Source organism: Photobacterium jeanii (genome assembly GCF_001650345.1).
Taxonomy (GTDB): domain Bacteria; phylum Pseudomonadota; class Gammaproteobacteria; order Enterobacterales; family Vibrionaceae; genus Photobacterium; species Photobacterium jeanii.
Window position 1 is genome coordinate 1 of sequence record NZ_LVHF01000030.1, and the last position, 57,671, is coordinate 57,671.

At 49.0% G+C, this 57,671-nt stretch carries 59 protein-coding genes and 1 rRNA gene (1 of these 60 running past the window's edge); 20 read left to right on the forward strand and 40 right to left on the reverse strand.

Going from position 1 to position 57,671, the window contains the following annotated elements; all coding sequences use genetic code 11:
• A 16S ribosomal RNA gene (locus A3K86_RS17030) occupies positions 1-181 on the reverse strand; the annotation flags it as partial.
• Between the two features lie 395 nt (positions 182-576).
• Between A3K86_RS17030 and A3K86_RS17035 the strand changes: the two genes are divergently transcribed.
• Complete coding sequence (locus A3K86_RS17035) at positions 577-1,116, forward strand: gamma carbonic anhydrase family protein (RefSeq protein ID WP_068333998.1); 540 nt, start codon at positions 577-579, stop codon at positions 1,114-1,116.
• Positions 1,117-1,127: 11 nt separating this feature from the next.
• Here A3K86_RS17035 and A3K86_RS17040 read toward each other — a convergent pair whose 3' ends face one another.
• The 4 genes from A3K86_RS17040 to tsaC form a co-directional block, all read right to left on the reverse strand.
• Positions 1,128-1,391, reverse strand: a complete 264-nt coding sequence (locus A3K86_RS17040) for a DUF1488 family protein (protein ID WP_068334004.1) — start codon at positions 1,389-1,391, stop codon at positions 1,128-1,130.
• Between the two features lie 12 nt (positions 1,392-1,403).
• The gene (gene aroE / locus A3K86_RS17045) at positions 1,404-2,225 is read right to left on the reverse strand and encodes a shikimate dehydrogenase (RefSeq protein ID WP_068334014.1); all 822 of its coding nucleotides are present in this window, start codon (positions 2,223-2,225) and stop codon (positions 1,404-1,406) included.
• A gap of 76 nt (positions 2,226-2,301) precedes the next feature.
• Positions 2,302-3,207 carry an oxygen-dependent coproporphyrinogen oxidase gene (gene hemF, locus A3K86_RS17050; protein WP_068334017.1) on the reverse strand — a complete coding sequence of 302 codons (906 nt, stop codon included), beginning with the start codon at positions 3,205-3,207 and terminating at the stop codon, positions 2,302-2,304.
• Between the two features lie 6 nt (positions 3,208-3,213).
• A complete protein-coding gene (gene tsaC, locus A3K86_RS17055) occupies positions 3,214-3,771 on the reverse strand; it encodes an L-threonylcarbamoyladenylate synthase type 1 TsaC (RefSeq protein WP_068334025.1) in 558 nt (185 codons plus the stop codon).
• Positions 3,772-3,968: 197 nt separating this feature from the next.
• Here tsaC and purE point away from each other — a divergent pair, with 197 nt between their 5' ends.
• Both purE and A3K86_RS17065 read left to right on the forward strand, forming a co-directional pair.
• On the forward strand, positions 3,969-4,454 hold the full coding sequence (purE, locus tag A3K86_RS17060; RefSeq protein ID WP_068334027.1) for a 5-(carboxyamino)imidazole ribonucleotide mutase: 486 nt from the start codon (positions 3,969-3,971) through the stop codon (positions 4,452-4,454).
• Positions 4,455-4,458: 4 nt separating this feature from the next.
• On the forward strand, positions 4,459-5,571 hold the full coding sequence (locus A3K86_RS17065) for a 5-(carboxyamino)imidazole ribonucleotide synthase (protein WP_068334029.1): 1,113 nt from the start codon (positions 4,459-4,461) through the stop codon (positions 5,569-5,571).
• Between the two features lie 89 nt (positions 5,572-5,660).
• On the opposite strand, the gene A3K86_RS17070 is transcribed toward A3K86_RS17065, so the two are convergent.
• The 4 genes from A3K86_RS17070 to A3K86_RS17085 are packed head-to-tail and all read right to left on the reverse strand — an operon-like array spanning position 5,661 to position 8,830.
• Positions 5,661-6,224, reverse strand: coding sequence for a DNA topoisomerase family protein (locus A3K86_RS17070; RefSeq protein ID WP_068334039.1), 564 nt, complete (start codon positions 6,222-6,224; stop codon positions 5,661-5,663).
• A gap of 19 nt (positions 6,225-6,243) precedes the next feature.
• Positions 6,244-6,717 (reverse strand): DUF494 family protein, encoded by a 474-nt coding sequence (locus tag A3K86_RS17075; protein WP_068334041.1) that lies wholly within the window; start codon positions 6,715-6,717, stop codon positions 6,244-6,246.
• On the reverse strand, positions 6,714-7,814 hold the full coding sequence (gene dprA, locus A3K86_RS17080) for a DNA-processing protein DprA (protein WP_068334044.1): 1,101 nt from the start codon (positions 7,812-7,814) through the stop codon (positions 6,714-6,716). The genes A3K86_RS17075 and dprA overlap by 4 nt, the downstream gene beginning before the upstream one ends.
• Positions 7,811-8,830 carry a LysM peptidoglycan-binding domain-containing protein gene (locus A3K86_RS17085; RefSeq protein ID WP_232322023.1) on the reverse strand — a complete coding sequence of 340 codons (1,020 nt, stop codon included), beginning with the start codon at positions 8,828-8,830 and terminating at the stop codon, positions 7,811-7,813. Before A3K86_RS17085 ends, dprA begins: the two co-directional genes overlap by 4 nt.
• A gap of 355 nt (positions 8,831-9,185) precedes the next feature.
• Here A3K86_RS17085 and def point away from each other — a divergent pair, with 355 nt between their 5' ends.
• The 5 genes from def (at position 9,186) to A3K86_RS17110 (ending at position 15,092) form a co-directional block, all read left to right on the forward strand.
• Positions 9,186-9,707 carry a peptide deformylase gene (def, locus tag A3K86_RS17090; protein WP_068334048.1) on the forward strand — a complete coding sequence of 174 codons (522 nt, stop codon included), beginning with the start codon at positions 9,186-9,188 and terminating at the stop codon, positions 9,705-9,707.
• 31 nt (positions 9,708-9,738) lie between these two features.
• Positions 9,739-10,683: a methionyl-tRNA formyltransferase gene (gene fmt / locus A3K86_RS17095; RefSeq protein ID WP_068334049.1), complete on the forward strand. Its 945-nt coding sequence runs from the start codon at positions 9,739-9,741 to the stop codon at positions 10,681-10,683.
• A 124-nt stretch (positions 10,684-10,807) separates the two neighbouring features.
• Positions 10,808-12,085: a 16S rRNA (cytosine(967)-C(5))-methyltransferase RsmB gene (rsmB, locus tag A3K86_RS17100; protein ID WP_068334052.1), complete on the forward strand. Its 1,278-nt coding sequence runs from the start codon at positions 10,808-10,810 to the stop codon at positions 12,083-12,085.
• A 178-nt stretch (positions 12,086-12,263) separates the two neighbouring features.
• Complete coding sequence (trkA, locus tag A3K86_RS17105; RefSeq protein ID WP_068334056.1) at positions 12,264-13,640, forward strand: Trk system potassium transporter TrkA; 1,377 nt, start codon at positions 12,264-12,266, stop codon at positions 13,638-13,640.
• Positions 13,641-13,646: 6 nt separating this feature from the next.
• Positions 13,647-15,092 (forward strand): TrkH family potassium uptake protein, encoded by a 1,446-nt coding sequence (locus A3K86_RS17110; protein WP_068334059.1) that lies wholly within the window; start codon positions 13,647-13,649, stop codon positions 15,090-15,092.
• 136 nt (positions 15,093-15,228) lie between these two features.
• Here A3K86_RS17110 and trhA read toward each other — a convergent pair whose 3' ends face one another.
• The 3 genes from trhA to A3K86_RS17125 form a co-directional block, all read right to left on the reverse strand.
• Complete coding sequence (trhA, locus tag A3K86_RS17115) at positions 15,229-15,882, reverse strand: PAQR family membrane homeostasis protein TrhA (protein WP_068334062.1); 654 nt, start codon at positions 15,880-15,882, stop codon at positions 15,229-15,231.
• A gap of 238 nt (positions 15,883-16,120) precedes the next feature.
• Entirely contained in the window at positions 16,121-16,909 is a 789-nt protein-coding gene (locus A3K86_RS17120; protein WP_068334064.1) for a sporulation protein, read from the reverse strand.
• Between the two features lie 386 nt (positions 16,910-17,295).
• Positions 17,296-17,973 (reverse strand): FadR/GntR family transcriptional regulator, encoded by a 678-nt coding sequence (locus A3K86_RS17125; RefSeq protein WP_068334242.1) that lies wholly within the window; start codon positions 17,971-17,973, stop codon positions 17,296-17,298.
• A gap of 334 nt (positions 17,974-18,307) precedes the next feature.
• On the opposite strand from A3K86_RS17125, the gene A3K86_RS22720 reads away from it, so the two are divergent.
• The 5 genes from A3K86_RS22720 (at position 18,308) to A3K86_RS17145 (ending at position 22,462) form a co-directional block, all read left to right on the forward strand.
• On the forward strand, positions 18,308-18,472 hold the full coding sequence (locus A3K86_RS22720; protein WP_157599472.1) for a hypothetical protein: 165 nt from the start codon (positions 18,308-18,310) through the stop codon (positions 18,470-18,472).
• 118 nt (positions 18,473-18,590) lie between these two features.
• Positions 18,591-18,857, forward strand: a complete 267-nt coding sequence (locus A3K86_RS17130) for a YihD family protein (RefSeq protein WP_068334071.1) — start codon at positions 18,591-18,593, stop codon at positions 18,855-18,857.
• Between the two features lie 308 nt (positions 18,858-19,165).
• Positions 19,166-20,593 carry a cytochrome c oxidase accessory protein CcoG gene (gene ccoG / locus A3K86_RS17135; RefSeq protein ID WP_068334077.1) on the forward strand — a complete coding sequence of 476 codons (1,428 nt, stop codon included), beginning with the start codon at positions 19,166-19,168 and terminating at the stop codon, positions 20,591-20,593.
• A 126-nt stretch (positions 20,594-20,719) separates the two neighbouring features.
• Complete coding sequence (locus A3K86_RS17140) at positions 20,720-21,706, forward strand: serine/threonine protein kinase (protein WP_068334078.1); 987 nt, start codon at positions 20,720-20,722, stop codon at positions 21,704-21,706.
• 156 nt (positions 21,707-21,862) lie between these two features.
• Positions 21,863-22,462: a DsbA family protein gene (locus A3K86_RS17145; RefSeq protein ID WP_068334244.1), complete on the forward strand. Its 600-nt coding sequence runs from the start codon at positions 21,863-21,865 to the stop codon at positions 22,460-22,462.
• 101 nt (positions 22,463-22,563) lie between these two features.
• Here the strand turns inward: A3K86_RS17145 and A3K86_RS17150 are convergent, their stop codons facing one another.
• Positions 22,564-24,096: a YifB family Mg chelatase-like AAA ATPase gene (locus A3K86_RS17150; protein WP_068334080.1), complete on the reverse strand. Its 1,533-nt coding sequence runs from the start codon at positions 24,094-24,096 to the stop codon at positions 22,564-22,566.
• 430 nt (positions 24,097-24,526) lie between these two features.
• On the opposite strand from A3K86_RS17150, the gene ilvG reads away from it, so the two are divergent.
• From ilvG to ilvA, 5 genes are read left to right on the forward strand one after another with little or no spacing between them, the layout of a single operon-like run.
• Positions 24,527-26,173, forward strand: a complete 1,647-nt coding sequence (gene ilvG, locus A3K86_RS17155) for an acetolactate synthase 2 catalytic subunit (RefSeq protein WP_068334085.1) — start codon at positions 24,527-24,529, stop codon at positions 26,171-26,173.
• Between the two features lies 1 nt (position 26,174).
• Positions 26,175-26,459 carry an acetolactate synthase 2 small subunit gene (ilvM, locus tag A3K86_RS17160; protein WP_068334087.1) on the forward strand — a complete coding sequence of 95 codons (285 nt, stop codon included), beginning with the start codon at positions 26,175-26,177 and terminating at the stop codon, positions 26,457-26,459.
• A 13-nt stretch (positions 26,460-26,472) separates the two neighbouring features.
• Positions 26,473-27,411: a branched-chain-amino-acid transaminase gene (ilvE, locus tag A3K86_RS17165; protein ID WP_068334088.1), complete on the forward strand. Its 939-nt coding sequence runs from the start codon at positions 26,473-26,475 to the stop codon at positions 27,409-27,411.
• Between the two features lie 13 nt (positions 27,412-27,424).
• Complete coding sequence (gene ilvD, locus A3K86_RS17170) at positions 27,425-29,266, forward strand: dihydroxy-acid dehydratase (protein ID WP_068334089.1); 1,842 nt, start codon at positions 27,425-27,427, stop codon at positions 29,264-29,266.
• Positions 29,267-29,270: 4 nt separating this feature from the next.
• Positions 29,271-30,824, forward strand: coding sequence for a threonine ammonia-lyase, biosynthetic (ilvA, locus tag A3K86_RS17175; RefSeq protein ID WP_068334091.1), 1,554 nt, complete (start codon positions 29,271-29,273; stop codon positions 30,822-30,824).
• 73 nt (positions 30,825-30,897) lie between these two features.
• Here ilvA and A3K86_RS17180 read toward each other — a convergent pair whose 3' ends face one another.
• From A3K86_RS17180 to A3K86_RS17305, 27 genes are all read right to left on the reverse strand, one after another.
• On the reverse strand, positions 30,898-31,260 hold the full coding sequence (locus A3K86_RS17180; protein ID WP_068334094.1) for a helix-turn-helix transcriptional regulator: 363 nt from the start codon (positions 31,258-31,260) through the stop codon (positions 30,898-30,900).
• A gap of 235 nt (positions 31,261-31,495) precedes the next feature.
• On the reverse strand, positions 31,496-31,876 hold the full coding sequence (locus A3K86_RS17185; RefSeq protein ID WP_068334095.1) for a helix-turn-helix transcriptional regulator: 381 nt from the start codon (positions 31,874-31,876) through the stop codon (positions 31,496-31,498).
• A gap of 385 nt (positions 31,877-32,261) precedes the next feature.
• Entirely contained in the window at positions 32,262-34,097 is a 1,836-nt protein-coding gene (gene glmS / locus A3K86_RS17190; RefSeq protein WP_068334097.1) for a glutamine--fructose-6-phosphate transaminase (isomerizing), read from the reverse strand.
• A gap of 19 nt (positions 34,098-34,116) precedes the next feature.
• Positions 34,117-34,890, reverse strand: coding sequence for a DeoR family transcriptional regulator (locus A3K86_RS17195; protein WP_068334099.1), 774 nt, complete (start codon positions 34,888-34,890; stop codon positions 34,117-34,119).
• A 251-nt stretch (positions 34,891-35,141) separates the two neighbouring features.
• Positions 35,142-36,503, reverse strand: coding sequence for a bifunctional UDP-N-acetylglucosamine diphosphorylase/glucosamine-1-phosphate N-acetyltransferase GlmU (gene glmU, locus A3K86_RS17200; protein ID WP_068334104.1), 1,362 nt, complete (start codon positions 36,501-36,503; stop codon positions 35,142-35,144).
• A gap of 173 nt (positions 36,504-36,676) precedes the next feature.
• The gene (locus A3K86_RS17205; protein ID WP_068334109.1) at positions 36,677-37,099 is read right to left on the reverse strand and encodes a F0F1 ATP synthase subunit epsilon; all 423 of its coding nucleotides are present in this window, start codon (positions 37,097-37,099) and stop codon (positions 36,677-36,679) included.
• Between the two features lie 17 nt (positions 37,100-37,116).
• Positions 37,117-38,523, reverse strand: coding sequence for a F0F1 ATP synthase subunit beta (atpD, locus tag A3K86_RS17210; protein ID WP_068334112.1), 1,407 nt, complete (start codon positions 38,521-38,523; stop codon positions 37,117-37,119).
• A gap of 32 nt (positions 38,524-38,555) precedes the next feature.
• Positions 38,556-39,422, reverse strand: coding sequence for a F0F1 ATP synthase subunit gamma (atpG, locus tag A3K86_RS17215; protein ID WP_068334114.1), 867 nt, complete (start codon positions 39,420-39,422; stop codon positions 38,556-38,558).
• 44 nt (positions 39,423-39,466) lie between these two features.
• Positions 39,467-41,008 (reverse strand): F0F1 ATP synthase subunit alpha, encoded by a 1,542-nt coding sequence (gene atpA / locus A3K86_RS17220; protein ID WP_068334117.1) that lies wholly within the window; start codon positions 41,006-41,008, stop codon positions 39,467-39,469.
• A 16-nt stretch (positions 41,009-41,024) separates the two neighbouring features.
• Positions 41,025-41,558, reverse strand: coding sequence for a F0F1 ATP synthase subunit delta (gene atpH, locus A3K86_RS17225; RefSeq protein ID WP_068334119.1), 534 nt, complete (start codon positions 41,556-41,558; stop codon positions 41,025-41,027).
• A gap of 16 nt (positions 41,559-41,574) precedes the next feature.
• Positions 41,575-42,045: a F0F1 ATP synthase subunit B gene (gene atpF, locus A3K86_RS17230; RefSeq protein WP_068334121.1), complete on the reverse strand. Its 471-nt coding sequence runs from the start codon at positions 42,043-42,045 to the stop codon at positions 41,575-41,577.
• A 45-nt stretch (positions 42,046-42,090) separates the two neighbouring features.
• On the reverse strand, positions 42,091-42,348 hold the full coding sequence (gene atpE, locus A3K86_RS17235; protein WP_068334124.1) for a F0F1 ATP synthase subunit C: 258 nt from the start codon (positions 42,346-42,348) through the stop codon (positions 42,091-42,093).
• A 71-nt stretch (positions 42,349-42,419) separates the two neighbouring features.
• Complete coding sequence (gene atpB, locus A3K86_RS17240) at positions 42,420-43,208, reverse strand: F0F1 ATP synthase subunit A (RefSeq protein WP_068334126.1); 789 nt, start codon at positions 43,206-43,208, stop codon at positions 42,420-42,422.
• A gap of 8 nt (positions 43,209-43,216) precedes the next feature.
• Entirely contained in the window at positions 43,217-43,606 is a 390-nt protein-coding gene (locus A3K86_RS17245; RefSeq protein ID WP_068334129.1) for a F0F1 ATP synthase subunit I, read from the reverse strand.
• A 178-nt stretch (positions 43,607-43,784) separates the two neighbouring features.
• Positions 43,785-44,675 (reverse strand): ParB/RepB/Spo0J family partition protein, encoded by an 891-nt coding sequence (locus A3K86_RS17250; protein WP_068334246.1) that lies wholly within the window; start codon positions 44,673-44,675, stop codon positions 43,785-43,787.
• Between the two features lie 33 nt (positions 44,676-44,708).
• Positions 44,709-45,491, reverse strand: coding sequence for a ParA family protein (locus A3K86_RS17255; protein ID WP_068334131.1), 783 nt, complete (start codon positions 45,489-45,491; stop codon positions 44,709-44,711).
• 17 nt (positions 45,492-45,508) lie between these two features.
• The gene (rsmG, locus tag A3K86_RS17260) at positions 45,509-46,129 is read right to left on the reverse strand and encodes a 16S rRNA (guanine(527)-N(7))-methyltransferase RsmG (RefSeq protein WP_068334139.1); all 621 of its coding nucleotides are present in this window, start codon (positions 46,127-46,129) and stop codon (positions 45,509-45,511) included.
• A 10-nt stretch (positions 46,130-46,139) separates the two neighbouring features.
• Positions 46,140-48,029: a tRNA uridine-5-carboxymethylaminomethyl(34) synthesis enzyme MnmG gene (gene mnmG / locus A3K86_RS17265; RefSeq protein ID WP_068334141.1), complete on the reverse strand. Its 1,890-nt coding sequence runs from the start codon at positions 48,027-48,029 to the stop codon at positions 46,140-46,142.
• A gap of 434 nt (positions 48,030-48,463) precedes the next feature.
• Positions 48,464-48,904 carry an FMN-binding protein MioC gene (gene mioC / locus A3K86_RS17270; protein ID WP_068334143.1) on the reverse strand — a complete coding sequence of 147 codons (441 nt, stop codon included), beginning with the start codon at positions 48,902-48,904 and terminating at the stop codon, positions 48,464-48,466.
• Between the two features lie 316 nt (positions 48,905-49,220).
• On the reverse strand, positions 49,221-50,588 hold the full coding sequence (gene mnmE / locus A3K86_RS17275; RefSeq protein ID WP_068334146.1) for a tRNA uridine-5-carboxymethylaminomethyl(34) synthesis GTPase MnmE: 1,368 nt from the start codon (positions 50,586-50,588) through the stop codon (positions 49,221-49,223).
• Positions 50,589-50,772: 184 nt separating this feature from the next.
• A complete protein-coding gene (gene yidC, locus A3K86_RS17280; protein ID WP_068334148.1) occupies positions 50,773-52,386 on the reverse strand; it encodes a membrane protein insertase YidC in 1,614 nt (537 codons plus the stop codon).
• 2 nt (positions 52,387-52,388) lie between these two features.
• Entirely contained in the window at positions 52,389-52,646 is a 258-nt protein-coding gene (yidD, locus tag A3K86_RS22535; protein ID WP_084406668.1) for a membrane protein insertion efficiency factor YidD, read from the reverse strand.
• Positions 52,613-52,978 (reverse strand): ribonuclease P protein component, encoded by a 366-nt coding sequence (gene rnpA, locus A3K86_RS17285; protein WP_415860042.1) that lies wholly within the window; start codon positions 52,976-52,978, stop codon positions 52,613-52,615. Before rnpA ends, yidD begins: the two co-directional genes overlap by 34 nt.
• A gap of 3 nt (positions 52,979-52,981) precedes the next feature.
• Positions 52,982-53,116, reverse strand: a complete 135-nt coding sequence (gene rpmH, locus A3K86_RS17290; RefSeq protein WP_004411068.1) for a 50S ribosomal protein L34 — start codon at positions 53,114-53,116, stop codon at positions 52,982-52,984.
• 160 nt (positions 53,117-53,276) lie between these two features.
• Positions 53,277-54,038, reverse strand: a complete 762-nt coding sequence (locus tag A3K86_RS17295) for an amino acid ABC transporter ATP-binding protein (RefSeq protein ID WP_068334153.1) — start codon at positions 54,036-54,038, stop codon at positions 53,277-53,279.
• Positions 54,035-54,706 (reverse strand): amino acid ABC transporter permease, encoded by a 672-nt coding sequence (locus A3K86_RS17300; protein WP_068334155.1) that lies wholly within the window; start codon positions 54,704-54,706, stop codon positions 54,035-54,037. Before A3K86_RS17300 ends, A3K86_RS17295 begins: the two co-directional genes overlap by 4 nt.
• A 175-nt stretch (positions 54,707-54,881) precedes the next feature.
• Positions 54,882-55,637, reverse strand: coding sequence for an amino acid ABC transporter substrate-binding protein (locus A3K86_RS17305; RefSeq protein WP_068334157.1), 756 nt, complete (start codon positions 55,635-55,637; stop codon positions 54,882-54,884).
• A 346-nt stretch (positions 55,638-55,983) separates the two neighbouring features.
• Here A3K86_RS17305 and dnaA point away from each other — a divergent pair, with 346 nt between their 5' ends.
• Together dnaA and dnaN are read left to right on the forward strand one after the other, a co-directional pair.
• Positions 55,984-57,408 carry a chromosomal replication initiator protein DnaA gene (dnaA, locus tag A3K86_RS17310; protein WP_068334159.1) on the forward strand — a complete coding sequence of 475 codons (1,425 nt, stop codon included), beginning with the start codon at positions 55,984-55,986 and terminating at the stop codon, positions 57,406-57,408.
• 1 nt (position 57,409) lies between these two features.
• Positions 57,410-57,671: the 5' end (the start) of a DNA polymerase III subunit beta gene (dnaN, locus tag A3K86_RS17315; RefSeq protein ID WP_068334167.1), read on the forward strand. The gene runs 839 nt beyond the window's last position; only the first 262 of its 1,101 coding nucleotides appear in the window; it begins with the start codon at positions 57,410-57,412; its stop codon lies off the right edge, out of view.

A 57,671-nucleotide genomic window follows, 5' to 3' on the forward strand; every position in this document is an offset into this window, starting at 1 on the left:
TAGCCATCGTTTCCAATGGTTATCCCCCACATCAGGGCATATTCCCAGGCATTACTCACCCGTCCGCCGCTCGCCGCCCATCAACGCACCCGAAGGATTGTTGATGTCGCTGCCGCTCGACTTGCATGTGTTAGGCCTGCCGCCAGCGTTCAATCTGAGCCATGATCAAACTCTTCAATTAAAGTTTTGGTGTTACCGAAGTAACGGCTCAATGAATACTGTTAATTCATTACCGAAGTAATGAATGAATTGACTCTGCTGATACCGAAGTATCAATTTGGTCACTCAGTTTCATTGATAAATCTTTTTGACTATCATTTCACGAGTGCCCACACAGATTGCATGGTCAAATTGTTAAAGAACAAACTGACTTATCGTTGCTGGCTTAGCGCCTTGCTCCGTGTCAGTGAGGACGCATTATAGAGACTTCGATCACATTGGCAAGGGCTATTTTGAAAAAAATATGACATTTTCGCTTAAACGCTCAACTATCAGCCAATAACGGCTTTTTTAGGTATATTTCACACTATATCAGCTCTATTATTTCCTTATTAATAAGCACTCGAGTAATTCGCCATGCCAGATTCCATGCGCTCTTTTAAAGGAATTCATCCTAAATTAGGGCTTAACACCTATATAGATGACACAGCGATTGTGATCGGTGATGTTTCTTTAGGCAATGACAGCAGTATTTGGCCCCTAGTGGCGGCACGCGGTGATGTTAATGTTATAAAGATAGGGCAGCGCTCAAATATCCAAGACGGCTCAGTACTGCACGTCAGCCGCCCAACCGATGATAACCCCGCAGGCTATCCTTTAATTATTGGCAATGATGTCACCGTTGGCCATAAGGCCATGCTACATGGTTGCCAGATTGGCGATCGGGTACTGGTAGGGATGGGGGCCATCATTCTAGATGGTGCCAAAGTTGAAGATGATGTGATTATTGGTGCGGGAAGTTTAGTGCCGCCAGGTAAACATTTGGCTCGTGGTTATCTCTATATAGGTAGCCCAGTTAAACAGGCGCGCCCCTTAAGCGATAAAGAACGCGCTTTCTTGCCTAAATCGGCGGATAACTATGTGCGATTAAAACAAGACTACCTCGATGAAGCTTAATCGTTACAATGCTAGTCGATCTGGATATCGCCGTTAACATCGAAGTCTTCATCTTCTATTAGCGTCTCGGCTATTTCTTCAAGATCGAAGCGTTGAGCAGCAAACGCAGCCAAGATTTCCGCTTCTGAGCTAAGCGGCTGCGCTGCACTCTGCTGCAAACGCGCCAGTGAAACCCAACATTGGATCAAAGCACCAGCTTGTTGTGCCGGAAACATCACTGCTTGACGCTCAGGTGTCCATGTTTGTAGATCGGCAAATAGAATATCTTGGTTCATGGTTTCTCTCTTTTATTTCAATAGCTGCATACGCAGTTCGCGCTGCACTTGTTTCGCACTAGGACGAATGCCACGCCACAACATAAAGCTTTCAGCGGCTTGGCCAACTAACATCCCTAAGCCATCCAAGACACATTTCGCACCCAGATCTTTCGCCCATTGGTTAAAGGCAGTGGTTTGGGCGCTGTATACCATGTCATAGCAAGTGGTGTGAGGCTGAATTAGTGACGCGGGTAGGGCTGGGAGCTGTCCGCTTAATCCAGCCGACGTTGAGTTGATAATGACATCGAATGCTTGATCTGCCAATGTTGTCATGGGAGCTGCATGAATATTGCCATATGTGGCAAACAGCTCGGCCAGTTGCTGCGCTTTGGTCACAGTACGATTGGTGATCACCAACTCACTCGGCTGCTGAGCCAATAGCGGTAAAATCACACCTCGGGCAGCACCACCCGCACCAACCAACAAAATACGCTTCCCCGCCAAAGCCACCTGATGTTGCAGTAAGTCTTGAACTAAGCCTTCGCCGTCAGTGTTATCACCCAGAATGACCCCATCATCAAGCTTTTTCAATGTATTGACCGCACCAGCTAATTTAGCTCGCTCGGTCAATTGATTAGCAAACTGATAAGCCTCTTCTTTAAAAGGCGCAGTGATATTGCAGCCACGACCACCAGCTTGAAAAAAAGCCGCGACTTGGGACTGAAATTGTCCCAGCTCAGGTTGCTGCGCTTTGTATTCCATCTGCTGCGCTGTTTGACGAGCAAAAAGCGTATGGATAAAAGGGGACTTGCTTTGTGCGATTGGGTTTCCAAAGACGAGATACTGATCCATGTGAGCAGGCTTCCAAACTGAAATAGGGTCGATAACTCGACCCTATCACTCCATTAAAGGAAGCTCAAACCGTTCATTACCAATCACGCGGTTTCAAATAGTGTTGGGACAAACGCGCTTCTGCCGAATCTTCAGCTGGCTGATAACAATATTCCCAACGGGCTAGGGGCGGCATCGACATCAAGATGGATTCGGTACGTCCACCGCTTTGCAAGCCAAACAGAGTGCCACGGTCGTAAACCAAATTAAATTCAACATAACGACCACGACGGTATAACTGAAACTCACGCTCACGCTCAGTAAAGGGCAGGGGATGGCGCTTCTCCACTATTGGTAAATAAGCAGTTAAATAGCCATTACCGACAGCTTGCATGTAAGCAAAGCTCTTTTCGAATCCCCATTGGTTCAAGTCATCAAAGAACAAGCCGCCCACACCGCGTGTTTCATTACGGTGTGGTAAGAAGAAGTATTTATCACACCATGCTTTATGCTCCGCATAGACCTCGTCCCCAAAAGGCTGACAAATCGCTTTTGCAGTATCGTGCCAATGCAGACAGTCGTCATCGAACGGGTAGAAAGGGGTTAAATCAAAGCCCCCACCAAACCACCAAACTGGCGGCTCGCCATCTTTTTCGGCGATAAAGAAACGAACATTGGCATGCGATGTCGGCACATAAGGGTTATTAGGGTGGATCACCAAAGACACCCCCATGGCTTCAAAACGGCGTCCCGCAAGTTCTGGACGATGCGCTGTCGCCGATGCTGGCATCTGGTCACCAAACACATGCGAGAAATTCACCCCGCCTTGTTCAATCACAGCCCCATGGCGCAAGACGCGACTGCGACCGCCACCACCTTGCTCACGTTGCCATTCATCTTGCTCAAACTTTGCTTCACCGTCGACAGCTTCCAGTGCCTGACAAATGCGATCTTGCAGCTCGAGCAAAAACGCTTTTACCGCCGACTTACTTACATCTTGCATTCGGTCTTATCCTTGACGAAAAACATTCCCTGTCACCGCATCACGGATCTCAGATGGATTAGTACGGCCGCCCGTTTCTCCTTCGAGAATAGCAGGTAAACAGTGGCCTAGTTGAGTTTGAACCTCCGCCACTGTGCGACCCGGTTCTTGCCCCGTTAAGTTGGCACTGGTTGAAGTGATCGGCTTACCAAACTCACGACACAATTGTTGTACCAAAGGATGATCGGTCACACGTACCGCAATGGTCTCGAACTGCCCGGTCAAGAAAGCAGGAACATTAGGCTTGGTTGGCATTACCCAAGTGACAGGTCCAGGCCAAGAGGCTTGGATCGTGGTGCGCTGTTGATCCGTTAACTGGCTATCATCGATGTAAGGCAGTAATTGTTCATAATCGGCAGCGATTAAAATCAACCCTTTTTCGATCGGACGTTGTTTAATATCCAGTAGCTTCATCACCGCTTGTTCGTTGTCGGGATCACAACCTACCCCGAAAACCGCCTCGGTTGGATAAGCAATAACCTCACCTTGTTGTAATGCCGCGATCACTTGCGCAAAATTTTCCACGTCATCCTGTCCTTATCTAGCTAATTATCATTTTTACTTTCAGCTCTTAGTGTACCCACTCTCCCCAGCCATCGCCACGCAAGGTTAAGAATGAAGCAAATACCCAGACGCAAACGTTTTCCTTATTGAAAAATCACCGTATAATGCCGCCAACACCTCTTCATGACTGCGTTTTAAGTTACCAACAGGAGATCGGAATGAAAGTTGGAATTATCATGGGCTCTAAATCTGACTGGCCAACCATGCAGCACGCTGCTGAAATGCTAGATCGCTTCAATGTGCCATATGAGACGAAAGTAGTTTCGGCCCACCGAACTCCTCAGCTACTGGCGGATTACGCTAACAGTGCCAAAGAACGTGGCATCAAAGTCATTATCGCCGGAGCTGGCGGGGCTGCACACTTACCGGGCATGGCTGCGGCGTTCACTAGCTTGCCAGTACTGGGCGTTCCGGTGCAATCTCGTGCGCTTAAAGGAATGGACTCGTTACTGTCTATCGTCCAAATGCCAAAAGGTATTGCGGTTGGCACCCTCGCCATTGGTGAAGCAGGCGCAGCCAATGCCGGGATCTTAGCGGCACAAATCATCGGCACCCACGACGAAGCGGTCATGGCTAAAGTGGAAGCCTTCCGTAACGAGCAAACCGAAACTGTACTAGCAAATCCAAACCCAGCAGAGGATTAATGGTATGCAGGTACTGGTTCTAGGAGCAGGGCAGTTAGCACGTATGATGGCGCTGGCTGGTGCACCATTAAATATTCACATTTCCGCTTTCGATGTTGGCAGTGAAAATATCGTTCACCCTTTAACCCAAGCGGTGATCGGACACGGTCTCCAAGCGGCGATTGATAGTGCCGACGTTATCACCGCCGAATTCGAGCATATTCCTCATGATGTGCTGGATGTGTGTGAGAAAAGCGGGAAATTCCTACCCACCACGGACGCTATCAAAGCCGGTGGCGATCGCCGAATCGAAAAAGTCCTGCTAGATAATGCAGGTGTTCGCAATGCCAAGTATGCCGTGATTAAAAGCCGTGAAGACTTTGACCATGCCATCGCCCATGTTGGCTTACCTATGGTGCTAAAAAGCGCGTTAGGGGGTTACGACGGCAAAGGACAATGGCGACTAAAAGAGAAAACCGATGCGGATCTGATCTGGCAAGAAATGGCGCAGTGCATTGCTGACACACCAACTCAAGCCATTGTCGCAGAGGAGTTTGTACCGTTCAATCGTGAAGTTTCCTTGGTCGGTGCGCGCGGTAAAGACGGTCAAATCGCGGTATACCCACTGGCGGAAAATGTCCATATCAATGGGGTACTAAGCCTATCAACCGCGATTGATGATGCAGCGTTACAGGCGCAAGCCAAAGCCATGTTCACCGCCGTCGCAGAGAGCTTGGACTACGTCGGTGTGCTGGCACTGGAGTTCTTCGATGTACAGGGCGAGTTACTCGTCAATGAGATCGCACCACGAGTTCACAACTCAGGTCACTGGACGCAGCAAGGCGCGGAAACCTGTCAGTTTGAAAACCATTTGCGTGCGGTGTGTGGTTATCCTTTGGGAGATACTTGTCTGATCCGTCCAACTGCAATGATCAATATTTTAGGTGAAGATAGCTTACCACCAAGCCTATTGGCACACGCGGGTTGTCATATTCACTGGTATGGCAAAGACAAACGCGCAGGTCGCAAGATGGGACACATCAACGTCTGTGCCGCCAGCCAAGCAGAGTTGCAACAACAACTAACCGCAATTGGTCAGCAGCTAGACCCGGAAGCCTTTCCTGTCTTTCACCGTTAATTGCAATACAGCGATCTGCCTAAAGACACCCTGATCAAAAAAGCCTGCAATCTCAGCAGGCTTTTATTTTTCTTGGGCGGGCATATCGCTTACGCCGGAGTTTGATAAGCGTGACACTTGCGATCAGCACATTGCAGCTTAGTGCCACTGGCGAGCTTTTTCTCAATCAATAAACCAAAGCCACATTGCTGACAACTGCCTTCAATCGGCTTGCTGTTAACCGCAAAACGGCAAGCTGGATACTGATCGCAAGCGTAAAACATCTTACCGTAACGGGATTTACGCTCAATCAGATGACCTTGAGCACAGCTAGGGCAAGCGACTTGATCTTTCGGCGCCGCTTTTTGCTCTAAAGGCTCGATATGCTGACACTCAGGGTAATGGCTGCAACCAATGAACATCCCGTAACGCCCTTGGCGCAAGACCATTTCGTTGTCGCACTCAGGGCAGGGTTGCCCTAGGTGCTTCACAATATGACCATCATTCTGGTGCAACGGCTGAATATATTCACAACTCGGGTAATGACTACACCCTAAGAAAGGCCCACGCTTGCCAAAACGCATCGTCAGCTCACCGCCACACTCAGGGCAAAGTTGCTGGTCTAGCGCATGTTCGTGAGCACTAAAGAGCGCCTGATTAATTTTCCCAGTCATGAGTACTGTTCACCGCCTATTAATGAATGTAACCGTCTTCTAAGCCGTACAATAGCTCTTCCATTTGGCTATACGCGCTTTCATTACCCGGCGCATTGAACAGCACCATCAAGATGATCCATTGAAGGTCATCAAGAGCAAACTCATTAGTGTCCAGCTCCATCACACGATCGACAACCATCTCACGGGTTTGCGCATTTAAGACATGAATTTGTTCTAGGTAAGTCAAAAAGCCACGACACGCTACATCCAACCGTGCCATTTCTTGCGGGGTATAAACGCGGAACGAGGTCACCGCACTGGTTTTCATATACGGTTGCTGTTCGGTTTCTTGCAGTGCTGCAAGCTTCTCTAACCAAGTTAACGCCTTATAGATGTCGTCTTGGCGAAAGCCTGCGCGAAGCAGTTCATCGGAGAGTTCATCCTGATCCACCAATAATTCCGCATCACTGTGAATATAGGTTTCAAACAGGTACATAAGAATGTCCATCATGATTTGCCCCTCCTCGTTTTGATATAGCCACCGGGTACTGAGGTGACAACCCCAAGCAATTCCAATTCGAGCAATTGCATCATGACTTCATGTACGGGTTGTCCACTACGTTCAGCAACCACATCTACGGGTGTTGCTTCACCGCCTACGTTAGCCAACAAGGCTTGAAATGGCAATTGCTGATCATCACCCTGTGGCAGAGCTCGGCTTAATTGGTTATTAATTGCGCACTCTGTTAAGGCTCCTACCTCCTCAAATATATCGACCGGGGTTTCTACCAATTTAGCACCGGATTTAATTAATGCATGACAGCCCCGACTTTCAGGGTTGCGAACCGAGCCGGGCAGAGCAAAAACATCTCGCCCTTGCTCTAATGCATAGCGGGCGGTGATCAAAGAACCACTTTTTTGTGCCGCCTCTACTACTAGTACGCCAACCGATAACCCGCTGATCACTCGATTACGGCGCGGAAAGTTCTGCGGCCTTGGTTTTTCGTCAGGCCAAAACTCCGAGACTAATGCCCCTTGTTCTTTTATCTTAGCGGCTAAATCACGATGGCGGGCAGGGTAAAGCTGCGCAAGCCCAGCACCCAATACCGCCACGGTTGCCCCGCCGTGCTTCAAAGCGCCTAGATGCGCCTGCCCATCAATGCCCAACGCCAAGCCACTAGTGACCACAAAATCCGCCGCTACCATGGCAGCCGCAAACTCGTACGCCAGCTCTCGACCATCGATGCTGGCAGAACGACTCCCCACAATCGCCAATTGTGGCGCACTCAAGTAGCCAAGTTCGCCAGCAACAAATAACACCGGAGGCGCCGCAGGAATTTCTTTTAATAACGGTGGGTAAAAAGGTGAGTCGAGAGTCAAAATATGGTGGTCAGGATGAGAGGCCCATTGCAGGCAGTGCTCGATACGCGCCCAATTAGGCTGATGTAGCGTGGTAATTTGGTTGGGACGTAAGCCGAGCGCTTGCAGTTGCTCAACTGAAAGTTGGCGTAAATAGGCAGGAGGACCGTGTTGGAGTAAACGCCCAATGCGCACCGCCCCTAATTGGGGAACGGCACACAAGGCTAACCAGTCACTAACTTCATTCATTGCGTCATTTGCGGCGAAACCACCATCACGCCCTTGGTAAACGGTTCGGAGCTACTCAGGACAACCGCAAAGCTATAAGCATCGTATGCACGGATCACCATGGCTTCGCCCACCGCACGTGGCGCCAAACGGAAATCTTTCTCGCTACCTTTATTTAAGCTGTAGCGATACTCGCCTTTTTTACCACCCACTTCGATTGATGGTTGATACAGATGAAGAATATGCCCGGCTTGAAGCTTATCAAGATGCCCTTTATCGACCACCACCACATCTTTCGTGGCCATGTATTGCTGACCATTCACCGATCCCACAATCGTTGCCGAGACCGGCTCTGGCGGCATCGACGGTGAGAAGTGCAAATCCGCAGTCGCCCCTAATGCCGGGGCAGGCAATAACACATCGTTAGGTTTGATTTCCTGACGGTACGATTTGAGCGTCAAGGCGCTGGTTTGTTGGTAATGGCTTTTGACCGATAACTTAGCGACTTCTTTTAACACGGTGACCGATTGATCATCTGGCTGCTTAAAGCTCTCCAATGGTCGATAAACCCACCATTCTTCGCCAATGGGTAATTCGCTGTCGGCCCAGACCAGATCGCCTTCCGACAGTTTTTGCCGTTGATCGCTGCTGCCTAAAATTTGCGGCGCATCGTTAATGGCTTGCTCCGACAATAAACGGTGCTCCACCAAATACGGCATCACCAAAGAAGAGTGCAACGTCGTGATGGGCGAACGAGTCACCTTGATGCTTGGCGACAGCTTCACGACTTTCATCGGCTTGCGCTGCAAACGAGGCTGACCATCAATCCACACCAAATACAGCTTATCGCCCGGGTAAATAAGGTGAGGGTTTTTAATTTCTGGGTTTGCCTGCCACAACTTAGGCCATAGCCAAGGCGTGGCGAGGAAGTGATTGGAGATATCCCATAAGGTATCGCCCTTTTTCACTGTGTACACATCAGGAATGTCATTATTCAGGATCAGTTCCTGATCGGCCCAACTGGGTTGTAAACTCATCATTACAGCCAGGGCACACGAACATAAAAGAGAGCTGGGCTTCATTCCGCCATCCTTGCACAACAAATAGAAGGTTCAGCCAACCGACTGAAAATTCTAACCAGAATGGCAGTCGAGTCAGCTAATTGTCTATTGCAGCTCAAGCTCTTGCCTCGGGTTTTCGGTCTGGTTCACGCTTTCGTTTTCCCGCTTACAATCCCCACATTGACAGGTGTTGCTTGCCCCGAAAACCCAGCCGTCAGCGCTGCGATACCCATTCGACTTTCCTCAATGAACGCCGATGCTGTTATTTGGTCGTTAAAATGACTAGAATTAGAGCAAATTATTTTTGGCACTGTTCACTTTTCGAGTATCTATGTCTGTATTGCAAGTATTAACATTCCCTGATGATCGCTTACGCACCGTAGCAAAACCGGTAGAAGCGGTGACCCCTGAAATTCAAAAAATCGTCGATGACATGCTAGAAACCATGTACGACGAAGAAGGGATCGGTCTGGCTGCGACTCAGGTTGATATCCATCAACGTATCGTGGTGATCGATATCTCAGAAGAACGCAATCAGCCAATGGTTCTGATCAATCCAGAAATCACCGAAAAGCGTGGTGAAGATGGTATCGAAGAAGGCTGCTTATCTGTTCCTGGTGCACGTGCTCTTGTGCCTCGCGCCGCTGAAGTAAGCGTCAAAGCCCTGAACCGCGATGGCGAAGAATTCACTTTTGAAGCTGACGATCTGCTGGCTATCTGTGTTCAACACGAACTTGACCACTTAGCAGGCAAACTATTCGTTGATTACCTATCGCCACTGAAGCGTAAGCGCATTCAAGATAAACTGGCTAAAATCAAACGCTTCAACGAAAAAAACGCCAACAACGCTTAAATTCGAAAATTTGAATGTTAAGGAAGCTACCTTGAGCAAACCTTTGAAAATTGTTTTTGCAGGTACTCCGGATTTCGCCGCCCGTCACTTGGCGGCGTTATTGTCTTCGGAGCACGATGTTATTGCGGTGTACACCACCCCAGACCGCCCAGCCGGTCGCGGTAAGAAACTGACTGCCAGCCCAGTAAAAAACCTGGCGCTTGAGCACGAGATTCCGGTTTACCAACCAGAAAACTTCAAGTCTGACGAAGCCAAGCAAGCGCTGGCTGATCTCGACGCTGACATCATGGTTGTAGTGGCTTACGGCCTATTACTACCACAAGCGGTACTGGATACCCCGAAACTGGGTTGTATCAATGTTCACGGCTCGATCTTGCCACGCTGGCGTGGAGCTGCACCGATCCAACGCTCTATTTGGGCGGGCGATGCTGAAACAGGCGTTACCATCATGCAGATGGATATCGGTCTTGATACTGGTGACATGCTGAAGATTGCATCATTGCCAATCGAAGCTAATGACACCAGTGCAACCATGTACGAAAAACTGGCAGAGCTAGGCCCTGAAGCATTGATCGATTGCCTTGGCGATATCGCAAGCGACAACGCAAAACCAGTGAAGCAAGATGATGAGCTGGCTAACTACGCTAAAAAGCTAAGCAAAGAAGAAGCAAAAATCGATTGGACTATGGATGCCGACGCGATTGAACGTTGCGTGCGTGCATTTAACCCATGGCCAATGAGCTACTTCACCGTGGCTGAGCAAAACGTCAAGGTTTGGCGCAGCGAAGTGGTTGCCGATAACCAAGGTAAACCAGCCGGTACTGTGCTCGCAGCTGACAAGCACGGCATTGTGGTTGCAACGGGTAAAGGCGCGCTACGCCTTATCGAACTGCAACCACCGGGCAAGAAAGCGATGCAAGTACAAGATCTACTGAACTCTCGTCGTGAGTGGTTCGAAGTAGGTAGCGTACTGTAAGCCACAATACCCAGTCTGTCATACGACGACTAACGAATACCAAGCCAGTGCATGCACTGGCTTTTCTTTTCGACCGCCTGAGTTGCCATGCAAATCAGGGAAAAAGAAACGTCAGGATATCCGAATGAACGTAAGAGCCGCTGCGGCCAAAGTGATTTATCAGGTTGTTGATCAGGGCCAATCTCTGTCCAATGTCCTTCCTGCTGCGCAACAAGAGATCAAAGACCGCGACCAAGCGCTATTACAAGAGATCTGTTATGGCGTTTTACGCTGGTTGCCACGCCTAGAATCCATCACCAACAAGCTGATGGACAAGCCACTTAAAGGCAAACAACGTGTTTTCCATCACCTCATTTTGGTGGGTTTATACCAGCTAGGTCACATGCGTATTCCTGCGCACGCTGCGGTAGCCGAAACCGTGAATGCGACCAAGAACCTTAAAAAACCGCAACTGCGTGGTTTGATCAACGCCATTTTGCGTAACTACCAGCGTCAGCAAGAAAGCCTAGACCAACACGCGATCAGCCACGATGCTGGCCGATACGGTCACCCAAGCTGGATTGTGAAAATGCTTAAAGCGAGCTACCCAGAGCAGCTTGAAGCCATTGTTGATGCTAACAACACCAAAGCGCCAATGTGGCTGCGCGTCAATCGTCAACACCACAACCGCGACCAATACCGCACGCTACTAGACGAAGCAGGCATTGCAACCGAACTTCACCCTCAAGCGAGCGATGCTCTGCGTCTGCTAAAACCGTGTGATGTGACTCAACTCCCTGGTTTTGCTGATGGTTGGGTATCGGTACAAGATGCCGCAGCACAGCTAGCCGTTGAATACCTTCAACCACAAGCTGGTGAGCTGATCTTAGATTGCTGTGCGGCACCGGGTGGTAAAACAGCCCATATTATGGAGCGTCAACCGGATACCCAAGTGGTTGCTATCGACTGTGACGATAACCGTTTGGCTCGCGTGCACGACAACCTCAAACGCTTAAAGCTTGATGCGCAAGTATTGTGTGCTGATGCACGCTACCCTAGCCAATGGTGGCAGGGCGACAAGTTCGATCGTATTTTGTTGGATGCGCCGTGTTCAGCAACGGGTGTGATCCGTCGTCACCCTGACATCAAATGGTTACGCCGCGCCGATGATATTGCCGCCCTAGCAACCTTGCAGGCAGAGATCTTTGATGCCATGTGGCAACAACTGAAATCAGGCGGTACTTTGGTGTACGCGACCTGTTCGATCACACCGCAAGAAAACAGCGAGCAAGTGAAAGCCTTCCTAGCCCGCACTCCAGATGCAACCTTGGTCGACAGCGATCCAGCTAACCCTGGTCGCCAAATTTTACCAGGTGAAGAGCAAATGGACGGTTTCTACTACGCGGTATTAACCAAGCAGTAAGCGACTTATATTCATGTTTTGCATCATTATCAGTGCAAATGTCGCTGGTACGATGGTAAAAACAGAGTAAGCTAACGACACCTTTCTCTGGCCAAAAAGCCTTGTTCAGAGAGAGAAAATTGGAGCGGCTCAGCCCGAGTCGCTCTAACTAGATCGAGATTTCAATCAGGCGAATGTTATGAAGATTATCATCCTCGGGGCCGGACAGGTCGGAGGCACCCTCGCTGAGAACTTAGTTGGTGAAAACAACGACATCACCATCGTCGATAAAGACCCTGAGCGTCTCCGCGAGCTGCAAGATAAATACGACTTACGCGTTGTTCAAGGCTTTGCAAGTCATCCTCGCACCTTACGCGATGCGGGCGCTCAAGATGCCGATATGCTGGTTGCCGTCACCAACTCCGACGAAACCAACATGGTGGCCTGCCAAATTGCCTTTTCCCTCTTTAACACTCCGAACCGTGTCGCTCGAATTCGTTCGCCTGAATACCTTCAAGAAAAAGAACAGCTATTCCAATCCGATGCTGTCCCTGTCGATCACCTGATCGCCCCTGAAGAGTTGGTGACGGGTTATATCGAGCGTTTGGTCGAATACCCTGGCGCCTTACAGGTGGTCGGTTTTGCCGAAGACAAAGTCGGTTTGGTTGCGGTTAAAGCCTATTACGGTGGTCCTCTGGTGGGGAACGCGCTATCAGCACTGCGCGAACACATGCCGCACGTCGATACCCGTGTCGCAGCCATTTTCCGTCAAGGCCGTCCTATTCGCCCGCAAGGTACCACCATTATCGAAGCCGATGATGAAGTGTTCTTTGTCGCGGCGAGCAACCACATTCGCTCGGTAATGAGTGAACTGCAGCGTCTTGAGAAACCGTACAAACGTCTGATGATTGTCGGCGGCGGTAATATCGGGGCTGGTTTAGCACGCCGTTTGGAGCAAACCTACAGCGTTAAGCTGATCGAGCGAAATCCAGAGCGTGCCGAAAACCTGTCGGAGATGTTGGAAAACACCATCGTATTTTGTGGTGATGCTTCGGATCAGGAGCTGCTTAGCGAAGAGCACATCGAGCAAATCGATGTTTTTATTGCAGTAACCAACGATGATGAAGCCAACATCATGTCGGCCATGCTGGCTAAACGCATGGGCGCCAAAAAAGTCATGGTGCTGATCCAACGTGGTGCTTACGTTGATTTAGTCCAAGGCGGCACCATTGATATTGCAATTTCACCGCAACAAGCCACCATTTCGGCCTTGCTCACCCACGTGCGTAAAGCCGATATCGTGAACGTATCGTCGCTCCGTCGTGGCGCAGCAGAAGCCATTGAAGCCATCGCCCACGGTGATGCAACCACTTCCAAAGTGGTGGGACGCGCTATCAGCGATATCAAACTGCCACCGGGTACCACCATTGGTGCCATTGTGCGTGGTGAAGAAGTGTTAATCGGTCATGACCGTACAGTCATCGAGCAGGATGATCACGTAGTGATGTTCCTGGTTGATAAGAAATACATCCCAGACGTAGAACGCCTGTTCCAACCAAGTCCGTTCTTCTTGTAAAACATTATGGTCAATTACCGTCCTATCTTATTCGTGATCGGGTTGGTCTTATCTAAGATCGCCCTGTTCATGTACGTGCCGACGTTAGTGGCGTTTTTCACCGGTACCAGTGGCTTTATCGATTTTGCTACTGCGGTGATCATCACCCACGTCGTGGCTTTTTTATGTCTCACATTCGGTCGCACCAGCGAGTTTAAGCTTGGGGTGCGCGATATGTTTTTGATCACCACTTTGGTGTGGACCATTGCCAGCGCCTTTGCCGCGCTGCCGTTTGTGTTCATCAATCACATCAGCTTTACCGATGCCTACTTTGAAACCATGTCGGGGATCACCACCACAGGGTCAACTGTGCTCAGTGGTCTTGATGATATGGCGCCCAGCATTTTGTTGTGGCGCTCGACGTTGCAATGGCTCGGTGGGGTTGGCTTTATTGTGATGGGGGTCGCCATCTTGCCGATGCTGAATGTCGGTGGGATGCGCTTGTTCCAAACCGAATCCTCGGATTGGTCAGATAAGAGCTCACCACGTACCAAAAGCGTGGCCAAGAACATCGTTAACGTCTACCTGATCTTAACTGCGCTATGTGTAGTGGGTTATATGTTGGCAGGGATGAATACTTTCGATGCCATCAACCACGCCTTTACCACACTATCGACAGGCGGCTATTCGACCTCTGACGGCTCAATGAATCACTTCTCGCATGCTGCCCACTGGGTCGCGATTGTGTTCATGTTTGCTGGCGGTTTGCCGTTCTTGTTATTCGTCCAAGCTCTGCGTAAGAAAAGCGCCGCAGCGCTGCTCAAAGATGCTCAAGTACGTGGCTTTAGCTTATTGGTGTTTGGTGTCGGATTAGCGGTCGCGCTGTGGCTAACCTTTGATAGAGACTATGCCTTTATTGACGCGTTTCGGGTTTCGCTGTTCAACATCATTTCAGTGGTGACCACCACCGGCTTTGGCTTGGATGATTTCACCAATTGGGGCGCTTTCCCAAGTATCGTGTTTGCCTTCATCATGCTGGTTGGCGGCTGCTCCGGCTCAACCGCCGGCGGGATCAAAATCTTCCGTTTCCAAGTGGCATTCGCTCTGCTACGCAAACAAATGATGCAACTGATCCACCCATCTGGGGTGTTCATTCAACGCTACAACGGACGTCCTGTAACCGACGGTATCGTGCGCTCAGTCGTGGCGTTTGCGCTGACATTTATTATTACCATAGTGATTGTCGCCGCCATTCTCGGCATGTTGGGGCTAGATCCTGTGACCAGCGTGACAGGAGCTGTGACTGCTGTGGCAAACGTCGGACCGGGAATGGGCAATGTGATTGGTCCTACGGGTAACTTTGCAACCCTGCCTGATCTGGCGAAATGGACCTTAAGCTTTGGCATGTTGATGGGGCGTCTGGAGATCCTTACGGTACTGGTGGTGTTCTTCCCTGCGTTTTGGCGTAACTAAACCACCGCTCCTAAACAGACTCTCACCAGCAGTCTGAAAATAAAAATGGCGCTGAATTACAGCGCCATTTTTGTATGTCTATTTTTATACCTATATTGGTATCTCTGTCGTGCTCGTCTACTGACGACTAAATCAACTATACCGGAGTGACGTAGAAGTAGATTGCAAAGAAGTGGCACACGGTCCCGCCCAATACAAACAGATGCCAAATTGCATGATTGTACGGAATACGCTTATTGACGTAGAACACCACCCCAAGCGAGTAAATCACTCCACCGACACCCAGTAGGATCAAGCCGCCCAAATCTAGGGCCAAAGCCAGTTGGTAAATGGCAATCAAAGACAGCCACCCCATCACCAAATACGTTGCTAGCGACAGCTTTTTAAACCGATATACGAATGCAATTTTGAGCGCGATACCAATCAAAGCCAGCACCCAAATCACCGTCATCAAGGTAATGGCGAGCGGAGTGCGTAAAGTGATCATCAAAAATGGGGTATAGGTACCGGCAATCAATAAATAAATCGCACAGTGATCTAAGGTTTTCAGTACCCGCTTGGCTTTTTCAACCGTGATCGCGTGGTAAAGAGTGGAGGCTAAGTACAATAAAATCATACTGCCGCCGTAAATGCTGAGGCTGGCGATACTCATCGCATCGGCATTGTGTTCACTGGCCTGCATTAACAACAGCACAAGACCAACAATACCGAAAATCATCCCCAAACCATGGCTGACACTGTTGGCGATTTCTTCTGCGACTGAATACTGCGGGGCAACATTTTTTGTCATTGTTATTGCTCCTAGAAATAGAGTTTAAACTCAACTTTAACGCAGTATCGCACAACTTAGCTTACACTTGTAAGCTGAAATTGTAATTTTTTTCACCACATGTAACAAACGGCTCGCAAGCCAGAGCGGGCGGGGGTTTTAAGCTGTTGATAAGACTATAAACTAAAGAAAAAAAGACCCATCAACGCCTTTTTCATGACGGATGGGTCTGTTGTTTTGTCGTAAAACCAGCCGACGCTTAAGTCGTGCGATCAAGGAAAGTCAGGACTTCATCACCGGCTTCCTCCGGCGATAAGTCAGCGCTAATGGTAAGCTGGCGCTTTAGCTCACCACGACCTAAGAAGCTCGACAGCATTCCAGTGAGCCCTTTTTGACGTCGATCCACCTCGAACCACAGTTGCAGGCTTTCTTCATCGCGATAAGCGACCACTTCTAACTCACGCCAGCGCCCGTGGAACGGACCAGACACAGGCACAAACTCAAACTCTTGCACAAACGGCAGCGCGAACCCTTTCGCGGCTTCACACTCCACTTGGCGGATCCGCAGCCCTGCGTGTTCTAAAGCAGTAAACACACCATCCATCAAAGGTTCAGGACGCACAGTCAGGGTATCTTTATCTTTCGGATCGATCGCGCGCGCGATATCGAGGGAAGTATCGAGCCAGACTTGGGCATCCCCAATTGTGACCGGTGTATTGAAGGGTAAGTCGAGCGTGGCAGTGAATTGGCGCTGTTCATCAATACCAATCACAAAAGTTTCCGGCAGCGACCAGTGCGCTAAACGGCACACTTGCGGAACTTTCTCGGTGCGTTGTTCGCTCTCGCCGCGTCCACTCGCTACTTCTTCAAGGTAGCGACAGCATAGAGTGAGGTGAATGTTATCGATCTGCTGCTCGGTCGCCCCTCCTTGCACCTCGATTTCCACTGGTAACGGCTGCCCAGGGATCAAAGCGTCCTGCGGCAATATGGTGTCCACTTTCGCCGCGCCAATCCCAAAACTGGCGAGACTTTTACGAAATAAAGACATGCATCCTCCTTCACGCATTCAACGATCAGCCGCACCGATAATGCGAACAGATTGCGACAATCAATATGCTCTATCTTGCGCAGTGCGTAATGAAACCGCAAGCCCTTTCCATCGCGAATCCCAGAAAATCCTCATCGCGGGTTACCGTCTAAAACGCAACACTATCTAGAGGTAACCACCCGCTTTGACAAGCAAAACATTGCATACCAATCAGGATAAGTTAAAGGGCAACGTTGAGGCTAAACGAGATAGTCGCATAATGAAGAACAGAAAAAGAAGAGAGGTAAGAAGGTGAGGGCGCCTGTCAGGCAAGGGGATAAGTAGCGAAGTCAGCTAACTTCGCTACCCGATATCAATGAGCAACACTCCCTGCGAAACGCGAGGGGCTATTTCAGCAAAGTGATCGTCGCCTGACGCGCCGCATCAGGGTCGCGAGCCAAAATACCATCAACCACCTTCTGATGAAGGTCGAGTTTTAGCATTCGCTCACGGGTGATGATCCGGAAATAACGCTCAAACACCGCTTTGAACAAGTTACCAAACGGACTGATAAAGTGATTACCAGAAGCAAAGTAAATCAACTGATGGAAACGGGTATCAACCGCTATCCAACGCTCTTGATCAAAATGCTCACCCAACTTGTGCATTTCTTCCACTAAGCTAGCGAGCTCTTGGCGATCGGCTTCGCTGGCGTTAATGGCGGTACACGCAGCCGCTTCCGGCTCTAAAGTCAGGCGGACACGCTGAAACTCATCAACCAACTCGCCCGACTCATCAAAATCAAGCCAAGCCAATAAATCTTGATCGAGGTAGTTCCAATTGCGTTTCGGTAACACACGAGTACCAATACGTGGGCGCGGTAATACCATACCTTTGGCAGCCAACATTTTGATGGCTTCACGGACTGCAGTACGACTAACGCCGTACATTTCACCCAGCTCCACTTCACCTGGTAAGATTTCTCCCGGTGGTGTTTCACCTTTTAAAATACGTTGTCCTATCGATTCGGCGAGTCGATAAGATAGGTTACGGTTGCTGACCAATCGTTGCTGATCTTGCTCCATCATTCCCCCTCTACAGGCTATTTTTATAGTAGTTGCCATTTATATTTTCTGCGCTTACCAATATTGATAAAGCTTATAGGGCGCAATTAGACCACAAAGCCAATGAGCTGAAACGGCTTATCTTCACAGATGCGGTAAAACAGTGTCTTTTTGCCTTTTTTATGACCCAATCTCACAACTGAGAAAAAATAAATCATTGTTCATAATTTGCTCGACTCGGTTGTGGGTTGTTGGTATCCTGCTCACGTTTTCCAATATGACGTATCTGCCGCCCACTTTGCAGATACCCTGACATTGACTGGCCATGGATGTGCCCAATTAATAGGTAATAACCATGCGCCCAATGACTTTTGCTCGTCGTAATACTCGTAGTCCTTCTTGTGCTCGTCCACGCTCACACGCACCACGCTTTCAAGCCACCAAACCAAGTGCCGATATTCACACTATGCCAGCGCCGTCTTGCCCCGTGAATACCAAACATAACGAGCAAGCCGCGTAAGCGATATGAATTTCCAGTCAGGCAGCCATCGCGCTGCCTTTCTTTCGCAAGCCAACTTGGTATACTTTATCCACAATAAAAATATGACAATTACTCAGCCTTAGATTGTGGAGAAACAATGAAAACCCATCGCGTTAATGAGCTTATCGAGCTTATCCACCCTGAGTGGCAGAAAAACCCAGAACTCAACTTGGTTGAGTTCCTATTGGAACTAGCCAAAGAAGCCAAATTTGAAGGCAAGTTAGAAGATCTGACCGATGATGTTCTGATTTACCATCTAAAAATGCGTAACAGCGATCAACAAGAAATGATCCCAGGCATCGCCAAAGACTGCGAAGATGACTTCAAAACCGCGATCCTACGCGCGCGCGGCATCATCAAGTAACGCCCGCAGCCAGTAAAAGCAAATTCCAAAGTGCGGCGCTCTGCCGCACTTCGTTTATCAACAATCCGCTCCATCAAGCTCGCCCTGCAACACACCATCACGCCCAAAACCAACGGTTACTACTCCAACCATAGCAAACTTCTGCTTAAGCGAATCACGAAACTATGACCCTGCTAGATTAATCGCACCATCGGCTGTTATATAATCACTTGATAACATGTTCGTATCATTAATTGATCAGACTATGTATCTGATCGTCTGTGTATCGACCTATGCTCAGTCGATACTCGCCTAAGGAAAGCAATGTCATGACGCAAGAAAAGATCAAGATAAAGGATGTGACCCCGCAGCAATTTAATCCCAAGACCCACAAGGGTGCCGCCGACCGCTTCAATCCTAGCAACCGGATTTATGTTCGTGCCGTCACTGGTATTTACCAACAATTACGCCGCCGAATGGGCTGGGTATTGATGGTACTTTTTATGGGGCTACCTTGGATCCCTTACGGCGATCGCCAGGCCATTTTGCTCGATATCGGGCAACAACAATTTAACTTTTTCGGCACCACCTTATGGCCACAAGATCTGACCTTGTTGGCGACCGTATTTATGATTGCCGCCTTTGCCCTGTTTTTTGTCACCACCTTTTTAGGGCGGGTCTGGTGCGGTTACTTTTGTCCACAAACCGTATGGACCTTTATCTATATCTGGTTTGAGGAAAAACTGGAGGGCGCCGCCAATAAGCGTCGCAAGCAAGACAGCCTCAAGCTCACCCAGTCACTTATAGTGCGCAAAACACTTAAGCACATCGCCTGGTTAGCGGTCGCCTTGATCACCGGCCTCACGTTTGTCGGCTACTTTGTGCCTATCAAAACCTTGTTTGTCGACTTCTTTACCTTCAATACCAGTTTCTCGGCCACATTTTGGGTGTTGTTCTTTACCGGTTGTACTTATGCCAATGCGGGTTGGATGCGCTCCATTGTCTGTATTCACATGTGCCCATACGCCCGCTTCCAATCGGCAATGTTCGATAAAGATACCTACATCGTGGGGTACGATACCCAGCGTGGCGAAGCGCGAGGACCGCGTCCACGCAAAAAAGATCCTAAAGCGCTTGGGCTCGGCGACTGTATCGACTGCAACTTGTGTGTCCAAGTTTGTCCTACGGGGATCGATATTCGTGATGGCTTACAATACGAATGCATCAACTGCGGTGCCTGTGTCGATGCCTGTGATGAGACCATGACGCGGATGGGGTACGAAAAGCGCCTGATCAGCTATACCACAGAGCACAAGCTAGAAGGTAAGCACACCAAAGTCATGCGTCCGAAACTGATCGGTTACGGTGCGGTAATGGTGGCAATGGTTGGGTTATTCTTTGTGTTACTGAGCGCTGTAAGTCCAATGGGGCTCGATGTGATCCGCGATCGCAGTCAGTTATTCCGTGAAAATAACGAAGGCTTAGTCGAGAACACTTACACCTTAAAAATCCTTAATAAAACCCAACAAGATCGCACTTATCAGCTCAAAGTCGAGGGAATAGAAGGGATCGAATGGTATGGACCACAACAAGTGGCCGTCGCAGCTGGTGAGGTTTATACCTTACCGATCAGCCTTGGGGTCGATCCCTACGAGCTCACCACCCCGATTGTCGACATTCGCTTTACCCTGAGCGATAGCAGTGATGACAGCGAGCCAGTCGTCACCGAAAGTCGCTTCATCGGTGAACTGCGCTAAACCAGCAATCTCATTTATGACACCTTTTTCTCACCCAGCGCCCGTCAAGGGCGCTTTTTGATCGCCGCACGACAGCCTCCCGAGTGGTGATATACTGGAAAGATTCTCTTGGCGCTGGATTTTCTTATGACTCAACACAGCTTTAGCTTTTCCGATCTCACTCCTGATTTATTGCTCGATGCCCTCAATAGCATTGGCATTTATGCCGAATCTGGCTTGCTCGCTCTCAATAGTTACGAAAATCGGGTTTATCAATTCCAAGCCGAAGACCGTGCCCGTTATGTGGTGAAGTTCTACCGCCCACAGCGCTGGAGCGATGCGCAAATTCAAGAAGAGCACGACTTCAGTCACCAGTTGGTAGAACAAGAAATTCCCATTGCAGCACCGATCAAAATTGACGGTCAAAGTCTGCTGCATTTCCAAGGTCACCGCTTTGCACTGTTCCCAAGCATGGGTGGGCGTCAATTTGAAGTCGATAACTTTGACCAACTTGAAGGCGTGGGACGTTTTTTAGGCCGTATTCATCGCGCCAGCCAAAACTCACAATTTCAGCACCGCCCAACCATCGGCTTGGAAGAGTACCTTCACCAACCACGCCAAATTCTGGAACAAGCTGATTTTATTCCCGATCATCTGAAAAACGCTTTTTTTGCCGATCTTGACTGCTTGATCAACGAAATTGGTCAACAATGGCACACCAATTGGCAATCACTGCGTTTACATGGGGATTGTCACCCAGGCAACATTTTATGGCGTGACGGGCCGCTGTTTGTCGATCTCGACGATGCCCGCAATGGTCCAGCAGTACAAGATTTATGGATGCTACTTAACGGCGAACGTCACGATCAAATAGCTCAGCTCGACACGATTTTAGAGGGCTATAGCGAATTTGCTGACTTTAATCACAATGAGTTGCAACTTATTGAGCCTTTGCGCGGTCTTAGAATGGTGCACTATATGGCATGGCTCGCAAAACGCTGGCAAGACCCCGCCTTTCCGCAAGCTTTCCCATGGTTTGCCGATCACAAATATTGGGAAGGACAAGTATTGGCATTTAAAGAACAAATTGCAGCGCTCCACGAGCCACCATTGCAACTTATGCCACAATGGTAATCACAGCCGTGATTACCAATAATCAACTGTGACATCAATAAATAATTACAAGGGAATAATCCCACCACCACAGGCGCGGACCGAACAATAAGGTGTCATTTAACGCCAACAGGGAAGTGCCGTTCAATACCAAAATAGGGAGACTTCATGCGTCCAATGAAGACATTATTAGCTTTGTGCAGCGCTGTGATGCTGTCATTTTCTGTACAAGCGGCGAAATTTACAGAAGGGGATTACTACAAAGTGTTGGATTTACCGAAATCCAGTACGCCAATTGTCACCGAGTTTTTCTCCTTCTTCTGTCCGCACTGTTACAGCTTCGAACCAATGATCCAGCAGCTGAAAAAAACGCTGCCTGAAAATGCCAAATTCCAGAAACACCATGTGTCTTTCATGGGCGGTTCAATGGGTAAATCATTGAGCAAAGCCTACGCGACCTCTATCGTGCTTGGCATTGAAGAAAAGATGACACCCGTGCTGTTTAATCGCATTCACAACATGCAAAAGCCACCGCGCAACGATAACGACCTGCGCCAAATCTTTTTGGATGAAGGCGTGAAGGCAGAAGACTACGATGGCGCGTTCAACAGCTTTGCGGTGAACTCTATGGTTAATCGCTACAACAAAGCGTTCCAAGACAGCGGTCTGAGCGGTGTACCAGCAGTGGTAGTCAATAACAAATACCTAGTACAGACAGGTGAAATCGAGTCGGCTGACGAATATTTCGCGCTGATCAACTTCCTGCTGAAAAAATAAGGTAGCCCAGCCACTGGCTAGGTGCATACCAATGACAAAAGGGCGATTGTTCGCCCTTTTTTGATCGCTGCATTACGCTATCTCAGACCAAACAGAATCAATTACACCACTTGCGCACTGAGCTGCTTCAGCAACCGATCCATCGCTCGATACCCAAGCGCTTCCGCCAAATGTGAACGTTGAATCTCAGCTTCCCCTGCCAAATCCGCAATGGTACGCGCCACTTTGATGATCCTATGGTACGCCCGAATCGAGAGCCCCAACTGATGCAAAGCACTTTCTAGAAATGCGGCATCGGCTTTGCTGAGGGCACAATCTCGATCTAATTCGCGAGTCGATAACCGAGCGTTCACTTTATCAGCCCGAGCCATCATCCGCTCTCGCGCCGTCAGCACCCGTTGGTGGATCACTTTTGTCGGCTCACCGCGCTCGCCCCCTTGAGTTAAAGTACCACGAGGCAATAACGGGATTTCAATCGACATATCAAATCGGTCGAGTAAAGGTCCTGACAAGCGGCTCAAGTAACGTAAAATCGCCTGTGGGTTAGTACGCGCTTGATTGCCTTCGTAATAGCCGGTGGGGCTTGGGTTTAGCGCACCAATCAATTGAAAACGAGCCGGAAACGTCGCCTTACTGGTCGCCCGTGAAATCACGATTTCCCCTGACTCCAACGGCTCACGCAGCGAGTCGAGTACTTTACGTTCAAACTCTGGCATTTCATCTAAAAACAGCAACCCATTATGCGCCAGTGAGATCTCACCTGGGCGTGGCACCGAGCCGCCACCAACCAGCGCCGCCATTGAGCTCGAATGATGAGGAGTACGAAACGGGCGTTGCCGCCAATTACCTTGATGCAAACTTTGCTGAGTAAGCGAGGTGACCGCTGCGGTTTCTAACGCCTCCGTCACCGACATCGGTGGCAGTAAATCAACCAGCCGCGACGCCAGCATGGTTTTTCCGGTACCCGGTGGGCCAAGGAATAATAAATTGTGCCCACCTGCGGCGGCAATCTCTAACGCACGCTTACCTTGCTGCTGACCGATAATATCTTGCATATCGCGTTGCGATTCATCGGTAACAACCGAATCCCCCTCGGCTGAGCGTTGAAATAAACTGAGCGGCTGCTGATCGCACAAATAGCCACACACAGCTAACAGATCCGGTGCCGATTTATGCTGGCTATCATCCACCAGCGCCACTTGATCGCCATTGCCATCAGGCACCAACAAACAACGTTTGGCCTGCTGCGCCGCAAGCGCAGCGGGCAGAGCACCTTTAACCGGACGCAATCGCCCAGAAAGCGCTAACTCCCCTAAAAATTCATGATTAGCAAGCTTAGTGGTAGGGATCTGCCCAGAAGCCGCCAAAATACCCAACGCGATCGGCAAGTCGAATCGGCCGCCTTCTTTGGGTAAATCCGCGGGTGCCAAGTTCACCGTGATCCGCCGCGAAGGAAACTCAAAATTGGCATTCACAATCGCGCTACGTACCCGATCGCGCGCTTCTTTGACTGTCGTTTCAGGCAACCCCACCAAAGTGAGGGCAGGCATACCATTGCTAATATGCACTTCGACTGTCACTGGTGGTGCCTCAACCCCGACACAAGCGCGGCTATGAACTATGGCTAATGTCATTCTTCATTCACCTTGCACATTTATCAAACCAATAAGTTAATGAAAGTTAATCATTTCGTTTCATGCTTAGCCTATATATGCAGAGAAAATGAAAACAAATCCTGAGTTTTTGCTTGTCATGCGACTCATGTCTGTGTTACCACTAAAGAAGCGCAACAAATAGACAATTAGTTTGGATAAAGAACCAATGCAATTTAACGCTTCAGCACTCGCTCTCATTATTAACGTCTTCGTGGTGATTATTCTCACCGCGACGGGGAGTGCTAGGCGCTAAATAGCCGCAAATGCAAACAAACGCACAAGCCCCCGTCACCCAACCAGGTACGGGGGCTTTTTTATAACAAAGCCAATGCGATTCAAGATGAAACACAAGTTGGCACCGACACACTGCAAGCAATAGACAATCCGCAACATGGAATAAGGGGATGTGATGACAGGGGCAGAGTTAGTTGTATCAGCGCTGCAGCAGCAAGGAATAACCACGGTATTTGGCTATCCGGGTGGGGCAATCATGCCGATCTACGATGCCCTATACGATGGGGGAGTCGAACATATCCTTTGCCGCCACGAGCAAGGCGCAGCAATGGCAGCCATAGGCATGGCGCGTGCTACCCAAGATGTCGCGGTATGCATGGCAACATCAGGACCGGGGGCCACTAACCTAGTCACAGGACTCGCCGATGCGTTTCTTGATTCAATTCCCATCGTCGCGATCACAGGCCAAGTCGCCAGCTCCCACATCGGCACCGATGCGTTTCAAGAAATGGATGTGATCGGAATGTCGCTGGCCTGTACTAAGCACAGCTACCTAGTGACCGATATCGATGAACTCGTCCCGACTTTGGCTGAAGCGTTTGAAGTGGCAAAAACAGGGCGTCCAGGGCCGGTAATTGTTGATATCGCCAAAGATGTTCAACTGGCGCAAGCACCTGTTGTCGACCTTCCTTTCTTTGCGCCACCCGCGATGCCAGCGGTCTGTCCCCAAGCTCTACATACTGCTCAGCAACTGCTGAGCCACAGCCAACGCCCAGTGTTATATGTCGGTGGGGGCGTGCAGTTAGCCAAAGCGACCGACACTGTGCGCCAATTCCTAACATTAAACCCTATGCCTGCCGTCAGTACCCTGAAAGGCCTTGGCACCATTGAACGCCACTACCCACACTACTTAGGTATGCTGGGCATGCACGGTACCAAAGCTGCTAACTTGGTCGTGCAAGAAGCCGATTTGTTAGTGGTGGTGGGCGCTCGTTTTGATGACCGTGTGACGGGCAAGCTAGACACATTTGCCCCTCATGCCAAAGTGATCCACCTTGATATCGATGCAGCCGAGCTCAATAAACTGCGTCATGCTCATGCGCCACTGCGCGGCGATATCAATACCATCTTGCCTCAGCTTGAATTAAGCCAATCGATCACCCCTTGGCTGAGCCACTGCGATCAATTACGCCGCGACTGCAAATGGCGTTACGACCATCCGGGGGATTTAATCTACGCCCCTGCGTTATTGAAACAATTATCTGATGCAATGCCTGACAGTGCCATGGTGGCAACCGATGTGGGCCAACACCAAATGTGGGCAGCGCAACATATCCAGCCACGCGCGCCGCAAAACTTCATCACCTCGGCAGGGTTAGGCACCATGGGCTTTGGTTTACCCGCCGCGATGGGCGCTGCCGTCGCAAGACCCAATGATCAGTCTATTCTTATTTCAGGTGACGGCTCTTTCATGATGAATGTCCAAGAGCTCGGCACCCTGAAGCGTCGCCAAATCCCAGTAAAAATGGTGCTGTTAAACAACCAACGACTGGGCATGGTGCGCCAATGGCAATCGCTGTTTTTTGATGGTCGCCACAGCGAGACCATCCTCGATGACAACCCTGATTTTGTAATGCTGGCAAAGGCATTCGATATTCAGGGCAAAACCATTACACGCAAAGAAGAAGTCGCGCCAGCACTGGCCGAAATGCTTGCCAGTGACACTGCTTATTTATTGCACGTAGTGATCGACGAAGAACAAAACGTATGGCCACTGGTACCACCGGGCGCCTCAAACAACGACATGCTGGAGAACACCTAAGATGGAACGTTACCTAATCGATATCAAAGCCGATGATAAACCCGTGCTATTAGAGCGTGTTCTTCGTGTCATTCGTCATCGGGGCTTCATCATTAAGCAAGTCGCAGCAACCCAAAATCACGAGAGCAAAGTCGCGAGCGTCGAGATCATTGTCGACAGCGATCGCCCGATTTCATTTCTGACCAACCAAATCGAAAAGCTGTGGGATATCCGCACCGTCGATGTCAGTGTGATCAGCAACAATGCGCTCCCGAATAACAACTTACAACAACAGATTTACGCATAAGGAAGGCAATACTATGGCAACGAAAACTGCGGATTTCATTTGGTTCAATGGTGAAATGGTTCCTTGGGCTGACGCCAACGTGCACGTGCTAACCCACGCGATGCACTACGGGACCTCGGTATTCGAAGGGGTACGATGCTACAACACCCCAAACGGACCAATTGTCTTCCGTCATCGTGAGCATGCCCAGCGCTTAAAAGACTCAGCCAAAATCTACCGCTTCCCAATCCCATATTCGGTCGATGACATCATGGAAGCGACCCGCGAAACCCTGCGTCAAAACAAACTCGACAGTGCCTACATCCGCCCGCTCGGCTTTGTCGGTAATGTCGGGTTAGGGGTTTGTCCACCCGCAGATACCGAAATGGATTTGATCATCGCCGCTTTCCCTTGGGGCTCTTACTTAGGTGAAGAAGCACTCGAGAACGGGGTTGATGCCATGATTTCGAGCTGGAACCGCGCCGCACCCAACACCATTCCAACGGCTGCGAAAGCAGGCGGTAACTACTTATCATCATTGCTCGTCGGCGGTGAAGCCCGTCGTCATGGCTATGATGAAGGGATCGCCCTTAGCGTGGACGGTTACCTGTCTGAAGGGGCAGGGGAAAACATCTTTGTGATCAAAGATGGCGTGCTAACCACACCGCCCGCCACCAGCGCGATCCTTCCGGGGATCACCCGTGATTCGATCATGACCATCGCCCGTGATAAAGGCTATGACGTGCGCGAAGCCAACATTGCCCGCGAAGCACTCTATCTAGCCGATGAAATCTTCATGACTGGCACTGCGGCGGAAATCGTACCTGTGCGCACCGTCGATAAAATTGAAATCGGCTGCGGCAAACGCGGCCCTATCACCCAAGATCTGCAAGCGACCTACTTTGGTCTCTTTAACGGCACCACTGAAGACAAGTGGGGCTGGTTAGATTACGTATACCCACAAAAGAAGTAAGAGGGATAAGGACATGCCACAATACCGCTCAGCCACCACTACCCACGGTCGTAACATGGCTGGTGCGCGCGCCCTTTGGCGCGCCACTGGCGTTAAAGAAGAAGACTTTGGTAAACCCATCATTGCGGTGGTGAACTCCTTTACCCAGTTTGTACCGGGTCACGTTCACCTTAAAGATTTAGGCCAACTGGTTGCGAGAGAAATCGAGCAAGCCGGCGGGATCGCCAAAGAATTCAATACCATTGCCGTGGATGACGGTATTGCGATGGGCCACGGTGGGATGCTGTATTCACTGCCTTCACGCGAGCTGATCGCCGATTCGGTTGAATACATGGTCAACGCCCACTGTGCCGATGCCATGGTCTGTATTTCTAACTGTGACAAAATCACCCCAGGGATGCTAATGGCCGCGCTGAGGATCAACATTCCGGTGATTTTCGTCTCAGGCGGCCCAATGGAAGCGGGCAAAACCAAACTGTCCGATCAAATCCTTAAGCTGGATCTAGTCGACGCCATGATCCAAGGCGCGGATCCAACGGTATCAGACGAGCAAAGCGAGCAGATCGAACGATCCGCTTGCCCAACCTGTGGATCTTGCTCTGGCATGTTTACCGCCAATTCGATGAACTGTTTGACCGAAGCTCTTGGACTGAGTCAACCGGGTAACGGCTCACTACTGGCGACCCATGCCGACCGTGAACAACTGTTCCTCAGCGCAGGTCGCCGTATTGTCGAGCTGACCAAACGTTACTACGAACAAAACGATGCCACTGCGCTACCACGCAATATTGCCACCAAAGCCGCGTTTGAAAACGCAATGGCGCTCGATATTGCTATGGGCGGCTCAACCAATACCGTGCTTCACTTGCTCGCGGCGGCACAAGAAGGGGAAATCGACTTCGACATGAATGACATCGATCGGATGTCACGGCAAGTGCCTCACTTGTGTAAAGTCGCACCATCCACCCAAAAATATCACATGGAAGATGTCCACCGCGCGGGTGGGGTAATTGGCATTTTGGGCGAACTAAACCGCGCCGGGCTGCTCAACAACCAAGCCAAAACCGTGCTAGGGCTTGATTGGACGCAACAACTAGCCCAATACGACATCATGCAAACCGAATCAGATGACGTAAAAACCTTCTACCGCGCAGGTCCAGCAGGGATCCGTACCACCAAAGCCTTCTCTCAAGATTGCCGTTGGGACACCTTGGACGATGATCGCCAAGGCGGCTGTATCCGCACCCAAGAACACGCTTTTAGCCAAGACGGTGGCTTAGCAGTGCTTAAAGGTAATATCGCCCTTGATGGCTGTATCGTTAAAACCGCAGGCGTTGATGAAAGTATCCTCAAATTTACGGGTCCAGCCGTGGTGTTTGAAAGCCAAGAGTCGGCGGTAGAAGGGATCTTAGGCGGTAAAGTAAAAGCGGGCGATGTGGTGGTGATCCGCTACGAAGGACCCAAAGGCGGACCGGGAATGCAAGAAATGCTATACCCAACCACTTACCTTAAATCAATGGGCTTGGGCAAAGAGTGTGCTTTACTGACCGATGGCCGTTTCTCGGGCGGGACTTCAGGGCTATCAATCGGTCACGCTTCACCGGAAGCTGCCAACGGTGGTGCTATTGGCTTAGTCCAAGACGGCGATACCATTGAGATTGATATTCCCAACCGTACGATTTCGTTAGCCGTGAGCGAGCAAGAGCTCGATAACCGTCGCCAGCAACAAAACCAATTAGGCTGGAAACCCGTTGATCGCCAACGCCAAGTCTCGTTGGCACTCAGAGCGTACGCCAGTATGGCAACCAGTGCTGACAAAGGTGCAGTACGCGATAAAAGTAAACTGGAAGGGTAGTGTTATGAGTCAACCACAACCTCAACTCGCCCCGCAGCCATTAACCTGCGCCGAATACTTACGGGATATTTTGCGTGCCCCTGTCTACGAGGTGGCGCAAGTCACCCCATTACAAACCATGTCTCGCTTGAGCGAGCGACTCGGTAACCACGTCCACCTAAAGCGAGAAGACCGCCAGCCCGTCCACTCATTCAAACTCCGTGGCGCTTACAACATGATGGCGCAATTAACTGTCGCTCAACAACAAGCAGGGGTGATAGCCGCTTCAGCGGGCAACCACGCCCAAGGGTTAGCCCTATCGGGAAAACAACTTGGCGTTCAAGCCACGATTGTCATGCCATTGACCACTCCGAATATCAAAGTCGAAGCGGTTAAAGGGTTTGGCGGCAAAGTAGTGCTACACGGCAACAACTTCGATGAAGCCAAAGCCCACGCCATTGAGCTGGCCGAGCGCCACGGTTTTACCTTCATTCCGCCGTTTGATCACCCTGCTGTAATTGCCGGGCAAGGCACCATCGGCATGGAGTTATTGCAGCAAAACGGTCACCTCGACTATGTATTCCTACCCGTGGGGGGCGGCGGTTTAGCGGCTGGCGTTGCAGTACTTCTTAAGCAACTGCTACCACAAATCAAAGTCATTGGTGTCGAGGCTGAAGACTCAGCCTGTTTGCAAGCCGCACTAGATGCAGGTGAGCCCGTGACGCTCGATCATGTCGGCATGTTTGCCGATGGGGTCGCGGTAAAACGGATCGGCGATGAAACCTTTCGTCTTTGCCAGCAACACTTGGACGACGTGATCACTGTCAGCTCAGATGAAATCTGTGCGGCGGTGAAAGATATCTTTGAAGATACTCGCGCCATTGCCGAACCCTCTGGCGCGCTGTCTTTGGCGGGCTTGAAGAAATACGCCGATACCCACCAGATCCACCAGCAACAGTTAGCAGCAGTACTCTCAGGTGCAAACCTCAACTTTCATGGCTTGCGCTATGTATCTGAGCGCTGTGAGCTCGGGGAAAAACGCGAAGGTATTTTGGCGGTCACCATTCCTGAGCGCCAAGGCGCCTTCTTGGATTTCTGCCATATCTTAGGAGGACGAGCGGTTACCGAATTTAACTACCGCTATAACGATGACAGCTTAGCCAATGTGTTTGTCGGGGTGCGCTTACAGCAAGGACAAGACGAGCTCGACAATATCATCGCCGATCTACGTCACGGTGGTTATCCGGTGGTGGATTTATCTGACGATGAAATGGCCAAGCAACACGTGCGCTATATGATCGGTGGTCGTCCATCCAAGCCGCTCCAAGAGCGACTGTACAGCTTTGAATTCCCTGAATACCCAGGTGCCTTGCTTAAATTCTTAAACACCTTGGGCACTCGCTGGAACATTAGCTTATTCAACTACCGTAACCACGGTGCCGATTACGGCCGCGTGCTGTGTGGCTTTGAGCTGGAACAACAAGATATCTTGTCCTTTACCAGTTACCTTCGTGAGCTTGGTTACCAATGGCAAGATGAAACCGAAAACCCGGCTTACCGTTTCTTCCTCGCCCAGTAACCCTGCAGCAACAGACCCAAAAAAAGCAGCCTTTGGCTGCTTTTCTACTTGGGTGAATGGGATATCCGCCCTACTAGGTCTTTTTATTTTGTTGCTCAAACCAGCACGAAATAAAGCTAAGATTGAGCTCAATCAAGCGTGCTCGTAAGGCTGGTGGCACTTCTGCCAACATATTTACCAGCTGCTGAGTATCTTCCTGAAGATCGCATGGGTTACAACCGGTGTTTTCCTCAAATAAAAACCAAGCCAATGGCCGCTCGGTCACTTCAGCAATTTTTACCAAAGTCGATACACGTGGTTCAGTTTTACCCGACTCTAAGTCGAGGTAAGTTTGACGCGCAACACCGAGCTTTTTGGCCATTCCAACTTGAGTGATTTCTTTCCACTCTCTCGCCTCACGAATTTTACTGGCGATCAGTAATTTGGAAGTATTCATGCATTTACCATCTACTTCATCGTTGTAGCTTGCGTGGCTGCTAACGATCGCCTAAAGGCATAACTAAGTTGTTAATAGATAGGAAATTATGCCTGCCGCGTACAGCGCGTCACCGAGTGGAAACAGAAACTGTGACCCTAAACCGCCAATGTCAGCCTAAGTAGACATAGTTATTTCCATATTGCCCACAAGGTCATACAACCAAACACTATGAATACAGTTACATAAATGTTAACTACCTTTTATCGCGCTGAGTTAACGCCTTGGTGTACTCAGCCATAAAGCCCGCTAAGTTAATGCTTTGCTGCAAAATAACGTTACGTGCCGAATGGGGTAAACGACTAAAGTATTGCAGCAAACGATCGATCTCTTCTTTGTATTCACTCTCTAGGATCTCGATCCCTTCATCCCCATACACAAACCAAGTGAGCGGGCGTTCGGTGATCTCTGAGATCTCCGACAGCAAACGAACGCGCGGTTCGGTTTTTCCGGTTTCAAGATCCAAGTAAGTCTGACGGGCAACTTTCAATTGCTGCGCCATATGCACTTGAGTAAGACCTTTCCATTCACGCGCTTCACGAATACGTGCGGCAATTTTGGTTTTGGAATCTGTCATGGCTAACCTCCAATACACATCAAATAGAAGACGACTTAGTGTTCATGACCTTACCTGCACATGGTGCGCCAATATGACCAACACAGTACAAACCCTATAAATCAAACACTTAAAAAAACACCCTCAATGACGGTTTGTATTTTGATTCGCAGAAAGTTGTACACCGCTATCTAGATTTTCATTTCGCAATATCTCGGCATTGCTATCAAATAAATTAGGCGAACAAGTCGCTAACGGAAGCGATCTGCTAAAAAATCATCATCAATGTACTAGAGAATAGACGCTAACCAAGGACGCTAGCGGGGAGGGAAACGAAAAAAGCACCCAAAAGGGTGCTTTTCTCAAACTTAATACGTGCACTTAAATGCACATTTTGGTCAGTGGATCACTCCACGGTTACCGCTTTCGCTAAGTTACGTGGTTGGTCAACATCAGTGCCTTTGATCAACGCGACATGGTATGACAGCAGCTGCATCGGTACTGTGTAGAAGATTGGCGCAATAATGTCATCGACACGCGGCATAGTGATGATCTTCATCCCTTCACATGGTTCAAAGCCTGCTTCACTATCTGCGAACACATACAGCAGACCACCACGGGCACGCACTTCTTCAATGTTTGATTTCAACTTCTCAAGCAAATCATTGGTCGGTGCCACTACGATAACCGGCATATCCGCATCAATCAGTGCCAGTGGGCCGTGTTTTAGCTCGCCCGCAGCGTAAGCTTCAGCATGGATGTACGAGATTTCTTTCAGCTTCAGCGACGCTTCCACTGCAATCGGGTAAAACTCACCGCGACCTAAGAACAGCGCATGGTGTTTGTCCGCGAAATCTTCTGCCAGTAGCTCGATTGGCTTATCGAACGCCAGCGCTTTCTCAATTTGAGTCGGTAACTGGTGGAGCGAAGCGACGATTTCACGCTCTTTCTCAGCGGAAATCATGCCTTTTTCTTTACCCAGCGCAGTAACAAACATCAGCATAGTAACAAGCTGTGTCGTGAACGCTTTGGTCGAGGCCACACCGATTTCCGTGCCAGCACGGGTCATGAAGGCCAGATCAGATTCACGAACTAGCGATGAACCCGCAACGTTACAAATGGTCATCGCCGACATGTAACCTTTTTCTTTCGCCAAGCGTAGCGCTGCCAGTGTATCGGCAGTTTCACCAGACTGAGAAAGGGTGATCAACAGGCTATTTGGACGAGTCACAAACTTGCGGTAACGGAACTCGGAGGCGATCTCCACATCACAGCTCACACCCGCCATCGCTTCAAACCAGTAGCGAGCCACCATACCGGCATTGTACGAAGTACCACAGGCTACGATTTGTACGTGTTCTACTTTTTCTAGAATGTCTGTGGCACCGTTACCTATACTTTCCACAATCACGCTATCGTTGCTGATACGGCCTTCCATGGTATTGGTTAGCGCGCTTGGTTGCTCGTAAATCTCTTTTTGCATGTAGTGGCGGTACTGACCTTTATCTGCCGCATCTTGCTGCAAATTAGACTCGTGAACGTCACGCACCACAGGCTCACCGCTGTGATCAAATACGTTCACTTCACGACGAGTGATTTCTGCCACATCACCTTCTTCAAGGAACATGAAGCGACGAGTGACATTCAGAAGCGCTAGCTGATCAGAGGCCAAGAAGTTCTCACCAACACCTAAACCGATCACCAATGGACTGCCAGAACGTGCCACCACAACGCGCTCAGGGTCACGACGATCCATCACCACAGTGCCGTACGCACCTTCAAGTTGAGCCACGGTTTTTTGCACCGCTTCCAATAGCGTCGCTGCGCTGCGTAGTTCCCACTCAACTAAGTGAGCGATCACTTCGGTGTCGGTTTGCGAAACAAAGATGTAGCCACGCTCAGTCAATTGCTCACGCAATTCTTCGTGGTTTTCAATGATACCGTTGTGTACCAAAGCAATGTGCTCACCGGACATATGCGGGTGAGCGTTAGACTCAGAAGGTTCACCGTGGGTCGCCCAACGAGTGTGCGCAATGCCCGTGCCACCAATCAACGGGTTGCTATCTACCGCATCCGCCAACTCTTGCACTTTACCCAAACGACGAATGCGACTCAGGTTACCTTGCGGATCAACCACCGCGACACCTGCAGAGTCATAGCCGCGGTACTCTAATCGGCGTAGTCCTTCTACTAAAATTTCCGCAACATCACGTTGTGCTACCGCACCCACGATTCCGCACATAATCAGTGTTCTCCTAATCTTATTCGACGGATGCGCAAATCACTTGCACACCACATTGTTCAATCTGTTGTTTCGCGTCTGCTGATAAACCATCGTCGGTGATCAGCGTGCTAATGCTCTGCCACGGCAATTCTTGGTTGGGGATCCGGCGACCGACTTTGCTCGATTCCACCATCACCACCACTTCACGGGAGACTTCCGCCATTACTCGGCTCAAACCAATCAACTCATTAAAAGTTGTAGTCCCTCGTGCGATGTCGATGCCATCGGCACCAATAAATAGTTGATCAAAGTCATACGATCGCAGCACCGACTCCGCAACTTGGCCCTGAAAGGCTTCTGAGTGCGGATCCCAAGTACCGCCCGTCATTAATAACGTCGGCTCGTTTTCAAGCTCATTAAGGGCATTGGCAACATTGAGGGAATTGGTCATCACAATCAGCCCTTGCTTGTCATTAAGCAGGGGGATCAAGCTGGCGGTAGTGCTGCCGCTATCAATGATCAGACGGTTATGGTCGCGAATACGCGCCGCAGCCGCGTTGGCAATCGCTAACTTACGAACCGAAACATGCTCTTCGCTGTCTTCGTTGGCAACCAACTCAGATGGCATCGCAATCGCGCCACCATAGCGACGAAGCAACAACCCATTTTGTTCTAAGTTTGCCAAGTCTTTACGAATGGTAACTTCGGAGGTTGCAAAATGTTGCGCCAAAAAATCAACGCTGGCTTCGCCTTGCTCATTGATATAAGCCACGATGCCATGACGGCGTTGCTGAGTGTTTCGCTTCGACATAAGTTTTGAATTGTTATTTGTAAGTTTCGTTCTGAAACTTAAGGATAGCAAAGCAAAAGAAATGTGATCAATAGCTAAGCAGTTATTAATCAATGCGAATAATGTCAGGAGAATAAAGCCGTCAAACAAAGAGGAAATAAGCGAGGCAGAGAAGAAAGTCGGTGTGAAGGAAATAAGTGTAGAGAGAAACAAAAAAGGCAGGGAAATCCCTGCCTCTCATCATCAAAATGACTCACTGTATAATAAGTGGCCTATTTTTTCTTTTGTGGGCGTTTCCAGCCTTTCACGGTACGTGCTGGAGCACGAGTGATCACGAGTTCACCTTCACCCACATCGCGATTAATGGTCGCACCCGCACCAATGGTCGCACCCGCTCCAATTTTCACCGGTGCAATCAACTGACTATCAGAGCCAACAAACACGTCATCGGCAATTTCAGTCTTAAATTTATTCGCGCCATCGTAGTTACAAGTAATAGTACCAGCACCAATATTTACTCGCTCACCGATCTCAGCATCACCAAGGTAGGTTAAGTGATTAGCTTTCGAACCTTTACCCAAACGCGCTTTTTTCATTTCAACGAAGTTACCGACATGAGAGTCACCCACTAGCTCAGCACCTGGGCGCAGACGAGTAAATGGACCCACAGTACAATCTTCACCCACAGTAGCGCCTTCAATCACGCTGTATGGGCGAATAATGGTATTGTCGTCGATTTCACAATCGGTCAGGACAGAACCGGCACCAATCACTACGTTATTACCCAGTGACACGCTACCTTCGATGATCACGTTCACATCGATTTCAACGTCGGTACCGCATTGCAGCTCACCACGTAGATCAAAACGCGCAGGATCGCGCAGCATCACACCTTGCTCTAGCAGGCGTTCTGCTTGCATCGCTTGATACGCTCGCTCCAATTTCGCTAGCTGAACGCGGTTATTAACCCCTTCCACTTCGATAGGGTTTGCTGGGTGAACCGCTTCAATTGCACGACCTTCATCGTGAGCAATGGCGATAATGTCAGTAAGGTAGTATTCGCCTTGCGCGTTATCGTTCTTCAACGCCGCCAGCCAGCGTTTCATGTCGCCGCCGTTGACGACCATCACACCAGTGTTGATTTCTTTAATCAGCTTTTGCTCTTCGCTCGCATCTTTTTGCTCAACAATCGCCACCACAGGACCATTGCGACGCACGATACGACCGTAACCCGTAGGATCATCCAGCACCACAGTCAAAAGAGCAATACCGCCTTCAGGCTGCGCATCTAATAAGTTATCAAGCGTTTGAGTACTAATAAGCGGCACATCACCGTATAGGATCAGTACTTTTTCATCATCCGCTACATCAGGGCACGCTTGGTTTACTGCATGACCAGTACCCAATTGCTCCGCTTGCAGGACCCAGTTCACTGACTCTTGCGCCAATACCTGCTGCATGGTGTCACCGCCGTGGCCGTAAACGAGGTGAATATTGTTAGCGCCAATATCACTACAAGTATCAATCACGTGTTTGACCATCGGCTTACCCGCTAGAGTATGAAGCACTTTAGGCAGGTTGGAATACATACGGGTGCCTTTTCCCGCGGCGAGAATCACAGCGCTGAAGTTCATACAGCGTATCCTTTTGGGTGCAGTTCTAAAACAAATAAGCCAACATTGTAGCCGTCTAATAATTAGGATTTAAGGTTTAACCGTTATTTTTTTCCATGTAATAACTTGCAATGCCCCGCAAAAAGCATAAAAAAAGCGACCCTAAGGTCGCTTTTTTCTTTTCAGGCGTCTGATTAACGCGCTTTACGCGTCAGCTCGATAACACGAAGCTGCGCGATCGCTTTAGCCAGATCGCTGGCCGCTTGGGCAAAGTCGATATCGCCATGCTGATTGTGGATACGCTCCTCAGCTTGACGTTTCGCTTCTTCAGCTTTCGCTGAATCCAAATCTTCACCACGGATCGCAGTGTCAGCTAATACAGTCACTGCATTAGGCTGAACTTCAAGCATACCACCAGAAAGATAAATCACTTCTTCCTCGCCGTGCTGCTTAACGATGCGGATCATCCCCGGCGTAATTGCGGTCAGCAGCGGGGTGTGCCCAGCGTGAATGCCGAGTTCACCTTCGCTACCAGTCACCTGAATATTTTCAGCACGACCAGAGAACAGTTTTTTCTCTGCGCTTACTACGTCCAGATGGAAGGTTATCGCTGCCATATCGCCTCCTACTTAGCTTAAAGCTTCTTCGCGTTTTCCAATACGTCTTCAATCGCGCCGCAGTACATGAATGCCTGCTCTGGGATATCGTCGTATTCACCCGCTAGAAGACCTTTGAAGCTACGTAGCGTATCTTTCAGCGACACGTAGATACCAGGAGAACCAGTAAAGACTTCTGCTACGTGGTAAGGCTGAGTTAGGAAACGTTCAATCTTACGTGCACGAGATACAGTTTGCTTATCTTCTTCAGATAGCTCATCCATACCTAGGATAGCGATGATGTCTTTTAGCTCTTTGTAGCGTTGCAGAGTTGACTGAACGCCACGAGCAATGTCGTAATGCTCTTGACCAACAACCAATGGATCTAGCATACGAGATGTTGAATCCAGTGGGTCAATCGCAGGGTATAGACCTAGCGATGCGATCTGACGCGAAAGTACAACGGTTGCATCCAAGTGAGCAAAGGTTGTTGCTGGTGATGGGTCAGTCAAGTCATCCGCAGGTACGTATACCGCCTGAACAGAGGTGATAGAACCGCTCTTCGTTGACGTGATACGCTCCTGAAGTACACCCATCTCTTCTGCTAGTGTTGGCTGGTAACCTACCGCTGAAGGCATACGACCTAGAAGTGCCGATACCTCAGTACCCGCAAGGGTGTAACGGTAGATGTTATCGATGAACAACAGAACGTCACGACCTTCGTCACGGAAACGCTCAGCCATTGTTAGACCAGTCAGTGCAACACGTAGACGGTTACCCGGTGGCTCGTTCATCTGACCGTAAACCATTGCTACTTTTGATTCTTCAGGGTTCTCAACGTTAACAACGCCAGCTTCCTGCATTTCAAAGTAGAAATCGTTACCTTCACGCGTACGCTCACCAACACCGGCAAATACAGATAGACCTGAGTGTTGAATCGCGATGTTGTTGATAAGTTCCATCATGTTAACGGTCTTACCAACACCCGCACCACCAAACAGACCGATTTTACCACCCTTAGCGAATGGACAAATTAGGTCGATAACTTTAACGCCAGTTTCTAGCATTTCAGTTGTGTTTGATTGTTCTTCGTAGCTTGGTGCAGCACGGTGGATAGAGTAACGCTCTTTCTCACCAATCTCACCACACTCATCAATTGGGTGACCTAGTACGTTCATGATACGTCCTAGAGTCGCAGTACCTACTGGCACTTCAATTGGGCGGCCTGTGTTTTCAACAGACAAACCACGACGTAAGCCATCAGAAGTACCCATTGCGATACCACGAACAACACCGCCACCAAGTTGCTGCTGAACTTCCAGTACTAGCGTACCGTTTTCTTTCGCATCAACGTGTAGGGCATCGTATACCTGTGGTACAGAGTCCTGTGGAAACTCTACGTCGACTACCGCACCGATGATCTGTACGATCTTACCTGTAGCCATCGTTAATCCTCTAAACTTATTAATTCTTTGCCTTAAACAACAGATGCACCAGAAACAATTTCTGATAGCTCTTGTGTGATCGCAGCCTGACGGGCTTTGTTGTACACAAGTTGCAGATCATCAATTAAGTTACCTGCATTGTCTGTTGCTGCTTTCATTGCAACCATTCGTGCCGCTTGCTCACTTGCAAGGTTTTCCACTACACCTTGGTATACCTGTGATTCGACATAGCGAACCAATAGGGTATCCAGTAGGGCTTTCGGCTCAGGCTCGTAAATGTAGTCCCAAGAATGGTTGCGCTGCATGTCTTCGTCTTCTGACTTAGGCAAAGGCAGCAATTGATCAATCACGGGTTCTTGTACCATGGTGTTTACAAAACGGTTGTAAACCAGGTACAGACGGTCTAGTTCACCGTCATCATATTTCTTCAGCATCACGCCTACAGTACCAATCAGCTCATCGACTGTTGGTGCGTCACCCAAGCCAGAAACTTGAGCAGCCACGTTGCCACCGTAGTTGTTAAAGAATGCTGTCGCTTTCGCGCCAATAAGCGCTAGTTCAACGTCAGCACCTTGCTCAGACCAACCTTGAATGTCTGACATCGCTTGCTTGAACATGTTGATGTTCAAACCGCCACACAGACCACGGTCAGAAGAAACAATGATGTAACCCACGCGCTTGGCTTCACGCTCTTCGAGATAAGGGTGCTTATACTCAAGGCTACCAAGGGCGATATGACCGATCACTTTGCGCATAGTTTGTGCGTATGGACGTGATGATTCCATAGCGTCTTGCGTTTTACGCATTTTAGACGCTGCAACCATCTCCATCGCTTTTGTGATCTTTTGAGTGTTCTTAACACTACCGATCTTGTTACGAATCTCTTTTGCGCCGGCCATTGTTACTCTCCGTTAGTAGGTGATCGCAAGCGATCACCAACCAATTACCAAGTCTGGGTCGCTTTGAAATCGTCAACCAGTTTCACGAACTGAGCTTCGATTTCGTCGTTCCAAGCGCCCGTTTCATCAACCTGAGACACAAGCTCAGCGTAGTGACCTTTGGCGTATGACAGCAACGCAGATTCGAAATCAGCAAGCTTAGTTAGCTCAACATCATTCAAGTAGCCTTTTTCAGCCGCAAAGATCACCATGCCTTGTTCGAAAACAGACATCGGCGCGTATTGCTTCTGCTTCATCAGTTCAGTTACTTTCTGACCGTGATCAAGCTGCTTCTTGGTTGCTTCATCAAGGTCTGACGAGAACTGAGCGAAAGCTGCAAGTTCACGGTACTGTGCTAGTGCGGTACGGATACCACCAGACAGTTTCTTGATGATCTTGGTTTGCGCAGAACCACCTACACGCGATACAGAGATACCTGGGTCAACCGCTGGACGAATACCAGAGTTGAACAGTTCTGTTTGTAGGAAGATCTGACCATCAGTGATCGAGATTACGTTAGTCGGTACGAATGCCGATACGTCACCTGCTTGCGTTTCGATAATAGGAAGCGCAGTTAGGGAACCCGTCTGACCTTTCACTTCACCGTTAGTGAATTTTTCTACGTAGTTAGCGTTAACACGCGCAGCACGCTCTAGTAGGCGAGAGTGAAGGTAGAAAACATCACCAGGGAATGCTTCACGACCCGGTGGGCGTTTTAGCAATAGTGAGATTTGACGGTAAGCAACAGCTTGCTTAGACAGGTCATCGTAAACAATCAGTGCGTCTTCACCGCGGTCGCGGAAGTACTCACCCATTGCACAACCTGAGTAAGGCGCAAGGTATTGCAATGCCGCTGCTTCAGATGCAGATGCAACAACAACAATCGTGTTCTCTAGTGCGCCGTGCTCTTCAAGCTTGCGTACTACGTTCGCGATAGTTGATGCTTTCTGACCGATAGCAACGTATACAGAGAAGATACCAGAACCTTTCTGGTTAATGATCGCATCGATCGCCATTGCTGTTTTACCAGTCTGACGGTCACCGATGATTAGCTCACGCTGACCACGGCCGATTGGGATCATTGAGTCAACTGCCTTGTAACCAGTTTGTACTGGTTGATCAACAGATTGACGGTCGATTACGCCAGGTGCAATCACTTCAACAGGAGAGAAAGTCTCTGTTTCGATTGGACCTTTACCATCGATTGGCTCACCTAGTGTGTTCACTACGCGGCCTAGAAGCGCAGGGCCTACTGGTACTTCAAGAATACGACCAGTACCCGTTACTTTCATGCCTTCCTGAAGGTCAGCATATGGGCCCATTACAACCGCACCAACCGAGTCACGCTCAAGGTTAAGTGCTAGTGCATAACGGCCACCAGGTAATTCAATCATTTCACCTTGCATTACGTCTGCAAGGCCATGGATACGAACGATACCATCACTTACCGAGATGATAGTACCTTCGTTGCGCGCTTCACTTACAACGTTGAAGTTTTCAATACGTTGCTTGATCAGTGCGCTAATTTCCGTGGAATTAAGTTGCATGCTCCAATTCCCCAAATCAAGACTGCAAAGTATCGCTCAGGCGGTTTAGCTTACCGCGAACTGAGTTATCGATGACTAAGTCTCCAGCTCTAATCACGACCCCGGCAATCAGGGTCTCGTCTACACTGCAATTCAGTTTAACTTTGCGTGCTAAACGCTGCTCCAGCTTCTCGCTAATCGCAACAAGTTGACTGTCGTCCAGTGTTACCGCAGAGGTCACACTTGCTTCAATCACTTTCTCGTGTTCACTTTTCAGGAACATGAACTCATCACAGACTGCAGGAAGGGCTTTCAAGCGTCCATTTTCAGCCATCACTTTCAGTAAGTTCTGACCAAAGTCGTCAAGTTGCTCGCCACAAACAGAAACGAAGATTTCTGTTAGTTTGTCAGCAGCAAAACCGCTATCCAGAATATCCTGCATAGTCTCATTGTTCGCTACTTCGGCAGCAAAGGTGAGCATTTCAGCCCATTGGCTTAACTCACCTTTCTCAACCGCAAAATCAAAAGCTGCTTTAGCGTAGGGGCGTGCGATAGTAGTCAAATCCGACATGTGCTTGCCCCTTTAATTACAGTTCTGCTGTGACTTTGTTAAGAAGATCAGCGTGCGCATCTTTATCGATAGAACGCTCAATGATTTTCTCAGCACCAATCACGGCTAGAGTTGCAACTTGTTTACGTAGCTCATCACGAGCGCGATTACGTTCAGCTTCGATCTCAGCAAGACCTTGAGCTAGAATTTTATCGCGTTCTGCTTGAGCTTCCGCTTTCGCTTCATCAACGATTTGAGCTTTACGCTTATTAGCTTGCTCAACAATTTCAGTTGCAGTACGTTTTGCTTCTTTTAGTTGGTCAGAAGCATTTGCCTGCGCTAGGTTCAGGTCTTTAGCAGCGCGATCTGCCGCTGCTAAACCGTCAGCAATATTTTTCTGACGCTCTTCAATCGCTTTCATGATTGGTGGCCATACATATTTCATGCAGAACACCACGAAAAGGAAGAAAGCAATCGCCTGACCCAGCAAAGTTGCATTCATATTCACAACTGCATCTCCTTAAAAAGGGTTGCTACGGGTCCGTTCGTTTTATTAACCAGCTAGTTGGCCAACGAATGGGTTTGCGAATGTGAATAGTAGTGCGATTACGATACCGATCATTGGGATCGCATCAAGCAGACCTGCAATGATGAACATCTTAACTTGTAGCATTGGTGCCATTTCAGGTTGACGAGCAGCACCTTCAAGGAATTTACCACCTAGTAGTGCGAAGCCAATCGCTGTACCAAGTGCAGCAAGACCTACAATGATGCCCACGGCAATTGCAGAAAAGCTAAGTAAAGTTTCCATCACTATCTCCAGTTTATTGTTGTCGGCTAAAGTGCCAGTAAAAATTGAAAAAAATATTTAACAAATAATCGTTAATGATTGTCTTCATGTGCCTGAGACAGGTACACAATAGTCAACATCATAAACACGAATGCTTGAATCGTAATGACCAGGATGTGGAAAATTGCCCACGGTACTGAGCCTAGCCATTGAGCCCACCACGGCATCAATGCCGCGATTAGGATAAACACCACCTCACCAGCAAACATGTTACCGAACAGACGCATACCTAGTGAAATAGGCTTCGCTAGTAGCGATACCACTTCAAGAAGTAGGTTGAACGGAATCATAACTGGGTGATTGAACGGGTGAAGAGCCAGTTCTTTCGCAAAGCCGCCAAGACCTTTCACTTTGATGCTGTAGTAAATCATCAGAGCGAAAACGCCCAACGCCATTGCCATGGTGATGTTAACATCCGCACTCGGTACTACCTTAAGATAAGGAATACCTAACCAATGCTCTGCTGGGTACGGTAAGAAGTCAATTGGCACTAAGTCCATGACGTTCATTAGGAATATCCAGCAAAAGATTGTTAGTGCTAACGGAGCAATCAGCGGATTACGGCCGTGGAAGGTATCTTTAACGTTGTTATCAACGAATTCCACCAAAATTTCCACAAAACACTGTAATTTGCCTGGTACTCCTGATGTAGCCTTTTTCGCCACTGAACGGAAAACCCATAAGAAGGCTAAACCCGTTAAGACAGAGAAAAATAGGCTATCGATATGAACCGTCCAGAATCCACCATCACCCACTGCCAAGTTGGTTAAGTGGTGAGTAATGTATCCTGACGGCGTTAGCGCTTCACCTGGCGCAGCCATAACTCATCCTATTTGTTGTTGTTAATGAATAAAACCGGTCCGAAGATGTTAATCCCTAGAACCAGCAAATAGGCCAGTTTGAGGGGAACAAGTTCCACCTCTGTATACAGGTAAACCAACGAAAATAGGATGACTGTGATGAGAATTTTGAGTACTTCGCCCCCGTAAAAGGAAGCCATCACCAAGCGAGCTTTTGAAGCCCCACTAAAGAGAAAAGCACAACCCGCAAATACGGCGTTAGCAACCACAAAGATGCTACCCCCGATAAGTGCTGAGATCCCCCAGTCAACACTGACAGCAAACACTGCCATTATTGCCGTTGCTAAAACGACGCCAGTTTGTAACAACAACAGCCTTTTCGCCAATTGACGTCCCGGCTTGACTAGCGCCGATACCATGTATTCGTTCCTCGAGTCCATTCCACTGCACAAGTGTCGTGCTGGGAAAACTGCAAAAATTATACGGCTCATTAGATTGAAAGCAATCTAATTGCATCAAAAAAAAGTGTTAGATTTTACAACACAATAACCTGATCACGTCATTGTAAATATTGCAACATCTTATCCACGTTTAACCTCACACTTCCTGACCAAACATTGCAAGGATTTGCGTCAGTTTGTGGGGTTCATCGTAAGCGATCACTATCTTGCCTTTCCCGCTTTTTTGCTGATTGAGAGCAACATCGGCCCCCAAGTGCTCACTTAAGCGGCGTTCAAGGTCAATCAACTTAGGATCCGGCGTCTTTTCTGCCGGTGCTGGCGTCGGGCTCAATAGCTTTTTAACCAGCTTTTCAGTATCGCGAACTGTTAGTAATTTGTTAACAACCGTCTGCGCGGCTTCCAGCTGCATTTCCGCCTCGGTTAACGCCAATAGCGCACGGGCATGACCCATTTCCAGTTGGCGTTGCTCGACCATGGTTTTCACTGGCGTCGATAACTGATTAAGACGCAATAAATTCGACACGCTGGCACGGGATTTACCCACCGCATCCGCCACTTGCTGGTGGGTAAGTGAGAACTCACTTTGCAGCTGCTCCAGCGCTTGTGCTTCTTCAATCGCGTTTAAGTCTTCGCGTTGAATATTTTCAATCAATGCCATCGCAATGGCTGCGCGATCGTCAATTCCCTTGATAATACAAGGGACTTTCTGAAGCCCAGCTTGACGAGACGCCCGCCAGCGGCGTTCACCGGCAATGATTTCGTAACTCTCATGCCCCACTTGGCGTACCACAATCGGTTGGATCACGCCTTGGGCTTTAATCGACTCCGCCAACTCAGCCAGTGCTTCATCCGCCATCACCTTGCGTGGCTGATATTGACCCGGCTGTAATTGACTGAGGGGTAAATCTTTTAAAGTACCTTCCGCTGACAGCGACTGCGCGCGTTCAGCATCTTGCTTTTTCGTTTGTGCCGCAGAACTCGTTGCCAATAGCGCATCAAGCCCTTTACCAAGGCCGCGTTTATTCATATTCATGGGTAACCCTTATGCCTGCGAATTTGCTTATGCTTGCTCTCGCGCTAACTCATCACGACGAATAATTTCCCCCGCCAAGGCTAGGTAAGCTTTAGCGCCGCTGGAATACTTGTCGTAATACATCGCAGGACGACCATGACTTGGCGCTTCAGCGAGTCGCACATTACGTGGGATCACGGTGCGGTAAACTTTGTCGCCAAAATGCTTTTTCAGTTGCTGCGAGACTTCGTTAGCGAGACGGTTACGCGGGTCAAACATGGTACGCAGAAGGCCTTCGATTTTTAAATCGGCATTTACGACCGCTGTCAGCTTGCTGATGGTATCCATCAATGCGGTTAAGCCTTCGAGGGCAAAATACTCGCACTGCATCGGCACTAATACCGAATCTGCAGCAGTCATGGCATTGATTGTAAGAAGGTTGAGCGCGGGAGGGCAATCAATAAAGATGAAATCATAGTTATCACGAACTGCAGCCAACGCGTTGCGTAAGCGCACTTCACGAGCGAAAACTTCCATCAATTTAATTTCTGCAGCTGTGACGTCACCGTTCGCTGCAACCAAATGGTAGCCACCGGTTGTATCGGTAACTACCACTTGTTCAAATGGGGTTTCTTCGACCAAAAGATCATAAGCTGTGGCATCCACTTGATATTTATCGACACCGCTTGCCATGGTGGCATTACCTTGCGGATCTAAATCTATCAATAACACCTTACGCTGCGTCGCAGCCAGTGATGCTGCTAGGTTGACGCATGTAGTGGTTTTACCCACTCCGCCTTTCTGATTGGCGACAGCTATAACTCTTCCCACGAAAAAACCTCAAGCAATTAATCCTTTGCCGTCAAGATTACTAGATGACGCTCCCCTTCCAACTCAGGGACTTGCAAAGATTTGACCTTAGTCACAGAACACCACTCTGGTAGCTCTGCAACTTCCTGCTGATCGAACTGACCTTTCAGTGCCATAAAACAGCCGTTCTCAGCTGGCAGATGGCGACACCAAGACACCATGTCGGTCATTGAGGCAAAAGCGCGGCTCAAAACACCGTCAAAACCGGTTTCAGGTTGGAATTCTTCCACTCGGCTTTGCACTGGCGTGACATTGGTGATTTTCAGCTCAAACAGCACCTGACGAATAAAGCGAATACGCTTGCCTAGGCTATCTAGTAAGGTGAAGGCTTTATCAGGGTTCATGATGGCCAACGGAATACCCGGTAGACCAGGGCCAGTACCCACATCGATAAAATTTTCACCCGCAAGGTGTTCGCTGACCACGATACTATCCATGATATGTTTCACTATCATCTCATGAGGATCGCGGACCGACGTCAGATTATACGCTTTATTCCACTTGTGGAGCAGCTCTACATAACCGATCAGTTGATCCAGCTGCTGCTCGCTCACTTGTAATTCAGTTTGCGCGATTAATTGCGCTAAACGCTGTTTCACTATAACGCTCCTATTCGCCTTTCTTCAGTAAACCTTGTTTTTTCAGGTAAACCAGTAGCAATGAGATTGCCGCAGGGGTAATACCCGAAATACGCGATGCCATACCAATGGTTTCCGGCTTAGCGTCATTCAGTTTGGCGATCACTTCGTTCGACAACCCTTTCACCACACTGTAATCAAGATCAAACGGCAATTTGGTCTTCTCATGACGAAGGGATTTTTCAACTTCGTCTTTCTGACGCTCGATGTAGCCTTGGTATTTCACCTGAATCTCAACCTGCTCGCTCGCTTGAACATCAGGGTGAGCAGGGGCAAACGCTTCAAGTTCCGTTAATTGCTCGTAAGTCACTTCCGGACGACGCAGAAGATCTTCACCGCTTGCTTCACGGTTGATCGGCGTTTTAAGGATCGCGTTAACGCTATCAACGTGTTCAGATCCTGTGTGGATCCAAATATCTTTCAGACGTTGACGCTCTTGGGCGATGTTTTCCATTTTTTCGTTGAAACGTGCCCAACGCGCGTCGTCAACCAAGCCCAATTCACGACCCATTTCGGTCAGGCGAATATCAGCGTTGTCTTCACGTAGCAGCAGACGGTATTCGGCACGTGAAGTAAACATGCGGTACGGTTCTTTGGTACCCATGGTTGAAAGGTCGTCGATCAACACGCCCATGTAAGCTTGGTCGCGGCGTGGACTCCAGCCTTCTTTGTCTTGTGCTTGCAGCGCGGCGTTCATACCTGCCAGCAAACCTTGTGCAGCGGCTTCTTCATAACCAGTGGTACCGTTGATTTGGCCCGCAAAGAACAAACCGTCGATAAACTTGGTTTCAAATGTTTGTTTCAGATCGCGTGGGTCGAAGAAATCGTACTCAATCGCATAACCTGGACGCACAATCGCTGCATTCTCAAAACCTTTCATTGAGCGCACGATGTCCATTTGCACATCAAATGGCAAGCTGGTGGAGATCCCGTTCGGGTACAGCTCGTGCGTCGTTAGACCTTCAGGCTCAATAAAGATCTGGTGGCTATCTTTATCAGCAAAACGCATTACCTTGTCTTCAATCGACGGACAGTAACGCGGGCCGATCCCTTCAATCACCCCAGAGTACATCGGGCTACGATCCAAGTTGTTGCGGATCACATCGTGAGTGCGCTCATTGGTGTGGGTGATAAAACACGGGATCTGACGTGGATGATCCGATTGCTTGCCCATGAAAGAGAACAATGGGGTCGGATTATCGCCATGTTGTGCTTGAAGCTGGCTAAAATCGACGGTTCGCGCATCAATACGTGGCGGAGTACCGGTTTTTAGACGATCCACACGGAATGGAAGATCACGTAGTCGATTAGCAAGTGCAATCGACGGTGGATCGCCCGCGCGGCCGCCGCTGTAGTTTTCAAGACCGATGTGGATCTTACCGCCTAAGAAAGTACCGACTGTCAGTACAACGGTTTTCGCACGGAATTTAAGACCCATTTCAGTCACTGCACCAACAACACGTTGATTTTCAACGATAAGGTCGTCTACCGACTGTTGGAACAACATTAAATTTGGTTGGTTTTCAAGCGCTTCACGTACTGCGGCTTTGTACAAAGCACGATCCGCTTGGGCACGAGTTGCGCGTACTGCAGGGCCTTTCGACGAGTTCAAGGTACGGAATTGGATCCCGCCTTTGTCGATCGCACGTGCCATTAAACCGCCAAGGGCATCCACTTCCTTAACCAGGTGTCCTTTCCCGATCCCACCAATTGCTGGGTTACATGACATTTGGCCCAATGTATCGATGTTATGGGTTAGCAATAACGTTTTCTGACCCATTCGAGCTGCAGCTAGCGCGGCTTCAGTACCGGCATGACCACCACCAACAACGATGACATCAAAATTTTCCTGGTAAAACATGGAACTACCTCAGGTATTTAAATCGCCAGTGAATTAGCTTCAAGCAAAGGGGGTGTATTCTATCTTGTTTCGCTTGAAGAGAGAATCTTTCATCAAGATCATTTGATCATCCAAAGTATGGCTCTTAAATATATATAAAGATCTTTTAAAGAGATCTTCTGTTAGATCTACTATTAGGATCGCCTGATCGTGTGGATAAGTGATAAATGATCCTAATGATCATGTATTTAGAGAGGATCATTAATTGTGGAGTAGCATGGATCATCTTTAGGAGTAGCTGGGATCAAAATGGGGACTTATCAACAGGGGGAGTGCGGTGCATAACTTATTCAATGGATAACTATGGGTTGATCACCGTTTAGATCTATAGTTATCCACAGAATAAAGTTGAAAAAAACACGAATTTTGGGATGAAAATTGGCTACTTTTTCATCTTACAATTGGTTTTTCCACGTCATTAGCCAGTTTTCAGCAGGATCTTCAGGTACCGGATGTTGAGATACATCGATATCTAAACGCTCACCAACACGGATCGCGCCCAGTTGCGAGAGCTGCTGATCGAGTAGTTTGGCTGCGGCACAAAAGGTGTCATAGCTCGAATCGCCCAAGCCAACCATACCAAAGTGCAGCCCGCTAAGATCCGGTTGTTGAGCTTGCAGCTGCGCCATAAATGGCTTGATGTTATCGGGCAGTTCACCGGCACCGTGGGTTGAACAGACCACTAACCAGTGGCCATTGAGGGGAAGTTCGCTTAAATCGGCTTGGTTGATAACTTCGGTGCTGTGGCCATCGTCTTCGAGAAGCTCTGACAGGTGGTCAGCAACGTATTCTGCACCGCCTAAGGTGCTGCCTGTGATCAGGGTAATGTGGCTCATAAGGGACCTCTAGGTTCTTGTCTTGGTGTTGATTGTACGCGCCCGAGAGCAAGATTAAAGAGAAGAAATGTAGGGGTATTTGCCTTGGTTGGTGATGAAAGACCACGAGGGTTGCGGTGTTTGAATATTGTGTAGCGATAGCGCGGGTGAGCCTTACGCGTGAAGAGCAAGAAAGAGGGCGTGAGCGTTACTTTGCGGTGTGTTGGGGATAACTGTGGATAGTTAGCAAGAAAATGTATTGAGATGGGGAGCATCCCCAAGCACGGATCGTACTTGGGGTGATGATCGTCACAGTCGCGATAGCGACAGGATCCGATTATTTACCGATGCAGAATGAAGTGAAGATCCGACCTAAAAGATCGTCGGAGCTGAATTCGCCGGTAATTTCACTTAAGTGTTGCTGTGCGAGGCGAAGCTCTTCTGCCAAAATTTCACCAGCCATAAAGCCTTCAAGTTGGTCTTTACCGGTTTCAAGGTGGCTTGCGGCACGCTCTAGTGCTTCTAGGTGACGACGACGGGCCATAAAGCCGCCCTCAGTCGTACCTGAGAAGCCCATACACTCTTTGAGGTGCTCACGTAGGCTTTCAACGCCATCGCCTGTACGTGCTGATAGGCGGATGAGGGTTGGGTTGTTGACGTGGCAAATGCCAGCGTCTTCGCCTGTTAGCTCGACTTTATTGCGGATCACCGTCAGCCCCATGCTTGGTGGGAGACGTTCGATAAAGTCAGGCCAAATGTCAGCAGGATCGGTGGCATCTGTGGTGGTGCTGTCGACCATAAATAGCACCCGATCGGCTTGTTGGATTTCTTCCCACGCCCGTTCGATACCAATGCGCTCGACTTCGTCAGAGGCTTCACGTAGGCCGGCGGTGTCGATGATGTGCAGTGGCATGCCATCGATGTGGATATGCTCGCGAAGGACGTCACGGGTAGTACCGGCAATATCGGTCACGATAGCGCTGTCTTTACCAGAGAGAGCGTTGAGCAGGCTCGATTTACCCGCGTTCGGGCGACCAGCAATGACCACTTTCATCCCTTCACGGATAATGGCACCTTGATTGGCTTCGCGGCGTACTGCTTCAAGGCGATCAATGATGCCGTTAAGGTCGGTACTGACTTTGCCATCTGATAAGAAGTCGATTTCTTCTTCCGGGAAATCAATCGCGGCTTCAACGTAAATGCGCAGGTGAATAAGGGCTTCCACCAGCTCGTTTACACGGGTCGAAAACGCGCCTTGCAGCGATTTAAAAGCACTTTTTGCCGCTTCTTCTGAGCTGGCGTCGATCAAATCGGCAATGGCTTCGGCTTGGGCTAAATCAAGTTTGTCGTTCATGAAAGCGCGCTCAGAGAATTCCCCCGGGCGAGCGGCACGGATACCATCAATCTGCAAGATACGCTTGATCATCATATCCATCAGTACAGGACCGCCGTGGCCTTGGAGCTCTAACACATCTTCGCCAGTGAACGAGTTTGGTCCTTTAAAGAATAACGCGATGCCCTGATCCAGTGCGCTCCCGTCTTCATTTTTAAATGGCAAATATTCAGCGTAACGGGGTTTCAGTTCACGACCCGCAACCGCAAGAGCTACTTCAGTGGCTTTCGGGCCAGAAACGCGGATGATGCCGACGCCGCCACGGCCTGGTGGGGTTGCCTGCGCAACAATGGTATCAGTGTGTTCGATCATAACTTTGGCTTAATTCGTAAAATTCGCGCTAATTGTAAACAGAGTTGACCGGAAAACCTAGCCACCCATTCATCGCTTGGCATGGGAGGTGGTTGCGGTGAACCCTGACTTGGTTACAACTATAGGCTAAATGAGATAGAAAAAAGGCGACCCGAAGGTCGCCTTAGTCGAAGTAGGTTAGCAATTACTTGCTATGTAAGCCTTTCTTCTCAAGGGCACGGTAAATCAGTGTTTGCTGAATTAGCGTTACGATGTTCGATACTAGCCAGTATAGAACTAGACCTGATGGGAAGAACAGGAAGAAGAAAGTGAACATCACAGGCATGAAGGTCATGATCTTCTGTTGCATTGGATCGGTTACTGTCGTTGGGCTCATTTTTTGGATCATGAACATCGACGCACCCATCAGGATAGGCAAGATGAAGTAAGGGTCTTGCGCTGATAGGTCGTGGATCCAGCCAAAGAATGGCGCGTGACGTAGCTCAACCGACTCCATTAGTGCCCAGTACAGCGAAATGAAGATAGGCATTTGTAGCAAGATAGGTAGACAGCCACCCAGTGGGTTCACTTTTTCTTTCTTGTACAGTTCCATCATTTCTTGGCTCATGCGTTGACGGTCGTCGCCGAAACGTTCACGCATTGCTGTCAGCTTAGGCTGAAGCATACGCATTTTCGCCATTGAGGTGTACTGTGCTTTAGTTAGCGGGTACATCGCACCACGTACGATGAAGGTCAGTACCATGATAGCCAGACCCCAGTTCACCACGATACCTTGGATGAAAGACAGTAGGGTATGAAGTGGGCTTGCGATGAACCACAACCAACCGTAGTCGACAGTTAGGTTAAGGTTTTTCGCTGTCGCTTCCATTTGGTCTTGAAGCTTAGGACCTACCCATAGGGTAGATGTTAGTGTTTGCTCACTACCTGGTGCTACCGTTTCTGCTGGTAGGCGAACACCGATGTAACCTTGACCGTTGCTTGCGCGGGTGTACAGGTTCGATGCTTGATCAGCACGAGGGATCCACGCTGATACGAAGTAGTGTTGTAGCATTGCAGCCCAACCTTGATTCGTTGTCAGGTTAAGGTTCTTTTCCTGCATGTCATCAAAGCTGTATTTTTTGTAGTTGGTTTCGTCAGTTGAGTACGCACCACCACGGTAAGTTGGCATGGTTAGGCTACCACCGTCGTCCATCAGGTTTTGGCGAAGTTGTGCGTACATTTGTACGTTCGCCGCTTTGTCTGATTGGTTATCGACTGTGTATTGAACGTCGATAGCGTAGCTGCCGCGTTTCACTACGAAAGTCTTGGTGTAGTTGATGCCGTCTTTGCTGTACGTCATTGGAACGCGTAGTTCGTCTTGACCGTCAGCAAGAGTGAATTCTGTACCTTCAACTTGAAGTTGTGCACGACCGTCAGTCGAGTCGATACCGTTAGCACCAATCAGGCCTGATTGCGCGATGTAACGGTGACCTTCGTCGTTTTTAAGCAGTACGAATGGGTCTTCTGAATCTAGTTCGTTATCGTAAGCCAGTAGTTTAGCTTCGATTACGTCACCACCAAGCGTATCTACTGTTAGAGCCAGTACGTCTGTGTTGATAGTGATGAGGTTATTGGACGTGCTTTGGTCAGTAACTGGTTGGCCATCTGCCGAATGTGAAGGCACATCACCACTGTTGTTAACTTGCTGCGCTACTCCCTGTCCTTGTACTTGCGGGTTGTTGTCCATATTCCACTGTTGGAACAGTAGGAAAGAGACAAACAGTAGGGCTATTAACAGAATATTGCGTTGGGCATCCATCGTTAATTATCTCTGTCGTTATGCTTGGTGGGCGGAACGGGGTCGAAACCTCCGTTGTTCAAAGGATGACATCTTAATAGACGTTTCGCTGCTAACCAACAACCTTTTATCGATCCATGTGTTTTTACTGCTTCAATAGCGTATTGCGAACAAGTAGGGGTGAAACGACAACGAGGCCCGATTAACGGACTGATAGCGAGTTGGTAAAAGCGGACTAGTCCAATGACTAGCCACGCGAAGGGCGAGACAGGCGATGCCATAATTTATCTAACAGTTTAAAGAGCTCTTCGTTGCTCAGCTCTTGGGCACTCTTCTTGGCGATAACGACAAAATCTTTCGCAGGTAAGTCTGCTTGCTTAAGACGAAAACTTTCACGTACGAGACGTTTGAAGTGGTTGCGACCCACTGCTGTTTTGATCTGTTTTTTCGGCACTGCAAGACCAAGGCGAGGGTGGTTTAGGTCGTTAGGTCGGGCAAGAATAGTTAAGTGAGGAGAGCCAGCGCGGTGAGCTTGCTGGAAGACATTTTTATAATCTTCGGGAGTTAACAGACGTAACTCCCGAGAAAAGCCTAGCTTATTCAAAATAATCAGAGATTATTTAGAAAGGCGCTTACGGCCTTTAGCACGACGTGCATTGATAGTTGCGCGACCGTTCTTAGTAGCCATGCGAGCACGGAAGCCGTGAGTACGCTTGCGCTTTAGAACTGAAGGTTGAAAAGTGCGTTTCATGGTTTTACCTTAAAATTAACTGATCAGTTTTTAAGTTTGTTATTTAGTTTCGGATGATATTTCATCCGCGACCTCTAACAAAGAGGCGGAATTGTAATCACTGACTCTTAAAGAGTCAATCATTAACCCATCTATACAGACGGGCGCTGAATTATACGTTTTACAGCTCAGAGTGCAAGGATCCTTTGTTGATCCCCACTTGGCGTAAGAACTTTTGTAGTCGCTGATCCTGTGGATGGTTGAAGATCTGATCCGGTGTGCCTTGCTCAACGAAGCGACCATCGGCCATAAAGATCACCCGATCGGCGACTTCGCGTGCAAATTGCATTTCATGGGTCACCACTAGCATGGTTTGATGGCGCTGTGCCAGCGTTTTCATTAAACCTAGCACCTCTCCGACCCATTCCGGATCCAAGGCTGACGTCGGTTCATCAAATAACAGTAGCTCGGCATCTTGCGCCATCGCGCGCCCGATCCCAACCCGTTGTTGCTGTCCGCCAGATAGTGCCGCGGGATAAGACTCAGCTTTATCACCCAAGCCAATATCATCGAGAATTTGTTGCGCTTTGCGATAGGCGTCCTCTTTGGTCCAGCCTTTGACGGTGATCAGCCCCTCCGCAATATTTTGTTTGGCTGTCATGTGCGCAAACAGGGCATAGTTCTGGAATACAAAGCCGGTTTTACGGCGTAGAGCCAAAATATCAGCCTTATTGGCTTTGGCACTGTCGACGTTGACGTCATCAATGGTGATTTGCCCTTGTTCGGCTTGCTCTAAGAAATTGATGCAGCGTAATAAGGTGGACTTGCCGGTGCCGGATGGGCCGATGATCACCACGATTTCACCTTTATTAATGGTCAGATCGAGATCGGCAAATACCGTGCTGTCACCAAAGCGCTTGGTTAATTGAGAGAATGTCATCATCGTATGTACGCCTTATTGAGTTTGCGCTCTGCTACGTGTTGTAAGCGAGTCAGTACTACCACCATCAGCCAGTAAATCAGGGCGACGGCTAAGAAAGCCTCAAAGAATTTAAAGCTGGAAGAGGCCTCCATTTGCGCCCGTGCCATGATTTCAGCGACCCCTAAGGTAAAGGCAAGTGAGGTCGATTTGATCATGTCGATGAAGTAGTTCATCAGCGATGGCAGAGCGATACGGGTGGCTTGTGGCAAGATCACTCGGCGCATGGTTTGCCATTCGGTCATCCCGATCGCCAAGCTCGCCTCACGTTGGCTGCGATCGATGCCTAAAATTGCGGCACGGATACTTTCGGCTTTATAAGCGGCAAAGTGGAGGCTTAAACCGATCACTGCGGCGGTAAAGGCATCAAGGCCGATAAACAGTGGGAAGATTTGCGGTAAACCGTAATAAAGCAGGAATAGCTGGACCAGAAGCGGCGTACCACGGAAAAAACTAATGTAGAGCTGGGCGAGCTGATCCAATACCGGTAAGCGGTAGACTCGGATCATCGCGATAGCGATGGCAATGACCAAAGCGAACAGTAAGCCCCAAAGTGCCATAGCAAGGGTAATGCCAAGGTAGCCTAGTAATATAGGCACTAGCGAGAGCATGTAGTCAAAATCAAAACCCATAAAACGTGTTCCGTAATGTGTGCTGTGTGGTTGTATGTCAGTGCATCAGTGCATAGTGGTGACGCAGGTTGATTGTGTTTGTTGTTAGTTGAGTTGGTGCTTAAAAGGGGTAAAACTCACCCGAGGGTGAGTTTTAAGTGTATTGGCTATGACGAAAAGTGACGCGGAAAGGTGATTATTGGGTGATATCGGTATCAAACCACTTCACTGAAATCTCTGCGAGCGTGCCGTCTTGGCGCATTGCCGCCAACGCTTTGTTCACTTCATCGCGCAGTGCTTCGCCTTTAGCGTTATTAACAAACGGCCATGCGTTTTCAATGCGTTCAAATGGTTTACCTGCAAGTTGTAATGGCAGGTTGGCTTTTTTGATCAGCTCCACTGACGACAAACGGTCCATCACAAAGGCATCGGTACGGCCAAGAGCGACATCGTGCTCGATACCAGCATCGTAGGTTTTGATGGTGATATTGGCGGCGTTATCCAATCCACGTAGTAGCTGTTCGTAGTTAGACCCTAAGTTAACACCAACGGTTTTACCGTTTAGGTCTTGGGTATCCTTAATGCTGGTATTGCCTTTACGCACCACCAGCTGCGCGCCATCAATCACATAAGGTGCCGAAAACAGGTATTTGGCTTTACGCGCGTCGGTGATAGTGATTTGGTTCGAAATGGTATCGATACGACCCGTTTCCAAAAGCCCAAATAAGCCCGAGAAGTTAGCGGTTACAAACTCCACTTGGTAGTCATTGCGCTTGGCAATTTCATTCCACAGGTCGACTTCAAAGCCTTGCAGCTTATCTTGTTTGACAAAAGTAAACGGAAAATAACGACCAGACATGCCCACTTTGACGTCCGTGGCAGCCTGAACCGCTTGGCTGGTGCCTAAGGCAAGTACAAGGGCAGTTAATGTGGTTTTCATCCAGTGTTTCATTCTGTCTACTCCTAGCAAGACATCAAAAAGTGCTGAATCATCCTACTTGTTTATAACTCTGTTAATTAAATAACGATGAGTTATTTAAAATAACGATGAGTTATTTAAAATAACGATGAGTTATTTAAAATAACTTTTAGTAAGGTTAGCCGGATCTTGGCCTTTGTTGATATTTTTGTGGGTAATCGGGGGGGAATTTGTGCTGATCTGGGGTTCCATTGTGCGATCTATGTGAATAAGTCTGATCTTATTCACTGGATCTGCGATCTCTTTGCTGGCGATCCTGCGCCAGCAAGTATAAAATTGATTCCCTTTTTGTGTTTTGTTATTCAGTGTGGAGTCGAACTTGTCATCTTCGCTATGGTTGCAGTGCCTTCAACGCTTTCAGGAAGAACTCCCTGCGACAGAATTCAGCATGTGGATCCGCCCTCTACAAGCTGAGCTAAACGATAATACGCTGACTTTGTTTGCGCCTAACCGCTTTGTGCTGGATTGGGTCAGAGATCGGTACCTTAATCACATCAACCGCATGCTGAATGAATTTTGCGGTAACGATGTGCCTGCTCTGCGCTTTGAAGTGGGCAGCCGTCCTGTGTCTGCGCCACCGCCACCACCGAAGCCGGTGGCAACTCCACCGCCAGTAGCCAATGTGAACTTAGGTATGGCACCGCCTGTGCTGGAAGACGATCTTCCAAGCCCGCAGTGGGAGCCGGCACCGTCACCGGTGCAACCTGAGACGCAAGTCGGGTTCCGCTCTAACGTCAATCCGAAACACAACTTCAACAACTTCGTTGAAGGTAAGTCGAACCAATTGGGTTTGGCGGCTTGCCGTCAGGTTGCAGACAACCCGGGCGCAGCGTATAACCCACTGTTTTTATACGGTGGTACTGGTTTAGGTAAAACTCACTTATTGCATGCGGTAGGCAATGCCATCGCTGATCGTAAACCCAATGCCAAAGTGGTTTACATGCATTCCGAGCGTTTCGTGCAAGATATGGTGAAAGCCTTGCAGAACAATGCCATCGAAGAATTTAAACGTTACTACCGTAGCGTCGATGCCTTGTTGATCGATGACATTCAATTCTTTGCTAACAAAGAGCGCTCGCAAGAAGAGTTTTTCCATACCTTTAATGCCCTGTTGGAAGGCAACCAACAGATCATCCTAACCTCGGATCGTTACCCGCGTGAGATCAGCGGAGTTGAAGATCGCCTGAAGTCACGCTTTGGTTGGGGCTTAACGGTCGCGATCGAGCCGCCTGAGCTGGAAACTCGCGTGGCGATCTTGATGAAAAAAGCCGAGCACAACAATATTCGCTTGGCAGATGAAGTGGCGTTTTTTATCGCTAAACGTCTGCGCTCGAATGTGCGTGAGTTGGAAGGGGCATTGAACCGTGTGATTGCCAACGCCAACTTTACGGGCCGTGCTATCACCATTGATTTCGTGCGTGAAGCGCTACGTGACTTACTGGCATTGCAAGAGAAGCTGGTAACGATAGATAATATCCAGAAGACTGTCGCCGAATACTATAAAATAAAGATGGCTGATATGCTGTCTAAGCGTCGTTCGCGCTCGGTTGCGCGTCCACGTCAAATGGCGATGGCGTTATCGAAAGAGCTTACCAACCACAGCTTGCCTGAAATTGGCGATGCGTTTGGTGGCCGTGACCATACCACGGTGCTGCACGCCTGCCGTAAAATCGAACAGCTGCGTGAAGAAAGCCACGATATCAAAGAAGATTACTCAAACCTAATTAGAACATTGTCGTCTTAATATGAAATTTTCCGTTGAACGCGAACATTTATTAAAGCCGCTGCAGCAGGTATCTGGTGCTTTGGGCGGTCGTCCTTCGTTACCGATCTTGGGTAACCTGTTACTGCAAGTTGCCGAAGGGTACCTGTCAGTAACCGGCACCGATCTTGAAGTGGAATTGGTGGCGAAATTGGCGTTAGACGGTGAATACGACGAAGGGTCTATCACAGTACCGGCGCGTAAGTTCCTTGATATCTGTCGAGGACTGCCTGATAGCTCTACTA

Bases quoted from the DNA above. Each gene is read 5' to 3' on its own strand.
- A3K86_RS17035 (WP_068333998.1), top strand. From the start codon at position 577: ATGCCAGATTCCATGCGCTCTTTTAAAGGAATTCATCCTAAATTAGGG.
- A3K86_RS17040 (WP_068334004.1), bottom strand. From the start codon at position 1,391: ATGAACCAAGATATTCTATTTGCCGATCTACAAACATGGACACCTGAG.
- aroE (WP_068334014.1), bottom strand. From the start codon at position 2,225: ATGGATCAGTATCTCGTCTTTGGAAACCCAATCGCACAAAGCAAGTCC.
- hemF (WP_068334017.1), bottom strand. From the start codon at position 3,207: ATGCAAGATGTAAGTAAGTCGGCGGTAAAAGCGTTTTTGCTCGAGCTG.
- purE (WP_068334027.1), top strand. From the start codon at position 3,969: ATGAAAGTTGGAATTATCATGGGCTCTAAATCTGACTGGCCAACCATG.
- A3K86_RS17065 (WP_068334029.1), top strand. From the start codon at position 4,459: ATGCAGGTACTGGTTCTAGGAGCAGGGCAGTTAGCACGTATGATGGCG.
- A3K86_RS17070 (WP_068334039.1), bottom strand. From the start codon at position 6,224: ATGACTGGGAAAATTAATCAGGCGCTCTTTAGTGCTCACGAACATGCG.
- A3K86_RS17075 (WP_068334041.1), bottom strand. From the start codon at position 6,717: ATGATGGACATTCTTATGTACCTGTTTGAAACCTATATTCACAGTGAT.
- dprA (WP_068334044.1), bottom strand. From the start codon at position 7,814: ATGAATGAAGTTAGTGACTGGTTAGCCTTGTGTGCCGTTCCCCAATTA.
- A3K86_RS17085 (WP_232322023.1), bottom strand. From the start codon at position 8,830: ATGAGTTTACAACCCAGTTGGGCCGATCAGGAACTGATCCTGAATAAT.
- def (WP_068334048.1), top strand. From the start codon at position 9,186: ATGTCTGTATTGCAAGTATTAACATTCCCTGATGATCGCTTACGCACC.
- rsmB (WP_068334052.1), top strand. From the start codon at position 10,808: ATGAACGTAAGAGCCGCTGCGGCCAAAGTGATTTATCAGGTTGTTGAT.
- trkA (WP_068334056.1), top strand. From the start codon at position 12,264: ATGAAGATTATCATCCTCGGGGCCGGACAGGTCGGAGGCACCCTCGCT.
- A3K86_RS17110 (WP_068334059.1), top strand. From the start codon at position 13,647: ATGGTCAATTACCGTCCTATCTTATTCGTGATCGGGTTGGTCTTATCT.
- trhA (WP_068334062.1), bottom strand. From the start codon at position 15,882: ATGACAAAAAATGTTGCCCCGCAGTATTCAGTCGCAGAAGAAATCGCC.
- A3K86_RS17120 (WP_068334064.1), bottom strand. From the start codon at position 16,909: ATGTCTTTATTTCGTAAAAGTCTCGCCAGTTTTGGGATTGGCGCGGCG.
- A3K86_RS17125 (WP_068334242.1), bottom strand. From the start codon at position 17,973: ATGGAGCAAGATCAGCAACGATTGGTCAGCAACCGTAACCTATCTTAT.
- A3K86_RS22720 (WP_157599472.1), top strand. From the start codon at position 18,308: ATGCGCCCAATGACTTTTGCTCGTCGTAATACTCGTAGTCCTTCTTGT.
- A3K86_RS17130 (WP_068334071.1), top strand. From the start codon at position 18,591: ATGAAAACCCATCGCGTTAATGAGCTTATCGAGCTTATCCACCCTGAG.
- ccoG (WP_068334077.1), top strand. From the start codon at position 19,166: ATGACGCAAGAAAAGATCAAGATAAAGGATGTGACCCCGCAGCAATTT.
- A3K86_RS17140 (WP_068334078.1), top strand. From the start codon at position 20,720: ATGACTCAACACAGCTTTAGCTTTTCCGATCTCACTCCTGATTTATTG.
- A3K86_RS17145 (WP_068334244.1), top strand. From the start codon at position 21,863: ATGAAGACATTATTAGCTTTGTGCAGCGCTGTGATGCTGTCATTTTCT.
- A3K86_RS17150 (WP_068334080.1), bottom strand. From the start codon at position 24,096: ATGACATTAGCCATAGTTCATAGCCGCGCTTGTGTCGGGGTTGAGGCA.
- ilvG (WP_068334085.1), top strand. From the start codon at position 24,527: ATGACAGGGGCAGAGTTAGTTGTATCAGCGCTGCAGCAGCAAGGAATA.
- ilvM (WP_068334087.1), top strand. From the start codon at position 26,175: ATGGAACGTTACCTAATCGATATCAAAGCCGATGATAAACCCGTGCTA.
- ilvE (WP_068334088.1), top strand. From the start codon at position 26,473: ATGGCAACGAAAACTGCGGATTTCATTTGGTTCAATGGTGAAATGGTT.
- ilvD (WP_068334089.1), top strand. From the start codon at position 27,425: ATGCCACAATACCGCTCAGCCACCACTACCCACGGTCGTAACATGGCT.
- ilvA (WP_068334091.1), top strand. From the start codon at position 29,271: ATGAGTCAACCACAACCTCAACTCGCCCCGCAGCCATTAACCTGCGCC.
- A3K86_RS17180 (WP_068334094.1), bottom strand. From the start codon at position 31,260: ATGAATACTTCCAAATTACTGATCGCCAGTAAAATTCGTGAGGCGAGA.
- A3K86_RS17185 (WP_068334095.1), bottom strand. From the start codon at position 31,876: ATGACAGATTCCAAAACCAAAATTGCCGCACGTATTCGTGAAGCGCGT.
- glmS (WP_068334097.1), bottom strand. From the start codon at position 34,097: ATGTGCGGAATCGTGGGTGCGGTAGCACAACGTGATGTTGCGGAAATT.
- A3K86_RS17195 (WP_068334099.1), bottom strand. From the start codon at position 34,890: ATGTCGAAGCGAAACACTCAGCAACGCCGTCATGGCATCGTGGCTTAT.
- glmU (WP_068334104.1), bottom strand. From the start codon at position 36,503: ATGAACTTCAGCGCTGTGATTCTCGCCGCGGGAAAAGGCACCCGTATG.
- A3K86_RS17205 (WP_068334109.1), bottom strand. From the start codon at position 37,099: ATGGCAGCGATAACCTTCCATCTGGACGTAGTAAGCGCAGAGAAAAAA.
- atpD (WP_068334112.1), bottom strand. From the start codon at position 38,523: ATGGCTACAGGTAAGATCGTACAGATCATCGGTGCGGTAGTCGACGTA.
- atpG (WP_068334114.1), bottom strand. From the start codon at position 39,422: ATGGCCGGCGCAAAAGAGATTCGTAACAAGATCGGTAGTGTTAAGAAC.
- atpA (WP_068334117.1), bottom strand. From the start codon at position 41,008: ATGCAACTTAATTCCACGGAAATTAGCGCACTGATCAAGCAACGTATT.
- atpH (WP_068334119.1), bottom strand. From the start codon at position 41,558: ATGTCGGATTTGACTACTATCGCACGCCCCTACGCTAAAGCAGCTTTT.
- atpE (WP_068334124.1), bottom strand. From the start codon at position 42,348: ATGGAAACTTTACTTAGCTTTTCTGCAATTGCCGTGGGCATCATTGTA.
- atpB (WP_068334126.1), bottom strand. From the start codon at position 43,208: ATGGCTGCGCCAGGTGAAGCGCTAACGCCGTCAGGATACATTACTCAC.
- A3K86_RS17245 (WP_068334129.1), bottom strand. From the start codon at position 43,606: ATGGTATCGGCGCTAGTCAAGCCGGGACGTCAATTGGCGAAAAGGCTG.
- A3K86_RS17250 (WP_068334246.1), bottom strand. From the start codon at position 44,675: ATGAATAAACGCGGCCTTGGTAAAGGGCTTGATGCGCTATTGGCAACG.
- mnmG (WP_068334141.1), bottom strand. From the start codon at position 48,029: ATGTTTTACCAGGAAAATTTTGATGTCATCGTTGTTGGTGGTGGTCAT.
- mioC (WP_068334143.1), bottom strand. From the start codon at position 48,904: ATGAGCCACATTACCCTGATCACAGGCAGCACCTTAGGCGGTGCAGAA.
- mnmE (WP_068334146.1), bottom strand. From the start codon at position 50,588: ATGATCGAACACACTGATACCATTGTTGCGCAGGCAACCCCACCAGGC.
- yidC (WP_068334148.1), bottom strand. From the start codon at position 52,386: ATGGATGCCCAACGCAATATTCTGTTAATAGCCCTACTGTTTGTCTCT.
- yidD (WP_084406668.1), bottom strand. From the start codon at position 52,646: ATGGCATCGCCTGTCTCGCCCTTCGCGTGGCTAGTCATTGGACTAGTC.
- rpmH (WP_004411068.1), bottom strand. From the start codon at position 53,116: ATGAAACGCACTTTTCAACCTTCAGTTCTAAAGCGCAAGCGTACTCAC.
- A3K86_RS17295 (WP_068334153.1), bottom strand. From the start codon at position 54,038: ATGATGACATTCTCTCAATTAACCAAGCGCTTTGGTGACAGCACGGTA.
- A3K86_RS17300 (WP_068334155.1), bottom strand. From the start codon at position 54,706: ATGGGTTTTGATTTTGACTACATGCTCTCGCTAGTGCCTATATTACTA.
- A3K86_RS17305 (WP_068334157.1), bottom strand. From the start codon at position 55,637: ATGAAACACTGGATGAAAACCACATTAACTGCCCTTGTACTTGCCTTA.